We start from the raw sequence: 55,849 nt of genomic DNA, 5'->3' as shown, positions 1-55,849 counted from the left end.
ATCACGCAAATCCGATCCGACAGCAGGATTGCTTCGTCGATATCGTGGGTAACGAACAGCACCGTCGTGCCGAGCGATTGCCAGACATCGAGCAGCAATTGCTGCATCGATAGCCGCGTCTGCGCATCCAGCGCGCCGAACGGCTCGTCCATCAGAAGCGCCTTCGGAGACATCGCCAGCACGCGCGCTATGCCGACGCGCTGGCGCATGCCACCTGATAACTGCACCGGCAAGGCATCGGCAAAGGATTCCAGGCCGACCAGCTTCAGCAGGTTTCGCGATTTCGATTCGTAATCGGCGCGCGCAACGCCCTGCACCTGCGGCCCGAAAATCACGTTCTGCCAGACGGTGAGCCAGGGAAACAAAGCCGCTTCCTGAAAGACGACGCCGCGGTCTGGACCCGGCCGCGTCACGGTCTTGCCGTCAAACAAAAGTGTGCCCTCGGTCGTTTTCTCGAAGCCGGCGAGCAGATTGAGCAGCGTCGATTTTCCACAGCCGGAGGGGCCCAGCAACGCAACGAACTCGCCCTCCCCGATCGCGAGATTGATCCCTTCCAGCGCCCGCACCTCGGATTGGCCGGAGAAAGTCTTGGAAACGTTTTCGAAAGCGATCGTGCCCATTTCACGCCATCACGACTGGAACGATTGCAGGCGCCGCCATGCGAGCACCCATCGTTCGATCAACAGGATGACGCGGTCACTGATCAGGCCGAGCAGACCGATGGTCGCCATGTCGGCGATGACGACATCCATGCGTCCGACGTAATAGGCGTCCCACAGCACGTAACCGAGGCCGGATTTGACCGCGACCATTTCGGCGACGATGACGGCGGTCCAGGCGATGCCGAGCCCGATCCGCAACCCCGTAAAGATCGACGGCAATGACGCTGGCAATACGACGCGCCGCAGAATCGTCCAGCGTCCCGCGCCCATCATCATCGCGGCACGCACCAGATTGCGCTCGATGTCGCGCGCGCCCTGCGCGGTGTTGACCACGATCGGATAGAAGGCGCCGAGCGCAATCAGGAACACCGCGCCCATGTCGCGAATGCCGAATACGGCGATAGAAAACGGCAGCCACGCCGTGATTGGGATCGGCCGCAGCAGTTGAACAGTGGGATCGAGAGTGCCAGACGCGACCCTGTTCCAGCCGATCGCAAGTCCGACCGGCACCGCAACAACAATCGCGAGCAAAAATCCCTTGCCGACGCGCTCGGCGGAAAACAGCAAGTTGGCAAGCCAGGTGCCGCTATAGGGATTGAGACTGAGCCCGCTTGAGCCGAATGCCCACACTTTCCATGCTTGCCAGACCCGATCCGGCGTCGGCAACACGCCACCAAACAGCGAACCGCCGTTTCCGGCCCATTGCCAGAGCGCGATCACCATTACGGGAAGGACAACGGCGAGCAGGAGCTGCCGAAAATTCCCGCGGCCAGCGGGAGAAAGTATCAACGAGGCCAGACGGGAAGCCGACAATTCCTGCCTTGAAGCGACGGGTCCGGTCGAGATCGACATTGGCGCAATCCTTGCGACGCGGCGTGGTTCACCCCTCGCTCGTTTTCCCGCTCACTTGCCCAGCGCCTTCTCGACGAACGAGCCGTCCCAATGCGCATCGATCTCGCCGGAGACATCCTTCTGGATCACGCCGAGGTCGGCAAAGCCCTTGGCCTGGCGTTTGATCTGGTCAGGCGAGATCACTTCGCCAAGCTTGATGATCTTTGACGCCTGCGCCGCGACATCCGGCGCCATGCCGGAGAGCTGCGCGTAAGCGGCGGCAAAAGCGGCGGGCGATTTCGCGAGCTCCTCCTGCTTCTTGAGGTAGGCCCAAACAAAGCGCTCGATCGCGGCACGCTTGGCATCAATCGCCGTCTTCGTCGTCATGAACATGCCAAGCTCCGCGCCGACCGCCTTCGACGAACCGTATTCGAGCCCCTTGGCAAAATAGCCGTAGCCATCCATCACGGGGATGGATTCGAACGGCTCCCAGGTGACGAGGCCGTCGACCTCGCCCTTCTTCAAAGCCTGATCAAAATTGGCGCCACCGCCCTGAATGTTCACGGCCTCAAAGCTGTTATAGGGTATGCTGTTTTCGACCAGCGTCGCAGCAAACTGAAACCAGACCGCCGAGCCTGGCGCGATCGCGATCTTCTTGCCCTTCAGGTCGGCCCAGTTATCGAACTTCACGCCGTTGCGGCCGATCACGTATTTGGGCGATGAGCCGACGCCCATCAGCCCGACGACATTGGTCGATCCTTGCGCGAGCGAAATCGCCAGGTCCGCCGGCCCGACGGAGGCCGCATCGAGAGAGCCCGCAAGCAGAGCGGTGCGCGCATCGGCATAACGAACGAATTCGACCAGCTTGAGATTGACGCCGAGCTTGTTCAAATCGTCGGCGACGAGTATGACCGGCGCGAGATGGCCGACCTTCTGGTAGCCGACCGTCAGTTCGACCGGCTGCGGCAACGGCGCAGGCTCCGGTCCGATCGCGCGCGCCGGCAAAGGCAACGATCCAATCGTTGCGAGGATGAACCAAAGTCCAGCAAGCTGTCGCAATGTGCGCACGATCTGCCTCCGTTTCGTTCAGCCGATGCCTGTGGCGTTGCAGGCAAAGATTGCACCAATTCCCGCCCGTTACGCAATGTGCCCTGCCGCTTTGGCGACGATCGGGCGCATCATGGCTGGTCGGCGATCTCGGACGCGATCCCCGTCGGCACCCGGCCGTGCCAGTCGGTCCGGTCCTGCAACCTGATGGCGATCTGAAGCAGAAGCGCCTCACTCCCGGGACGCCCGATCAGTTGCAAGCCGACTGGCATTCCGCCGCTGTCAAAGCCGGCAGGAGCGGCCAATGCAGGGAGGCCCAAATAATTGACGAAGCGGGTGAAGCGGCTGAGCGCGTAAAGCACGCGCGGATTGAAATTCGCGGAAGCCGGGTCGACCTCTGTCACGCGCGGCGTTGCGATCGGCATCGCAGGCAGAATGGCGACGTCCGCCTCATCAAGAAAGGACAAGATAAATTGATCTCGAAGCTTTTCGCGCGCAGCCAGCGCAGAGCCAAGTTCGGTGTCTGAAATTGAAAGTCCCTTGTTCAAGCGCTTGCGCAAAGTGGCATCGACAGCAGGGTCGTCGATACGCGCGCGATGCTCCCGCGTCGCCTCGGCTTGCAGAACGGCCAGCGTTTGCCGATCCGCTTCTTCCGGAAAGCCAGATCTCTCCTCAACCATCATGCCGCTCTCGGCGAGCACACCGATGGCGCTGCGCACGATGGCCGCGATCTCGGCATCGGAGGAATCGAGCGCGTCCTGCAACACCACCGCGCGCGGCAGGTCTTTCGATACAGTCGACGGCTCGCCGGAAACCACGGGCCATAGCAACGCAAGATCGGCGGCGCTTCGTGCGAACATTCCAAAAGTGTCGAGTGAGGGCGCCAGCGACATCGCGCCGTCCAGGGAGATCCTGCCGTAGCCAGGTTTGAGCGCAGTGACGCCGCAGCAATGCGCGGGAATTCGCACGGAGCCCGCGGTGTCGGAACCGAGCGCAGCGAAACAGCAGCCGGAGGCGACGAGGATGGCGGACCCGGTCGAAGAGCCGCCGGGGATCGCATCGAACCGCCATGGATTGAGCGCACCGCGCCGGCCGATCCCGGAAGCTTCATAAGCGAGTTCCGTCATCGTCGCTGTGCCGAGCAGACTGGCGCCGGCCTCATCGAAGCGATCGACGACCGAGGCTCGCGGCGACGCCGGTGCCTGCGGTGTCATGCATCCCCATGACGGCCGGCTGCGTCCAGTCGCGAACATATCCTTGGCCACGTAAGGCAAGCCAGAGAGCGGGCCCTGACGCGGCGCTTCGGCGGGATGGATGTGCTCGACGGCATTGAGCCGCCGCCCGATGCCGGAGAACCGCCGCCGGCACTGTTCAAGCGCAGTAAGACGCTCGCTCGCGGAGAGCGAGCACCAGTCGGGAAAACGAGAAACCGAGGTCATGCACCCGGCTCTAGCATTTCTGCCCGGGCCGTTGAACCGGAGCTCCAGCGCTCGATCGTCCGGAGCTGCTCAGCCCACCATGCTGGTCGGTACGCGGGCAGCGACCCGATACGTAGACGTAATGTGAGCACACGGTTCCTGCTCGCCATGCGAGGTCAGCCAGCATTCGAGATAATGCAGCCGACCGCCGCGGCGAACGATCCGCGCCTCTGCGATCAGGTCGCGCGCCTTCGCCGGGCGCAGAAAGGTGATGTTGAGGTTCGCCATCACCGGAATAACGCCGGGTCCCATGGCGGCGATCACGCAGGCGTACATGGTTGTGTCCGCAAACCCCATGACCATCGGCCCCGAAAAGACCTGTCCCGCGCCGTCCTGCCAGGGTTCGGCGCCCATATACTCATGCCGGTAGGGAAGCCGGACGCGAATGGAGCCCGGCCCGATCTGCTCGACGGCTTCCCCGTGGTGATCGATCGGCGGCAGATTTCTGACGATCAACCCCTCGACTTGCAGGGGCGTGAGCGACGGCGAAGTACCCGCCGCATTTTCATGGCTACTCATGACGCTGTCCCGTTCCCGAACGCTGTGGAAAATTCCAGAGAATTCATCCTGCGCTTGCTGAAAATAACATTGTTATCTATAGAATACATCGTTACGGATAGAGTCAATGCCGGCTGCATCACGAACCTATCAACGGACCCTCGACCAGCATCGCCGGCAGGTGATCGTCAATGCGGCCCGCCGCGTGTTCGAAACATCCGGGCTGGAAGGAGCGTCGATCAGGGCGATCGCTCAAATGGCGGGATGCACGACAGGCGCGATCTACCCGCACTTTCCTTCCAAGGAAGAACTGTTTGCAGTCGTGCTGGGCGGGTCACTGTCGTCGATCACGGTCGAGGTCAGGCGCGCGATGAACAATGTCGTCCCGCCGGCCAAGGCTCTCAAGCGCGGGACGCTCGCGATCTACAAATACTACGACGCGCACCCATCTGATCTTGCCTTGGCGTTGGCCGTCTTTAACGTGGAGCGCAAGGCGAAACTCGGTCGCGGACTCGATGAGGCGCTCAAGCGGCAATTCGACGCTCTGCTCGAACAACTGGCCGAACAGGTTGGCAAGATTGCGAAGAAGCCGTTTCGACCGATGGTCCGCATCGAAGCGGCGGCACTGGTCACCTATCTCGTTGGGCTGCTGGTCCTCAAGCACGGCGGGCGAATTGACACGATAGGGAACACCGCGCCGGTTCTGCTGGCCCATTACACCAGGAATATGGTCGCGCGCCTGAGCGGCGCATCGTGATGCGCGCAAGACGGAAGCATCTCACGTCCGAAATCCAGTGCCTGGTTCAAGAATGTTAACCCGCCTCTCGGAACTCCCGGCATATGCAAGCGTCAACCGTCTGGTATCTTGGCCAGGACACCTGCATTCGATACCACAAGGTCCATCGCGACGTGACGCCAGCGCCAGCAGCGCCAATCCATTCCGTAGACGGCCTGCCGCAGCCGCAGCGCGGCTGGGCGATCGTCACGATCGCGATCGGCCTGGTCATGGCGGTGATGGACGGCGCGATCGCCAATGTCGCGCTGCCGACCATCGCGCGCGACCTTCATGCGAGCCCGGCCTTTTCGATCTGGATCGTCAACGGCTATCAACTCGCGATCACCATCTCGCTGCTGCCGCTGGCCTCGCTCGGCGAAATTATCGGCTATCGTCGGGTCTACATTGCCGGATTGGTCCTGTTCACGATCGCGTCGCTGTTTTGCGTGCTTGCGCACACGCTTGTCCTGCTGACAGCGGCCCGCATCCTGCAAGGATTTGGCGCGGCGGGGATCATGGCCGTTAACATGGCGCTGGTCCGGCACATCTATCCACGCGCGATGCTTGGGCGGGGGATAGGCATCAATGCCATGGTTGTTGCGGTGTCTGCGGCCGTCGGGCCGACAATTGCATCGGGAATTCTGGCGGTCGGGTCGTGGCCATATTTGTTTGCAATCAACATTCCGCTCGGCCTCGCCGCGTTTGTGATCGGCAGCAAATATCTGCCGTATACGAAGCCTGCCGGTCATGACTTCGACTGGAAGAGTGCGGCGCTGAGCGCGGTCACATTCGGTCTGGGTCTTGCTGCGATCGACAGCGTCGGCCACGGCGAAGATGTCGTGATTGCGCTTGCCGAGTTGGGTGCCGCGATCATCGCGGGTTTTCTTTTGGTGCGGGCGCAAAAGCACGTCACCTCGCCGCTGCTGCCGCTGGACCTGCTGCGCATTCCGATCTTCTCACTCTCGATCGCGACTTCGATCGCATCCTTCTGCGGACAGATGCTGGCCTTCGTCGCACTGCCCTTTTATCTCGAAAGCCGTTTTGGCTATTCGGCGGTCGAGATCGGTTTGTTGATCACGCCCTGGCCGATCGCGATCGTTTTTGCCGCCCCCCTCGCTGGACGGCTCGTGGAGCGCTATCCGGCCGGCCTTCTCGGCGGAATTGGGCTCGTGCTGTTTGCGCTCGGCCTCGGCGCTCTCGCGTGGTTGCCGCTCCATCCCTCGCTGTTCGACGTGGCGTGGCGGATGGCGGTCGCCGGCGCAGGCTTCGGCCTGTTCCAGACCCCGAACAACCGCACCATGATCGCAGCCGCCCCGCGCCAACGCTCGGGCGGCGCCAGCGGCATGCTCGGGACGGCGCGTCTGCTCGGCCAGACAATTGGCGCATCGCTGGTGTCACTCTTGCTCGCCCGCTTCCCGCAGGAAGGGACGCGGCTCGCGCTGTTCGCAGGCGTCGGCTTCGCAGTGGCGGGCGCGGTCTTGAGTATGCTGCGATTGTCGGACGCCGGCGCGAAGGGCGCCGAGCAGGTCCGGGTTCAGGAGGATCAGCGGCTGAAGGGCGAATAGCGGCGGTTTGGCAGCCCTGTACAAATTTGTAAATTTGTCTCAAATTTTGTTGCAAGGCTGTCTTCGGGCTGCTACAAACAATCGCTTTCTTCACGCCTCGAACAGGAGAAAGCATCATGGCCGAACTCACCGACTGGCTGTCACAGCAGCATCACGGGCTGAAGACCTACAAGGCCTTCAGGCAGACTCTGCTGGACCGCGTCTCCTCGGACGCTCAGCATCGCGCGCTCTACCGCCTGCTCGCCGGACTGACAGACGAATATATCGCCCGCTACGACGCCGAGGCCGTTCCGGTCGAGGTCGCCGAAGAGACCTACCGGCATTTGCTCGAGATCGTCGCTCAGGCGGAGAAAGCGTTAGCGGCGCCAGCGCAGCAGCAGATTCAGATTTTGAATGAACTGGCAGCCGCCCGGCTCGTGTAACGCTTTAACGACATGCGCCGGGTTCGAAACCGGCGCGCCGCGTCGGTATACGAGACCGAACCGCCGCACGTCTCCGCACCGCCGGGCTTCATAAAAAGCTTGCGTTAACAGGTATTTCGCGATAGAAGTGGTTGTTTCTTCTCGCGTACCGACGAGGAAACAACATGGTTGAGTTGCATAGCTGGCTCTCGCACCAGCATCCAGGTCTCAAGACCTACGTCACCCTTCAGCAAAAGACGGACGCATTGGCTGAGACCGATGCGGAGCATCGTGCGGTCTACCGGCTGTTGTCCTCGATGCTTGATCCCTTCATCGCTTCGTTCGACGAGGAGCCGCTTCCCGCAGGCGTAGCGGAGAGCACATTTCAGCGGCTGCTGTCTGTCGTCCGCGACGCCGAGAGCGCAATCGCGCTTGCTCCGGATCAACAGATCCGCGCGCTGAACCAGATCGCATCCGTCGAGCTGGTCTGAGTCCGTCAAATACCGCCGAACGTTTTCCGGTGATGTGGCCGGGAGCCGGCATTTAGGGCTTTCCTGGGCGCCGAAAATCATGTACGCCTCTGTCTCAAATATGAGACAAATGAGATCACGCACGGGATCAGAGGCAAAAATGAGCGCCACGAATAACCGCTTTGCCGAGATCGGTGAAAGGCTGCGCGCTTACCGGATGGGCCGAGGCCTCGCGGCGGAACAGGTCGCCGAACGTCTCGGGGTGTCGCGCGCCGCGGTCTATCGCATCGAGGCCGGCGAGGTCGTCAAGATCGAGACGCTCGATCGGCTCGCCAGCGTTCTGGAAACTTCAGTCGGCTCGCTGCTCGGCCTCGGCGTCGAATACTACGCCAACGCCGTCAGCTACTTCGAGCGGATGCGGCAGATCGAAGAAAAGTCCGAACAGGTCATCGCGCATTTTCCGCCCCTCTCCTACCTCCTGACGTCGGATGACTACGGACGCCAGCTCAAGCAGACGCTGATCGAGGCCGCCCCCTCCTATGCCGATGACGGCAAGGACTACGAAACCGAGATCGACACGATCATCGCGGTGCTCGACGAGCGCAAGCATGCGCGTGATCGCCGCCACTTGAGCGTCGTCAACTTCGTCAACATGCCGGAGATCGAACGCTGGCTGAAACTCGGCCTGGTCGGCCGCTTCGACCTGCCCGCAAACGAGATCGTCGAGCGGCGCCTCGCCGCACGCGCCGAGGTCGAGCATCTGATCAAGCTGATCGAACAGGAACCGATGGGCATCCAGATCGGCCTGATCGAGGAGCCGCTGCCCAACATCACTTTCCAGCTGTTTCGTACATCCGAGCGCACGCTGCTGGGCCTCAGCCCATTCCGGCTCGGCGGTGAACTGCCAAATATCCGCACTGGCGTCGCGATGCTGACGGCCGATGAAGAACCGGTACGACTCTACGAGCGGCTGGTCGAGAAACTATGGCGGCGCGCCCATAAGGGACGCGAGGCGGCCCATCAGCTTCGCATGATCCTGGAGCGGTCAGCGATGCGATCGCCCACGCGAAAGGCCTCTTAGCTCTTTAGCTCCGAGCCGACAACTTCGAGCGCCCACCGTGCCGCGTCGACCAGGCGACCGGATCGGCGAGAAAGCGCTCGACCTCGGCGCGGTCCTGCGGCGAAATCTGACTTGCCGCCGGCGAACGCAGGATGTCGGCCCAGGTGGCGAGCGGATGCAGCGTGAGGCCAGCCTGCGCGAGCCGCTCGGCCGCACCGGGAAAGACGTCATGATAGAAGATCGTCAGCGCATGCTCGACCAAGGCGCCTGCGGCGCGCAAGCCCCGCGCGAAGTTGAGCTTGCTGCCGCCGTCGGTAGTGAGGTCGTCGACCAGCAATACCTTGAGCCCGTCGACATCGCCGCCCTCGACCTGCGCGTTGCGGCCGATGCCGAGCGGACGCTTGCGCACATAGCGCATTCGCACATTGAGCTTGTCGGCAAGCCAGGCGGCAAAGGGAATGCCGGCGGTCTCTGCGCCGGCGACGGCATCGATCGAGGCTTTCGGCAGCACCGCGGACACATAGCGGACAGCGAGTTGCGTGACCGCTTGCCGTAACGCGGGATCGCCAAGGATGACGCGTACGTCGACATAGACCGGGCTTGCCCAACCCGCCGCGAGAATAAAAGGCTGCTGCCGGCTGACATGGATGGCGCCGCCTTCGAACAACAGCCGTGCAACTTCGCCGCCGATCTCCTGCCTGATCGCTTGATCGTTCATGGCGATACCTCTCCGACCGACCATGGCAGCGTCTGCCCGCCCTGGAAGACGACGACGTCGGTGTCCTCCACCGCGACCGCCGCCATCACGGGTGACTCCCGCCGCTCCAGCGTGATCGTGCCGCGATTGAGCTCGAGGCCGTAGAACTTCGCACCGTTGACCGACGCAAAGGCCTCGAAACGGTCGAGCGCGCTCTCCTCGTCGAAGACCTGCACATAGGTTTGCAGCGCCGTGGCGCCGCCGAACACGCCGGCCGAACAGCATTCGGCTTCCTTGGCGGTGCGGCGATGCGGCGCGGTGTCGGTACCTATGAAGAAGCATGCGTCGCCTGATGTCACGGCCTTGCGCAGAGCAAGACGATGGTGTTCGCGCTTGGCGACAGGCAGACAATAAAGATGCGGACGAAGGCCGCCCTGAAACAATGACGTGCGATTGATGACGAGGTGATGCGGCGTGATCGTTCCAGCCGTGTTTGAGCGATGGGCGCGCACGATATCGGCGGTCTCCGCCGTCGTGACGTGCTCGATCACGACCTTCAGGCCTTCATGCCGCTTGCGCATCGGCAGCAGGCTCTGTTCCATGAACACGGCTTCGCGGTCAAAGATGTCGACGGCCGGATCGGTCGCTTCGCCATGGATCAAGACCGGCATGCCGATCTCTTCCATCCGCGCCAGCACAGGGGCGAGCGCCGGAATATCCGTCACGCCGTGATGCGCATTGGTGGTGGCGCCGGCGGGATACAGTTTGGCGGCGAACCAGACGCGATCCTTGAACCCGCGTTCGATCTCGTCCGGCGAGGTCACATCCGTCAGGTAACAGGTCATCAGCGGCTGGAAGTCGGAGGTCGCCGCGCGCGCTGCGAGAATTCGCTCGCGGTAGGCTTTTGCGGCGGCAACCGTCGTGACCGGCGGCACCAGATTGGGCATGATAATGCCGCGGGCAAATTGCGCCGCCGTGAACGGAAGCACCGCACTCAGCATCGCGCCATCGCGCAGATGAACGTGAAAGTCATCCGGCCGGCGGATCGTGATGCTGTCGACGCGCTTGGGCGCCGCCTTTTCGAACAGTTCGGTCACGCTCATTGGACAGCCTCTTCGATCCCGGCCCGCATTACCGCGATTCCCGCGACGAAATCATCCAGATTCATCGCCTCTTTCGGATTATGCGAGCCATTTTCGTTGCGCACAAATATCATGGCGCTGGGGATTCCGGCATTTGCAAAGACCGCCGCATCATGCCCTGCGCCGCTGGGGATTTCCTCATCGGGCAGGCCAAGCGCTTGCGCGGACTTCCGGAGGCGCCGCACCCAGTCCGAATCCATGGTCGCCGGCGCCGATTCCAGCCGGCGGTCGAAGGAGAACTCCACGCCGCGCTCTTCGGCAATGAGATTACACTCGGAACGGAACAGATCGTAGAAGCCTTCGAGCGTCTCCCTGCTCTGGCTGCGCACCTCGAAAGAAAACGACACTTTTCCTGGAATGCGGGCGATCGCATGCTCGGCGGGGTCGGTTCCGAAAACGCCTGACGTCACGACCACGTCGCGCCCGCGCTCCAAGAGCGTCCGCCAATGACGATCAAGATGCGTCATCAGTTCGGCGACCGCAAACACGGCATCGTGCCGCAGCCAGCGCGGCACGGCGCCGGAATGCCCGGCCTCGCCGAGGCATTCGACCGTTCGATGCCGCACGTTGCCGCGAATCCCGGTGACGATGCCGACCGGAAGCTCACGCGCAACCAGCACTGGACCTTGCTCGATATGAAGCTCGACCCAGGCCGCGACGCGCCTCGCGTCGAGCAGCGCCTCGCCCTTTTCGATCCGCGCCACGTCGGCGCCAACCGACCCCATGCAGTCACCGAGCGAACGGCCGTCTCGATCCTTCACATTCAGGTCTTCCGGCGTGAGTTTTCCGAACAGCGCCAGCGAACCCATATAGGCCTTGCCGAAATGCGAGCTCTCCTCACCACGCAGACCGAACAGCTTGATCGTTCGGCGCGGCGTGATCCTGTCACGCTTTAGACGCGCGAGCACGGCGAGGCCGGCGACCACGCCTGCCGCGCCGTCGAAATTGCCGCCCTGCGGCACCGAATCGAGGTGCGAGCCGCAGGCGAGAAAAGGCAAATCCGGTTCGGTGCCTGGAAGCGTCACGACAAGATTGGCGCCGCCATCGCGCGCCGTCTCAAGGCCATACTCACGCGCTTTGGCTTCGACGATGTCGAGCGCCAACGATTCTTTCGCAGTGTAACTTTCGCGTGTAACGCCGACGCCGTCGAATGACGCCGCGCGAAGGGCGTCGAACAACTGAGCGGCCAATGCACGATCATCGGCGTCGTCGATGAAAACGTTGCGGTTCTGAGTATCTTGCATGGTCATGTCGGCGGACTGAGCCAGGCGAGATCCTGATCGTCGGCCTCCTCGATCACAACGCCATGAACGAGATCGGTCACGCTGCGTATCTCGCGTTGCAGACAGAAGATCTCGATGCCGTCGATGATGCTGACCATCGCCGCCGGCTGCACGAAGGTCGCCGTGCCGACCTGCACGGCGGTCGCGCCGGCCAGCATGTACTCGATCGCATCTTCAGCCGAAGAAATGCCGCCGCAGCCGATGATCGGAATCTTCACGGCTTTGGCGCACTGAAACACCTGGCGCACCACGATCGGCTTGATGGCGGGGCCCGACAGGCCGCCCATGATATTACCGAGGCACGGCTTGAAGGTTTTCAGATCGATCGCCATCGACAGGAATGTGTTGGCGACAACGACCGCATCCGAGCCGGCCCCCTCCGTCGCGCGCGCCACTTCGGCAATATCGCCGGTGTTGGGCGTGAGTTTGACCCACAGCGGCAACTTGGTCGCCGCGCGCAATTGACGGGTGACTTTTTCCGCCGATTCCGCGCGCATCGCAAAGGCCTTGCCGTCCTCCTCGATGTTTGGACAGGAGATATTCGCTTCGATCGCCGAAACCCCCGGCAGCGAAAGCTCGGCCGCAAGACTGGCAAATCCCTCCGCCGTTGGCGCCGAAATGCTGACGACGAGCGGCGATTCGTAAGCGGCATATTGCGGGATGATCTTCTCGATGAAATGCGGCACGCCCTTGGAGGGAATCCCGATCGCGTTGATCAAGCTGCCCGGCCGCTCGACGACGCGTGGCAATGGATTGCCGGCGCGCAATTCACGCGTGACCGTCTTGGTCACGAAGGCGCCAAGGCGGTTGAAGTCGATCACCTTGTCGAGGCCTTCGGCAAAGGTGCCAGACGCGGGCATCACCGGGTTGCGCAGCTTGAGACCTCCGACATTGACCGAGAGATCGATGGAGAACGGCTTGATCATGGCAGCGCCTCCAACAGGTCGAACACGGGTCCGTCCCAACAAACCCTGCGGTTGACGATTTCGCCGCCGACATTGAAGTCGCGCACACAGCAGTAACAAAGCCCGATGCCGCAGGCCATTTGCTGCTCCATCGCGACTTGCCCGGGCAGGCCGAATTCGATCGCGAGCCGCTGCTGCACGCGCATCAGGCGGCACGAACCGCAGGTGAAGTACGCGTCGCACTTTCCTGCCGCGATCAGGCCACGCAGGATACGCTCGACGTTGCCTGGTCCGCTGGTCTGTTCGGAATCCGTGACCGGCACGACGTCGGCGCCGTGGTTCTTGAAGAGATCAACGGAGACCAATAACTCAGGCCGCCGCGCGCTGAAGATCGCGGTGACCTTGGTGCCGTTTGCTCTGGCGGCTTTGGCGAGCGGCGCAAGGGTGGCAAGGCCCGCGCCGCGTCCAACCGCCACGATGTGCCGCCATTTTGGGTCGAGCGTGAAGCCTTTGCCCAACGGCCCCATGATGTCGAGCTTGCCGCCAACCTGGATCAGATCCAGTCCGCGCGTGCCCGCGCCCGTCACCTTGTATAGGAATTCGACCTGACGTTTCACCGGATCGGCGCCATAAAGAGACATCGGACGCCGCAGGAAGGGCTGCTCGCCTGCCGGATGCGGGCAAAGCAGTTGAAAGAATTGCCCTGGCTGCGCCGAGGCCGCGACCTCGCTGCAATCAACAACGAGATGGCGATACTCGGCGTTGACGGCCGTGTTGGCGACGACCCTGGCGACCTCGGCGACGATGCTCGGCTTCCAGGACGCCTGGCCGGATGCAGACGGCGTTGCCGCCGGCTGCATCGCCAAGGATGGACTGTCTAATGACATGACCGCCTCTGTTCACTTGTCAGGTCAACTGCGCGCCGCGGCGCTCGGGGATCAGGAGCCACATCGCGAAGATGTCGAGCACGTAAAGCGCGGCAAGCCCCGCAATGGCCGTTTCGAACGAATAAGCGGACGCGATCGCACCGACCACGACCGGACCGAATCCGCCGACGCCACGGCCAATATTGAACAGCACGTTCTGCGCGGTGGCGCGGGCTGCGGTCGGAAACAGTTCGCTGATCAATGCGCCATAGCCACCCAGCATGCCGTTGACGAAGAAGCCCATGACCGCGCCGACGACGAGCAATTGGATCGGGTCGGTCAGACGCGAATAGACCATCACCATAACGGCCGCGCCCAGCATGTAGGCAAAGAACGCCGGCCGGCGGCCGATGCGATCGGCAATATGGCCGAACATGAAGATGCCTAGCGCCATGCCGGCGAGTGTGACACAGGTCCACATCGCTGACTGCGTCAACGCGAAGCCGAAACGGGTCGACAGATAGTTCGGCAGCCAGATCATCACGCCGTAGTAGCCGAAGTTCTGCACCGAACAGAGGATGACCATGCCGAGGCTGAGCTTGGCGGTTTCGCTGTCTTTCACCAGAAGATGCAGCGCCGACTCCTTTGGATGGTCTTTCGACTTCGCTACAAAGACTTCGGGTTCATGCAGCGAGGCGCGGATGAAATAGGCCGCGACCGCCGGGAACACGCCGAGCGCGAACATGCCGCGCCATCCGATCACGGGCAGCAACAAAGGCGTTGCAATAGCCGCGACAAGCACGCCGATCTGCCAACCAAGACCGACATAAGAAGATGCGCGGGCGCGCTTTGCGGCCGGCCAGGCTTCGGCCACCAACGCCATGCCGATCCCGAATTCGCCGCCAAGGCCAACGCCGGCGATGGTGCGGTAGATCAGGAGATCCCAATAACCGCGTGCAAACGCACAAAGCCCGGTGAACACCGCGAACACGACGATCGTCCAGGTGAGGACGCGCACGCGGCCGAGCCGATCGGACAACATACCGAAACCGATGCCGCCGATCACAGCCCCGATCAGTGTCGCCGTCACCAGCGAAGCCGACTGCGCCTGCGAAAGTCCGAGGTCGCCGGCGATCGTTCGCAGCATGAAGCCGAGAATGAGAAGATCGAATCCGTCCATGGCATAGCCAAGCGCGGAGCCAATCAGCGCCTTCCATGCATTTCTGTCGACAGTGGTCGGAACATGCTCAATGCTGTCTGCCGCAACACTCATTTTGACACCCCTCCTCCGTTGAAATCCCCAACGGAAGGAGCTTGTCATGATCTTGTATCAATTACAATACTAATCTCAAAAATTATACAATATGAAAATAAGATATTGGAAATACTAATTTTTATTCTGTCTCATTAAATGGATTTTGGTTCGCTACACGGCGCGGACACCGCCGCGCGCGCGATCAACAGCCTCGGCAAATATTCTTGATCTTTGCGTCGATCCTGGCGTCTTCGGCCCGAATTTTGGGATCGACACTCTGGCTGTCACTTGGTTCCATATTGGCTCCCGCTACCCAAGACATCGGATGAGTTCGCTGTTCCCAACGCGTTGGTGCCGGGCGGCGAGATATGGGCCTCGTCGGAGGCAATGCCGGTCGTCGTCTGGGCGCACGCGTTGCCGCCATGAGCGCCGCTTCCTCCGCTGGTCTGGGCGAGCGCACAGGGCGGATAAAGCAGCGTGGCCACCATCACCATCCTGACAAGAGCCGGTTTTCTTTTTTGCATGAGGCCTTTCTCCCGGCATTGGCGCAGCCTCTCAGGCGAACCGGCGCCTTTGCAAATCCAACGAAGAGGCAAGAATCCTGATTCCACGAGCAGCGGATCACCTCGCAGCGATCCGCATACGTCCAGATCTCGCTTGGACCGTGATCGGCGCGCGACCGTCGTTGTTCGCTTGGACGGTCTCCGCGACCGTCAAGGTCTCAGCACCCCGAAAGAGCGGTCGCTGAACGGCGTTTCCCGGATTGCAGCTCGCTTTGCTGCGCTGGCAGTTCCAGTCGCGCGCGCAAACCGCAGGGTGTCCGATTGAAAAGCTTCACATCGCCGCCGTGCTCCCTTGCGATGGTTCGGCTGACGGCCAGACCAAGCCCGACACCTCCGGTGTCGCGGTTGCGCGACTGCTCGAGCCTGTAGAAGGGCGCAAACACTTTTTCCTGCTCGTCGAGGGGAATTCCCGGGCCGTCGTCGTCAACGACGACAGCTACGCCATGCGCCTCGCTCAGGAGCTGGACCCGGGCACAGCCGCCATATTTGACGGCGTTTTCGATCAGATTGGCAACGGCGCGCCCGACCGCGGTCGGCCGGCAGCGAACACTGACGTGCGATGCCTCGGCAAACGAGACGTCGCCTCCGAGCTCTGCAAGATCGTCGCAGATATCGGCGACCAGAACGCTGAGATCGACCAGATTGGCCTGCTCGCGCTGCGCGTCATCGCGAGCGAAGACGAGCGTGGCGCGGATCATCTCGCTCATGGCGTCGAGGTCGGCGCGAGTCTGCGCGCGTTGCTCCTCATCCTCCATGAACTCGGCGCGCAGCCGTAGCCTCGCAAGCGGCGTCCGCAGATCATGAGAAATCGCGGCGAGCATGCGCGTTCGGTCTTCCAAAAACCGTCGGAGCCGTTCCTGCATCTTGTTGAACGCCCGCGTCGCCACACGAAGCTCGCGCGGCCCCCGCTCGGCAAGCGGCGACACATCCTGCCCCGTGCCCAGTTGCTCCGCCGCGCGTCCGAAATCGGCGATCGGTTCGGCAAGTCTTCGAGCTGCCAGGACCGACAATAGCGCAACGATCAGAAACCAAATTCCCAATCTGAGTGCAAAGCGCTGCCACGAGCGCTTGAAGTTGCTCGCGGCAACGTTGAGCAGCACCCACTGGCCCTGCGGCAACGCCACCTGGACGAGGAGGTCGCCGGGCTGAGCAGGCAACTCATGGGCAAAGGGATCCTCCGCCTCAGGCAGAGACGAGCGATCGGCGATCAATGGGGCTACATGAAGGTCAGCGACGTGTGCCAGCAGCAACTGGCCAAATCTATGGGGTCGAAAGCCAATTTCTTCACTCTTCGCGATAGCCGGCGCATCGCGCAACAGGACGCCGATCGCCGGCGTGTTGAGCGCCGCGGCAAGCGTCGCGCGCTCGCGCTTCGGACCGGCATTAAGAATCTGCACTGCATTGATGACCCGCCCCTGCGCGATCCATTCGGCGACCTCGCCGTTCGACGCGCCCTCGAGATAGATGAGGACGGCGCTGATCGCGACCATCGCGGCCACGCAGGTGACAATCGTCGCCCCGATCCTTGCAGCGATCGTGTCAGGATAGGACAGTCTCACAGCTCGTCTCCCGCGGTTGTCACCACGCCGGAAAACACGTACCCGCCGCTCCGTACCGTCTTGATGAACTCCGGTTCTTTCGGGTCGGCTTCGATCTTGCGACGCAACCGGCTGATCTGTACGTCGATGCTGCGGTCGTACACGTTTGCCGCGCGGCCGTGAGCGAGGTCCAGCAATTGATCGCGCGTCAGGACGCGCTGCGGGCGCTCGACAAGCGCGAGAAGGATGTCGTATTCGCCGGCTCGCAGCGGCACCAGCGCGCCTGCGGGCGAGAACAGCTGGCGTCTGGCCAGCACAAGCCGCCAGCCGTGAAACTCGAGCACGCGGCTGGCCGTCGAGAACTCCTGGGCCGCGGGAGTTGTGCTTCTTCGCAGCACGGCACGCACGCGGGACAGCAGTTCGCGTGGATTGAAATCCTTGGGCAGATAGTCGTCTGCTCCCATCTCGAGACCAAGGATACGGTCGGTATCTTCTCCTTTGGCCGTCAGCATGATGATGGGAATGGTGCTGTCGGCGCGTAAGCGCCGGCAAAGGCTCAAGCCGTCCTCACCCGGCAACATGACGTCGAGCACGATGAGGTCGATGCGCGCGGCCTGCAATACCTGCTGCATCGCCCTGCCCTCGGCCGCGACCGAGACGCGATATCCATGCTGGACGAAGAACTTCGTCAGCAGGTCGCGAATGGCGCGGTCGTCATCAACAATCAGAAGGTGTGGGGTTGCTATCATTTCGATTAGCTAGCTCATCCCTCGCATCCGCCAAAGCCAGAGATTTGTAAACGAGTGTTGCATCTGCGGCAGGCGACGCAATGCGAAAACAAATCGGTGCCAGTTGGAGGTTTTCCGGACACTTATGACGTGCACCCTGCGAACAGGAAGCAAGTCAGGAAAAAGGGCGGTTCCGTGACATTGCGCGCACGAGGTCACAATGTCTGCAGTCGAAAGCTCGGAAGATGTCAGAGCGGCGTTTGCCGAACCGTCCGGATGGCGGTGCACGCGCTGGATCGCAGCCGCGGGCCTCCGCCTGCATCGGCATCTATGTGCGGCACCTAGCTGGGCGATCAGACTGGATGTCGTTGAAAGCTCCTCGCTCTATCACACACTCGGCCAACTGCTCGTGCTTGCCAAGAGCCGCTCGAGGAGTGCCGAGCCGAATTCGGCAATACTCCACCACGCGCCAGGACACATTCGTGAAATGCGCGAGCCGCAATCATGGTCGGATCGAAACTTCAAAACGGAGCTTGATGATGAAGAGAGCCTTGGCTGCGATCGGGGCAAGCCTGATGGTTACGGCAACGGCAGCGTTGGCCCAGAAACCGCCGTCGAACAACAAGCCGATGCCGGTGCCCGCGCAGCCGGCAGAGGTCGCAGGAGTCTGGCTCAATCCGACCGGCAATACGCGCGTGCGCATCAGCCCGTGCGGCCCGGCGCTGTGCGGCAATATCACCTGGTTGAAGATTTCGAACGATCCACAAACCGGCGAGCCGCTCACCGACAAGAATAATCCCGATCCGGCAAGTCGAAACAGACCGCTCCTCGGCTTGCAGCTGCTCACTGACCTGAAGCCTGGCCGCGCTGCCGGCGAATGGACCGGAAAGGTCTATTCGCCGAACGAAGGCAAATTCTATAACGCCAACTTTTCGATGGACGGGCCAAATGAGATCAAGATGGAAGCCTGTCTGGTGATCGGCCTGCTGTGTCGAACCCAAACCTGGACCCGGGTGAACTGAGGGCCGCGTCCGGCAGCACATTCGCTCCTGTCAATTGCAGCCTCTATGGCGTGGTCAAATGTAAGTCTCTCAACGTTGGCTCGAGGCTGCGGTTGATAAGGTCCGATACCGCGACCTTGAGCGATTCGTTCTGGAGTGGATCTGATATCGGCGGCACTGCCGCATCGAACGGTCGGCTCGGCCCGGTCAGCTTGATGATGCTGGAATTGTCCAAAGGCGAGGCCGTTTTCTTGTCGATGGTGCGAAAGGTGTGTCCGTCGACGACGCGAATGACGTAGAGCGCATGCACCATAGCGGACGAATTAAGCAGCGCGCTGTGGTTGATGAGGCCTATGCCGCTCACCGGAACGCCCCTTGTGCCGAATTTGAGCGTGGCCTTCGTGATGACGACATAAGCGTCAAGGCCCTGCGGCGAGACATGGTTGACGATGCTTTCCTTGAACGGGTCCTCCCGCTTGAGCGGATTTTCTCGCAAGAGGTCCGCGGCTGGAATGGCTGACTTTTTCTCCAACGCCGCGAATATCTCGCGCGGATAGCTAAGGGTCTGCACCTGAAAGTTCCGACCGAGAATCGAGGTTGCCTGAGCGACTATTTGCTCGTCGATTCCCCAGGCTTCGATCGAAGCCGAATGCGGTGCGTTATCGAATCCGGTCAGACCGGTTTCGGTGAAGGTGAACTTGTCGCCGATGGCCGAGATGATTCCGATGGTCTTGATGCCTTGGAGCCGGTTTGTCGCCTCCATGGACGCGCACGCCGAAAGGGCGAGCAACGCCGCCACGGCCGATCCGAGCCGACGCCACCCGATGATGCCCCGCATGGCCGCCTCAGCGGACCCTGAGGTCGAATGAATAGGACCCACCGATTGTGAAACTGGTCTGGTTGGGCGAGCCGCGTTGGGTGGTCAACGGGCTTGCAGCGGCATCGCCGGTGAGTCGCTGATACTCGATGGTGGAATGGACCTCCCATTGCGGCGTGACCTGGTAGCGCAATTGCGTCCCTACCCCAACCGACTGCAGTCCGCCGCCGGCGTTGAAAACCGGCAGCCCCGATGCCAGCGCTTCCGTCTGATCAATGCTGAAAAACGGCGACGTCGCATGCGTGTTGGCGAACGACAGCCGCGGGCCGGCCGACCAGGTCAGGCGATCCCAGATCGGCACGATCGCGTCCGCTGTCAAATCCGCAAATACACCGTCGGCTCCGCGAATGCCGCGACGCACTTCGGCGCGGGCGCGAAACCAGTCGACCGGAAAGTATTCGACAAAGCCGCCAAGCTCGATCGTGCTCTTGACGTCATTAAGACCGTTGAGGGCGGAATCGTTGCTCGCCTTGCGCGCCGGCAGGCCCGCGATGACGGGACCCGCGCGAAAGCCACCGGCGTCAAACAGAGCGATACCGCCACTGTCGCGCGGACTGATGAATTGGTGCTGGCCCGAGCCTCCCGGCTGCGCGCTGAAGATCGGGATTGGACTAAGCGTGTAATGTGTTCCGCCAAGAAAGTACGGCTGGAAGCTGCCGCCGGCGCCGATCGTGACGGTCCAGAGGCCGGACGGCGTCGGGAGAAACGGCACTGACGGCACCGTCACCGGTAACGTCCACACCGACGAATCCGGCTGCGCGGATTGCGCGCATGCCATCGCGGGCAGCGCAGCCGCAGCGCCGGCAGCCAATATCCGCAACAGGACGGCTCGCCCTTCGAATTGCATGACTTTCTGGTCCTGTTCTGGAATGTCGGAAGAAAACGCCGTTTGCCTGCGTTGACGCTAGCCTAGTCGTCGTCATCGTCGTCCCAGGGGGCGACCATCCAGCCCTGCGAGTCTGCGTACCCAACCGGGTCTAGCTTGCTTGTCGCGCCGCCACTGATCGCCAGAAGAGACGACGCGCCGCCTGGCGTGTCGCTCCAATAATCGAGCGACCAGAGTTCGTACTCCGGCAGCAGCAATGCACCGCAGACGGCCAGTGGAAACAGAAGCGTCTTGACGAAGGCCATGAGAACGACAGCTCGACAGATGAGAACAACCAGGCGACTGATTTGTCGGCCATGAACTTCCGCTAGGCACTTTTCCGGCGGATGTCTCGAAGAGCGTCGTTTTGTTAACCAGTGTGAATTCAAGCCAAACGGTAACGATAGGTTACAAATGATTTGCCGCCGCAGGCGCGGCCGGAAGGCGAGTGACCGGATTCGGCAGGTCGCGCGATCACGGCAATCCGCGAACAACCACGACCGGCAGGTGCCGCCTCGATCGACCAAGCCGACCGTCACCACCAGTCATTCCGGAAGCGGTAGTCCGTATCCGGTGTTTGACTCGGCTCGAAATTTAGTTATAAATTATAAGTATCTGATCCATACCGGATCGGATACTCGAGTTTTTTCACCCCATACTTTGGGCCGCTGATCGTCACGATCAGCGGCTTCTTTTATTTGTCAGGTGACGATTGCCGGCAGTGACCGGCGACTTTCTCCCAATCGGCGACGCTACGTCCGCTGTTTGCAAGCTCGACAAGGAGGTTTGCCGGCTGCCAATGCTGGGGACCAAATCGGTCGCGGTACTTCTCGATCCCGGCGAGGACATTTTTCAGGCCAATCGTCTCGGCGTAGTGGATCGGGCCGCCACGATAGCGCGGAAAGCCGTAGCCGCTGGTCCAGACAACGTCGATGTCGGCGGCACGCTGCACAATGCCCTCTTCGAGAATCCGGAAGCCTTCATTGATGAGCGGACAGAGACAGCGCTCGACGATCTCTTTCTCACTGTGCGCGAACTGAGGCACCTGCAGCTCGGCCGCACGCTGGCGCAGAATCGCGATGGCCTCCGGATCATCGTAACGGGTGCGGTCGCCTTTCTCATAGCGATAATAGCCCTTGCCGTTCTTCTGTCCCAGCCGCCCCGCTTCCACCAACGCGAAATCCGCCTGATAGTAGGTTGGATCGATCGGATATTTGTCAGCGTTTGCCGTATGCACGCTGGTTCCGACATCGACGCCGGCCATGTCGAAGACGGCGAGAATGCCCATTGCCATGCCCCACTTCTCCAGCGCCGTATCGACTTCGCGCGGCGTCGAACCTTCCAGTACCATCCGCTCGGCTTCGCGCGCATAGCCCTCCATCATGCGGTTACCCACGAATCCGTAGCAGACCTTCGTCAACACCGGCGTTTTCTTGAGAGGACGCGAGAGGTCGATCGCCGTCTTGATGGTTCCGGGCGAGGTCTGCCGTGTCCTGACCACTTCCAGAAGCGGCATAACATTGGCCGGCGAGAAGAAGTGCAATCCCACGACATCCTGCGGGCGCGACGTCGCCTTGCCGATCTCCTCGACATCCAGCGTCGAGGTATTGGTCGCAAGCACCGCGCCCGGCTTTGCGATCTTGTCGAGTGTCGCAAAAATCTTCTTCTTCAACTCCATATTTTCGAACACCGCTTCGACGACAACGTCGGCATCTCCCAACGCATCGTAGCTCAGCGAGCCCGAGATCAGGCTCATGCGGCGCGCCTTTTCGTGTTCGGTGAGCCGACCGCGCTTGACCATCGTCGCGTAGGTCGCCTCGATGGTCTCGATCCCGCGCCTCAAGCCGTTCTCGTTGGCATCGATGATCGTGACGGGTATTCCGGCATTGGCGAAACAAATGGCAATACCGCCGCCCATCGTTCCCGCACCGACGATGCCGGCCTTCCCGATCTGCCTGCCCCTGGTCTCGGCGGGAATGTCGGTGATCTTGCGGGTCTCGCGTTCAGCAAAGAAGACATGGATCGCCCCTTTGCTTTCCGCCGAGAGCTTCGCCCCATTGACGAGGCGCTCTTCCTCCAGAAGGCCGTCAGCAAATTCCATCGCAAGCGAGGCGCGCACGGCGGCGACAGCGGTCTGCGCGGCAACCCTGTTGGGATAGAGTTTTATCGCTTCCGCTTCGATGCGGGAGAGAACCTCCGGCGTGGCGGTGGCGGGATCGACCTTCATTGCGCCCGTGCGCCGCGGTCCGGCGCCCTGCGCCACCAATTCGCGCGCATAGGCAATCGCAGCGTCGTTGACGCGGCCTTCCGCGATCCGGTCGATGGCCCCGTATTCAAGCGCCGTCCTGGCGTCGATCGGGCGCGCGCTTATGATCATGCCGAGGGCCTTTTCTGCGCCGATCAGGCGCGGCAGCCGTTGCGTCCCGCCGGCCCCCGGAATGATTCCAAGGGTCACTTCAGGGAACCCAATCCGTGTTTTTGCATCGGCAATCCGGTAGTGGCAGGCGAGCGCAATCTCGAAGCCGCCACCCAGCGACGTTCCGAACAGCGCGGCGACGACCGGAACGTTCAGGCTCTCGAGCCGGCCAAACAGCGCGCGATATTCGGCTTCTTTCGGCGGCCCGTCGAACTCGCCGATGTCGGCGCCGGAAAAAAAAGTGCTGCCGCCGCAGGCCAGAACGACTGCCTTCACGCCGGACAACGCACTCAATTGGTCCAGCTTCTGATCAAGACCGGCGCGAACCGCCGCGGTGATCGTATTCACCGGCGGCGCGTCGACCGTGATGATGGCCACACCGTCTTCGATCTTGAGGTCGACGATCTCTTTCCCTGTCACTTCACATTTCTCCATGGCTGCCTTCGCGATCGGCCGCGAAGATCAACAAATCAAACCTCCAAGAGGCTTGCCTCTCGCCGCAACGAAGCGCTCGCCTTCCCGGTGGATCACGGGCGAGCTTCCGATCCGTCCCTATCGGGCCGCGAGCGGACAGTTTCCCTCGCTTTCCGGACGGAACGCCTGCTCTCCGGGAACGGTTGCGACGACCTTCAGCAGATCCCATTTTGACTTCGATTCCTCGGGACGCTTTACCTCCAGCAAGTAGAGCGGGTGGATCTTGCGTCCATTAGGGCGGATATAACCCTTCCCAAACAGAGCATCGTCGGTCGGCATCGCTTTCATGGCGGCAACGACCGCCTTTCCGTCGCCGGCGCCTCCAACCTTGTCGACCGCCTTCAGGTAATGAAGGACCGACGCATAGACGCCCGCCTGCATGTCGTTCGGATAGTTATGGCGAGGGTGCCGCTCGGCAAACCGCTTTGCGAACGCTCGCGTGCCGTCGTTGAGATCCCAATAGAACGGATTCATGATCTGCGCCCCATGCGCCAGGTTCAGGCCCAGCGCGGGAAGTCCGTTGATGCCCAGAATCAGGCCAACCAGCCTCTGATTCTGCGTGAGGCCGAACTCGGCCGCCTGCTTCATCGACGTGATGGTGTCGTCGCCGGCATTTGCGATGCCGATGATGTCCGCACCCGACGCCTGGGCCTGTAGCAGGAACGACGCATAGTCGGCGGTTCCGAGCGGATGACGCACCGAGCCGAGGACTTCGCCACCCGATTCCCTGACACCGTCGGCAGCGCGTTTCTCGAGGTCGTGCCCGAACGCGTAGTCCGCTGTCAGGAAAAACCACTTCTTTCCGCCTTGCGCGACGACGGCTTTGGCAAGTCCGCGGCCGTAGGCGTAAGTATCGTAGGTCCAATGCACGGTATTGGGTGTGCACTTTTCGCCAGTCAGAAGCGCCGTACCAGCGCCAGATCCCACGAACACCTTGTTCTTCTGCGCAGTCATGTCCGCGACCGCGAGCGCTATCGCCGAGTTCGGAAGATCGAAAATGGCGTCGACGCCCTCGTTCTCATACCAGCGCCGCGCGATGGCAATGCCGATATCGGGCTTGTTCTGGTGGTCCGCGGAAACAACTTCGACCGGCTTGCCAGCCGCCTTGCCCCCGTAGTCCTCGACCGCCATCTGTGCCGCAACGACAGACCCGATGCCTTGATACTCCGCGAAGACGCCGGATTGGTCGTTGAGAACGCCGATCTTGATCGGCTGTCCGTGCGCAGACGAGAGGAAAAAACCGGCCAAAGCTGACGCGATCAGCTGCGCACTGAAATACTTTCGCATATATACCTCCCGAGCAGACAAGGCGGCGGGTCACGGCCGCACCCGACATTTACTTATATTTTATAAGTATTTTTTGCCAGCGTCAATTCGCCTGACGGATGCAGGATCTCGGAATGGACAAGCCGACCAATGAAATGCATGAGCGGGTCTCCGGGCCACGCTCAGCTCAACAAGCAAAGACCCGGCCTCTGGACTTGACGGCGCTGCGTCAAACTCCGGGGTTCATGATCCGGATATTGCAGCTCGAAGTCTTCGACCGGTTCTACCGCTTCTTTAAACCGATGGGCATGTCTCCGGTCGACTATGCAATCCTGCTGATTGTTCGCGACAACAAGACAGTCACCCAGAGCGAGCTCGCCGCCGTCTTGAAGATGCAGCTTCCTAATCTCGTGAAGATCCTCACGAGGATGGAACAGGAAGGGACCTTGAAGCGAAAGAGGTCGAGCAGGGACCGGCGGGCGGTCGAGCTAAGCCTTACCGCCGCTGGCCACAAACGCGCTGACGAAGCCGATCAGCTCAACCAGGCATTCAACAAGCAAACGCTCGCCGCTTTGGCAAAGCAGGAGCGAGTTCTCTTCATGCAGCTTCTTACGCGCCTTGTAGAGGAGCATTTGAAGCCACGCGATCCGTGAGTGCGGCCGTGCCCTCGCGGCGCGCACCCGAATCTGCTGCAGCGCCCGTCCACTCACTTGCCGGCCGCGCCGCGCACAGGATGATTGCGCCGGCCAGTAGCGCTGCGAGGCCAATCGCGAGGAACATCGGCGTCGGGCTTTGGTAGGTTTGCTGCAGGAGGCCCGCCACAAGCGGACCAAGGATAGCCCCGACCCGCGCAACCGACAGCTCCATTCCGACCGCGGTCGCGCGAACGTCCGTTTCGTACGAGTTAGCAGTAAAATTGTTCAGGACGAACTGCGCGCCAATGATGCAAAAGCCAGCGAGCGCGACAGCCGCCAGATTCATCACATGGGCATTGTACGTGATGAGTGCCAGAACGCTTAAGCCACCGATCGCCCACCAAAAAGCCAGTAGCCCGCGGCTTCGCCCGACCCGGTCGATCAGGTGGCCGACCGCGAGCCCGCCGAGGAACGACATGACTTGCATCACCGCTCCGAAGGCAAAGCTTGCCGAGAATGTCTCACCCCGCTGCATCATCACCGTCGGAATCCAGCCGGTCAGACCGAAGATGCAGAACAGGCTGAGGAACGCTGACAGCCAGATCGACAGCGTCGTTCGGCGATATTTCGCGCTGAGCAACACCGCGACAGGATTGACCGGTTGGGCGGGCCGCGCGGCCGAAAACGTCGCGTCAGCGTAAAGCGGCGCCCGATCGGGACGCAACCGGCCGAGCAATCTCCGGATCTCCTCCGGCCTGTTCCGGAGCATCAGGAATTTGGGCGATTCCGGCAGCTGGGCGTGGAGAAACGGAAGCAGCACGAAGGAGAGCGATCCGATCCAGTAAAGCGCCTTCCAGCCGAACACCGGGGTTGCAAAGACTCCGGCAAGTCCGGCGAGAGTGCCCCCAAGCGCCCAACCCAGCGCGACGCCCCACAGCGAGAAGGTGTTGGCAACGCGCCGCGGCGCCAGCTCGTTGATGTAGGTCGTCGCCAGCGGCAGCAAGACGCCAAGGCCGAGGCCCGTGAGAAGCCGCAACAGGCAATACGAGACGAACGAGTCTGCAAACAGCGCCGTCAGCACCGTGAAGATGCTTGTGATCCACAAACCACCGAGCAAGGTGCCGCGCCGACCAAACCGGTCTGCAACGAGACCATGCACGGCCGAGCCGACCAGAAATCCGATCAGGCCGCTTGAAATCAATAGTCCCGCCTGGCCGCCTCGCAGCCCCCAGGGACCCGCGACATAGTGGATGACATAAGCCGGGTTGAAAGTGTCGTAGCCGTCGAACAGCGTCAAAAGCCCCATGACAAGGCCGAGCCGCAGATGAAACGCGCTGACTTTCGCGCTCGCAAGTTCCTCGTGCACGTCAATCCCGTGATCCGTCATCACGTCCCCTCCCCTTTGATTTCAACGTCCGGATTTGCCGCTCATTCGGCAGCTTGATCGATCCCAACGGACGCCGAGACTGGCCGGTCGAGCTTGAACAGCCGCGCCGCGTTATCTCTTCCGATTTTCACGCGATCGGTTTCGCTGATGCTCGCGGCATCAAACCAGTCGGCCGCGTGATCGACGTTCTCAAACGGCCAATCGACCGAAAACAGAATGCGGTCGGCACCGATCTCGAGCATCGCGTCGATCAGTGTCTGGGTCCGGAAATTCCCCGACGTCGTCAGGTAGAAGTTTTCGTTGAAATAGTCGCGGATCTTCCGCTTCGCCTTGTGTTTATGCGGCGCCTTGACCCATGCGTTGCGGTGATCGATGCGCCACATGCTATAGGGCAACCCCTCGCCCATATGACCGACGATGATTCGTAAGTTCGGATGCGCATCGAACAGCCCTGAACCTATCAAACGCAGCGCATGCACCGCGGTCTCCTGCCCGAAGGCCCAGGTCGGACCGAGCAGCCAGGAATGTCCTTCATAGATTCGCGAGTCTTCCGGCAAAGGATTGCGCGGGTGCAGATAGAACGGTGTGCCGAGCTGTTCGACGCGCGCCCAGAACGGCCAGTATTGCGGCAGGTCGTAATAGATTGGGGCGCGACCGTCGGCGATCTGCGAGAAGCCGTTGACCAGCGCGCCGCGAAAGCCGAGCGTCTTCACGCAGCGCTCGAGTTCGCTGGTCGCGAGCTCCGGGTCCTGCATCGGCAGCGCCGCAAAGGCCTGGAAGCGTGTCGGCCGCTTTGCGACCTGCTCGGCAAGATAATCATTGGCGCGCCGCGCGATCTCGAGAGCCATTGCTCTGTCAGGGATCGCCTGGACCGCCGGCGCGTTGAGCGACAGGATCATCATCTCGATGCCGTGACGATCCATCTCAGTGAGGCGCCGCTCCTGAATATCGAGCAGACGGCCCTTCAATTCGGGCCAATATTCCGCCGGCACAAAGCCGGCGGAGTCCAGCAGCGTATCGGGGATAGCAAAGTGCTCCTCGAGTGCGATCTTCCCTTGCATGATTCCTCCGTTTGCCTCGCTGCTGTTCAGTATTGGCCGAGCGGCGCAAGCCCGAGCGCCATCTGGCCGTACATCGTGCCGACCGCATCCCAGTTCATGCTGATGTGACGGCCGACGGCGTTGACGTCGCGCCAGGCCCGCTGCACCGGGTTTGCAAGGTCTAGTCCCGCGCCTCCGGTCGAAGCGTTGAGGGCCTCGATCGCGCGAATTGCAAGATTGACCGAAAACGCCTGACCGCGACGGCTGAGAATGCGTTCCTCGACGGTAACGGGCCTGCCGTCACGGACGGTGGCCGCGCGGCGCCGAAGATCCCGCAGCAGAAGGTCGCGCGCCGCGTCGGTCGATGCGGCCGCTTCCGCCACGCGAAGCTGGATGGTGGAAAACTCCGCCATCTTGTTGTTGTGGCCAGCGACGGCTCCGCGCGTCACGCGCGTGCTGGTTCGCGCCAGGTATTCCTCCAGCGCGCCGGTCGCCGCGCCGACGGCGGTCGAGGCGAGGCAGGAGGGAATATTGCAGAGCATCGGAAGCGAGAACGCGGGATTGCCATCATAGAGTGCCGCGCCCGGCGTCTGGCCACTCGTCGTCGCGGCAAAACTCAGCGCGCGATGCGCCGGCACGAAGACGTCGGTCAGCACCAGCGTCTTGCTGCCGGTTCCCGCAAGCCCGACGACATTCCAGGTATCGTCGATGGTGTAATCCGACGCCGGCACCAGCAGGAACGCCGGCGCCAACTTGCCGTCTTCAGTTTCCGACGGCACCAGCGCTGCACACAGCGCCCACTGCGCGTTGTCGCAGCCGCTCGCAAACGACCAGCGGCCCGACAGGCGATAGCCGCCTTCGGTAACCGCAGCCTTGCAGGCAGGCGCATAGGAACCACAGGCCAATGCGTCAGGGTCGACGCCCCAGACGTCGCGCTGCGTCCGTTCGTCAAAGCTTGCGATCAGCCATTGATGGGCCGCCAGCAAACCCGCGACCCATGCCGTCGAGGCGCATGACTTCGCGAGTTCGATATTGAGTTCGACCAGCACGTCGAAGTCGTGCTCGAAGCCGCCGAACATCGCCGGCTTGACGATATCGAAATAGCCGATGTCGCGCAGGGCATTGATATTTTCAAAAGGCACGCGGCAGCCTTTTTCGGTTGCCGCCGCTCGCGCTGCGATATCCGGCAGCGCGGCCGCGAGCCGCGACTTCAGCGCCGCAAGATCGGGACGCGGCGGCTTGCGAGGGGCGGTGTCTTTCAATTGCGCCGACATGGCCATGTGCTGCTCCGCTGTGCGCCGGTCAATGTTTGCTGGTGTGTGCCGCCGAAGCCCCGGCCGGCGTCTCATGCGCCACCGACGAGCAATATTTCGCGTCCTGATAGATCAGGGGCTCGATCGGATCGTGAACGTTGACGGCTTCCGCCTCGCCAATGAAGATGGTGTGCGTGCCGTACGGCACAGCGGCGACCTTCCTGCAGAAGATGTTGACCTGGGCTTCCGCCAGATAGCTGACGCCATCAGCCGAGGTCAGCCATGTGCCGTGCTCGAAGCGGGCCTCGGGCGCTATCGCGCCGCTGAATGCGCTAGAAAGCTCAACCTGGTCGCGGCGCAGCACGTTGACGCAAAAATGCCGGCCAACCTGAATGATGTCGTGAAGCAGCGTTGCCCGGTGGATGCAGACGATCAGCGACGGCGGATCGAGCGACAGGGACGTCACCGCGGTTGCCGTCATGCCGTGGCGACGGCTCTGGTCGGCGGACGTAATGACCGAGACGGCGGCAGGAAAGCGCCGCATCGCAAGCCTGAAGGAAGCCCCCAAATCCCCGGATGTCACTGACATCGGCCGATCCCTTCCCGAAAATTATTACTTTCCGTGACAATAGTTGCATTTACAAATATATGTCAACGAGAAATTTGCAGATGCAACTTTCTGCTTGGGCGGATGGCTGTGAATCGGCTACTGTCCGCCTGCAATAGTTGCAACGAGACAAGCGGCAAGCACTTGTACCGGCTGACGAACTCCCTGCCCTATCTGCTCAACCGGGTCGGCGTCCGGATGGGTGAATTGTTTTCGCGCCGCATCGCCGGCTACGACGTCACGCTGCCGATGTACCGGGTGATGGCCGCGCTCTGGCAGCAAGGTGATCAGCGCCTCGGCGATCTCGCTGACATGACATCGCTCGAGATATCGACTGCGTCACGCCTGATCGGCGCGATGAAGCGCAAGGGCCTCGTCTCGCGCAGGAGGCTGGAAGACAATGCGCGCACCGTCGCGATCAATCTGACGGCAAAGGGCGAAGCTCTGGTCGAAGAACTGATCCCGATTGCAATGCGCTTCGAGGAAGTCGCGATCCGCAGTCTGCCGAAAGATGGACTTGCGAATCTGAAATCCGTTCTGGCGCAAGTCTACACGGACCTCGGCTCGCTTGAGCCGGAGATCGTTGAGGCCGAACGGCGGCGCAAGGCACGACGCTAAGCGACGACTAGGGCGGAGTGCCTGATAAAATCGTCAAGCGTCGGCTCGGTCACAGCTTGCGGGCAAGCAAATTGTTCGGCAAGACGCCGATCGTTTCCGGCGTGATCAGCCCCAGCGCGCCGGCGACATGCCACGAGAACCTGAAACCTTAGCTATGGTCAGGGAGTTGGCTGCCCGCGATCGATGCCCTACCCTCCTACTCCTCGGCTGCTGATCCTATCTGCCGGAGCGCGGCTGCAACATCCAGGATTGGCTGCTGCCCGTCCTTAACCCGCGCGTCGTCGATACTAGGGTTGATTCATGTCAAGCCGGCTTGCTTTCGGTCCTGCTTAATTTTCGTTTTCAAGCGGCGGAGGCGTCATGAATACGACAGGGGTCACCACTCTGGACCATACCGTGCAGCAGACAAACGCCTGGCTGAAAGGTGTTGAGGATGAATTGGTGCTCGACAGTCGCCAGGAAGCTTATCGGGCGCTACGGGCTGTCCTGCATGCGCTGCGGGACCGACTGCCTCCGGAAGTCGCGATCAAGCTTGGCGCGCAATTACCGATCCTCGTCCGCGGCTTCTACTACGAAAACTGGCACGCCGCGGGAACACCGACCAGAGAGCGCCACCTCGAGGACTTTGCCGACCATGTGGCCTCGGAACTGTCTGGAGGTTTTCCAATCGATGCGCTGACAGCCGCTCGCGGCGTATTTGAAATTCTCTGGGAAAAGCTCGATCCGGGCGAGTTCGAAAAGGTGCTGCATCATTTGCCTGCCTCGTTCAGAGCCTTGGGGCGTGGCGAGGCATAGGTCAAAAAGCGACAATTCTCGGCCCAGCAAGCGAGTTAGTGCGACATCATCAGGCACTCGCCTTTAATCGCTCCTTTCAAAGGCGGCAGGGCTCGACAGTGGCTTTGAGGACCTACTCTCTTTCCAGAGTTTACCAGTTACTTGAACCCGGGCCGGTCGTGCTGTTGACCACGGCAGACAAAGGGCACGCAAACGTCATGGCGATGTCCTGGCACATGATGCTGGAATTCGAGCCGCCTCTCCTCGCCTGTGTGGTCAGTGAGGCGAACTTCAGCTTTCGAGCGCTGCGCTCGACGGGGAAGCGGCAATCGTAATCCCGGCGCGCGGTCTCGCCGATAAAGTCGTGAGGGTAGGCAACTGCTCGGGCAAAGATTTGACAAGTTCACAGGCTTTGGCCTGAACCCGATTGCGGCGCGTCAGATTTCCCCGCCGCTGATCGGCGAAGTTTCTGCAATCTCGAATGCCGCGTGACGGACACCAGCCTGGTCAGGCGCTACAATCTTTTCATCCTGGAAGTCGTGAAGGCGTGGATCGATCCTGCGCAGACCCCCCCAAAGCCCTTCATCATCGCGGATATGGGTCGTTTATCATCGACGGCGCCACCATCAAGCTCAAATCCAAAATGAAATAGCGCGTTCAACCTTGGCGCTTGATCGCCGCTCTCGCACGGCTACTCGGCGGCGACACCGTCAGGGTGACGAGCCCACCTCGTTCGCGTCCTGATCCAGTCAACAATCTGTGGCCACAGCCACGCATGAGCTTGTCGTCCGACGAGTACGCCGAGATGTTGTAAGCAAATGCCTCGTTCGCCCGGATATTCGATCAATTGAAATTCCTCAGGCCCAAGCGTCTCGCCGATCGGCCGCACGGAATTCACCGGAGCTACGGGGTCTGCCGTATTGACCACGGCAAGCGTTGGCGTCGAAAGGTCTTTGCACCCAATCATCCGCCCTTCGACATTCAGTATGGCGCGGTGGAAACGGTTCTCGCGATATAGCCACTCGACGATCTCGCTTACGAGCTTCCCGGGCAACGCCACTTCATCGAACGCCCAGCGTTGGACGCGGGCGTGAATATCCATCGCTGCACGATCAGTGGCGCAGGTTATCGCGTCGAGATACCGCGACCATATGAAGGTAACGGGTGAGGCCGCGGCGCTCGCCTGTGAGAGAACTGACCCCGGATATATCCTTGCATCGGAAACCGGGTTCGGAACCAGCGAAACCAGGGCATCCCGGAAAAGGCTCTCGCCCTCCCTAAAACACAGAGGTGTACTTAGCAGTATGAGCCCATCGACAGCGTTGGGCGCGCTGGCGGCGTAGATCGCAGCGAGCGTCCCGCCCAGCGAGTGCCCCATCAAGATCGGCTTCCGCTCGCTTTCACTAGAGCCGATCCGTTTCACGGCCTCAGAGGCCGCTTGCACGCATTCAGTAATGCCAATGTTGCAGGTCGCCTCGGAGGCAGGCAACCATTCCAGCAATAAGACGCGTAAATCCGCATCCAGACAGCGGCGGATGGCGCTAACAGGCGGAGCCAAATCCCAAATATACGGCCGCTTGATCGGCGCGGCCACGATGAGCACGGAAGCGGAGCCGCTAGAGGCACCATAATCGCGCAACCTCCAAAACGGGGCAGAAGCGATTACATGATGGCTGCTCTCGACAGGCCCAAATCCCAACGATGCGTAGAGATCGCCTTGCGCACGACGACAAACGTCCAATATATCAAATTGCCCGAAAAGCAGCGCCTGATCCATTCGCGATCTCGCCGACGCAGAAGAGCTGCTCATCTTTATTTGGGGTTGCAAACGAGACGTTGATCCAGCTCAACCACGTGGCTTGAGACGCTGGAACATTGCGTCGCTGTTGCCGCGTGCATCAAGATTGCGGCGGCCATTGGCGAAGACCTGACATTCGAAAATCCTCGCGGTTGCGCAGCTATGCCTATAAGAAGCGCCGGCATTCTAGTGTTCCGGAGACGCCAAGGAAAAATCGAGGTCCTGCTGGCCCACCCTGGCGGGCCGTATTGGCGGAACAAGGACGCAGGCGCCTGGTCGATCCCAAAAGGCGAATGTGGCCCCGGCGAATCGCCCGAAGTCGCTGCTCGCAGGGAGTTTCGCGAAGAGCTCGGGATCGAACCGGTCGGCACGATGTTTCCGCTGCCTGAGGTTCGGCAGCGCGGCGGCAAGATCGTAACCGCATTCGCTCTGGAAATGGATGTGAACGCGGAGACCGCCCACAGCAATGAGTTCGAGATCGAATGGCCGCCGCGCAGCGGACAATTCATGCGGTTTCCTGAAATCGACCGCACCGAGTGGTTCGACCTCGCCTCAGCTTACGGGAAGATCAACCTGGCACAGAAAGCTTTGCTTGAGGGGCTTGAGCTGATTGCGGACAAGTCTTGACCACGCGCCGCTTCGAAGGCCGCCGTTTGGGTTCCGGCCGCGTTCACGCCGCGGTCAGGAGCCTCTCGATATCGCCGACCGGGTGCTTGGTCAGGTCCTTGTCCAGCTCTGCGATGATGCGCGATCGCACATCGGCATGAAAAGCGGCGCGAAGATCAGCGAGCGTTCTTGGCGGCGCCACGACGATCAACGCCGGGACTTTCCTTGTTCGTACAATCTCCTCCATCGCCGCCGCAGCCTGTCTCGCAAATCGATGCTCTTCGAGACGATGCCAATCAACCGGCTCGACCGCACTCCGCTGACTGGAGTCGAATGCCTTGCTGACGCGGCCCGGCCGCTCACTTCCCTGCTCGTGAGTCGCCGGGTTGATGTCTTCGAAGACGCGCTCGGTCTTCAGGTTCGGATATTTTTCATCACCTTCGTTTCGCAGAAAAAGTGCCTTCCGCCCATCACCCACGAAGACGAACGCGTTGTGCGGGATCTTCAACTTGCTCATCGACGGCTCCTACTTCTTCGATCAAAAGTAACGGAAACGAACGCTCTCAAACGCCGAACGGATAGGTATCGGGCAGCCCGCCGAGTTCAGTCGTAGCCAGCGGAATGATCGCCCGCGTGTCGTCAAACCAGACATATTCGTCGAATTGCCGTGGCAGGTTGGCGCGAAAATAGTGACTCACGAGCTCGGTTTCCGGGCGATAGATCACGCCAATCGCACGCTCAAGGCGCTCCCTGCCGAGCGCAAGCGGGCTACTAAGGTCGCTCTTCCCGCGTAAACCGAGCAGAAAGTGAGCATGGCCTGTTGCATGACAAAGCCGCTCGTAGCTGCCAGCTTGCGAGGGCCGGACCTTCTTGATCTCCATTGGTCCATCCCATTCGCTCGCCGCTGCGACGACGCCGCTATGAGTGCCGAATCCGATCAGATAAGCCCGATCACCGAACATCCGCCGACACAGATGGCCGAGATTGTACTCATCCCGCGCGGCCATCTCGGTCGCCGCCGAATTTCCGACATGCGAGTTGTGAGCCCAGACAACAGCCTTGCTTTCCGGCCCGTAGTGATCCAGCAGGTTCTCGAGCGTCTCGAACATGTGGGTGTCGCGCAAGTTCCATGATGCGCGCGATCCGTAATACATGATGCGATAATATCGCTCGGCGTTGGCGACAAGGCGCGCATTCTGCGCCGCGTCGAGAAAGCGGTCGCCATCATGTTCGGCGTAGGCGCGGCGTTTACCGAGCAGATCCGTCAGGTTGCGGACAACGTCAGATTCGCAGGTCGGATACTTCCCACTCAAGGCAACATGACCATAAACCTTTGGATCACGTTGCCATGGCGTCAGGCATGAATAGCGTTCACGGGCAATCCTTGCCGATTCCGGGTCGATGTCGTCCAGATAGCTAAGCACCGACCTGATCGAGTCGTAGAGGCTGTACAGATCGAGGCCATGAAACGCGACCCGGCGATCCTTGGCGACTGTCCCATTGTGCTTGCGCAGCCACTCAATGAAGTCGCGAACCTCGACATTTCGCCACATCCAGGTCGGAAAGCGCGCGAAGGCTGTCCATTCCGAGGGCGGGTAATTGAAGTGCCGGACGTAATGGTCGACGCGCGCCGCATCCGGCCAGTCGCCTTCGATCGCGACAAACCGAAAGCCTTTCTTCACAATCAAGTCCTGGGTGATGCGTGCGCGCATCCGGTAAAACTCGGATGTGCCGTGCGTCGCCTCTCCCAAAAGCACTATTCGCGCCGATCCGATCCGCTCCATCAGGGGATTGAGATCGACCGTTTCGATCGATCGGAACGGCTCCGCGGCATCCGCGAGCCGTCTTTCCAGTGCCCCCTCGGGATCGTGACCAATTCGAAACTTGCGGCGCGGCAGCCCTGGTTCCGGCGTCTTGCCGGGCCATCCCTCGTCGCCGACGAGCGGAACAAAGCGGACGTCCGCAATGTCCTCGCTTTGATATTCAGCTTCCGCCACGCGCGTCACGCGCACCAATTCCTGAACCTGCTGGTCCGAGCCAACCGGCATCACAAGCCGGCCTCCGATCTTCAGTTGCGATTTCAGGGATTCCGGCACCTGCGGGCCGCCGGCGGCCACGACAATCGCATCATATGGGGCATGCTCAGGCCATCCCTTGGTTCCGTCGGCGTGCCTGACGTGGACATTGTCATAGCCCAGCCCGGATAACCTTTGAGCGGCCGTCTCCGCGAGGCGACCGATGCGCTCAACCGTATAGACCTGTGCGGCGATCTCCGACAACACGGCGGCGGCATAACCCGATCCGGCTCCGATCTCGAGCACCTTCTCGCCGCCCTTGAGCAGCAGCGCTTCGGCCATGAACGCGACGATATAAGGCTGCGAGATCGTCTGCTCATCCGCTATCGGCAAAGGCGAATCGTCATAGGCGAACTCGCGCAGCTTCTCGGGAACGAACAGCTCGCGCGGCACCTTGCGCATCGCATCCAGCACCAGGTCATTCCGAACGCCACGCGCCGAGATGCTTCGCTCGACCATCTCGAGCCGTTGAGTACGAAAGCTTTCCGTCTCGTTGGTGCCTTTTTCCTTCGCAACGACGGGAGCCATGGCAAGACCTCCTAACCGATAATCAGCAGCGCGCGCCACACGGCCCACTCGCGCTCGCTTCGTCAGCCGGCAAGCGAACGGTTGCCGAGGTCACTCGCGCGGCTCAATGCCGAGGATGTTCCCATCATTGACATGGCCGCGGATTGTCTCGATTTCTGTCGAATCGATTTCAAGCAGCCAATTGTGCCATTCCCTCGGATGTCCCTCAGGGGCAACCGGCTCACCACCAGCAGCGTAACGATACTGCGCCAGCGCCTTCATCGCCCGCTCCATTGCATTGCCGTCCTTCAGAATTATGAGGCTCCGCATGTGTCACTCCACAATTTTTCAGAGGGAGAATGACACGTCGTCGAGGCGATATATTGATCGGAATCAAAACCGCTTTGCCACCGACCTTTCATGCTGTCCGGCCAATTCCCGTTGCAAGCTTTGCGCGAACTCGTGCACCACCCCAAGGCAATGTGTGGGCCGCGTCGGCAAAACTCGCGAAACCAATCGGAAGGTCACCTCAAGCGCTGGCCCGCTCCACGGTGATTGCCACGCCCCCACCAACCTCGACGTATCGCAACACGATTGCGTGGTTTGCGTCGGCGAAACAGAAGCCGGGGCCACTGTGCATCTGCATCGGTGTCAACGCGGCTGCCCAGCTCGTCGCGGCTGGATCGGCGTCGGCATCTTCCCCAGGAGAATGATCGAAGCCTATCGCCCCTCCGGCGCGCTTGCGGTCCTCGCCACGAGGCCGATGCTGACAGCAGGGCATGTCTATCTTGCTCACCACGTCACCGCAGATGCAGACCGGATCGAGGCGATCATGCAGATCACCGAAAGCGTCACGGCCGATCTGAACTATTTTGATGTGGCGGCGAACGGTCGAAATCCACCGAGGAAGCGAGTTGCCCGAAGGAGGTAAGCAGCGGTCAAGCCCTCGGAACCGCTCAAACCTTGCGCTCAGTCGAGTTCGAACGAAGATTTGGCTGCCTTGACCGATGAGGCGATGAACCGATGGACCTCCTGAACGCGGCGCGTTCCATGCGTATCAGGATGTGACGTCAGCCAGTAATTTCGAACGAAGCGGACGTCAGGCAGCAAGCGGCGCAATTCAGGATAACGGCTTTTGCTTGACAGAAATAATTTTGAGGAGTGAAATTAAATTTTGAAAGTCGGCAGAGGTTCCATGGCCAGACTGACGGCCGTCGCACGAAAGAGCAGCACCGATACGCTGGAAAATGCCGCGGATGATGCCCGTCTCGTGCAGGGCCTGGCACGCGGACTGGCGGTGCTGCGGGCGTTCAAGCCCGGCGAAAGCTCATTAAGCAACAGCGAGTTGGCCGAGCGGACAGGTCTGTCGAAGCCAACAATTTCTCGTTTGAGCCAGACACTTGCAGCGCTTGGCTACCTGTCGATCGTTCCCCGCACCGGCCATTACCAGCTCGGATCCGGCGTCGTCGCATTGTGCCATTCGCTGCTCGCCGGCATGCCGCACCGCATTGCCGCACGTCCCGTCCTGCAGGAAATCGCCGACTTTTCACGCCTACCTGCATCCGTCGGGATGCGCGACCAGCTCAACATGCTGACGATCGAGACGGCACACCACCCGCGGATGCGACCGGCACGGTTCGACCTCGGCTCACGGCTGCCGATCGAAACATCCGCCATGGGCCGCGCCTACCTTTTTGCCCTGGCGGAGGACGAGCGCGAAGCTCTGCTGCGACGCATCCGCTTGCAGTGGCCGCGCGGCGAATGGCGCGGCGTCCGCGCTCGGATCGACGAAGCCTTCGAGTCGATCGCGAGCCGCGGTTTCTGTGTGTCATTGGGTGATCGCCAAGCCGACGTCTATGCTGTCGGCGCTCCGGTGGTGACGGCGGAAGGCGCGGTTCTCGCCTTTAATTGCGGCGGGATGCCTTCGGAAGTCACCGCCACACAGCTTGAGAACGAGATTGGTCCACGTCTTGCCCGCGCTGCCCGGCAAATTTCGATGGAGGCTCCGAGCCGTGCGTGATTTCACCAAGCAGGGGCGATCGATGGCGATCGGCGAGCACGGCATGGTCTGCACGTCGCATCCCTCCTCCTCGGCCGCGGGCATCGAAATGCTGCGATCAGGAGGCAACGCGGTCGACGCTGCCCTCGCTGCGATCGCCGTGCAAGCGGTCGTCGAGCCGCACATGACCGGCATAGGTGGCGATTGCTTTGCATTGTTCTCCATGGGAGGATCACCACCGATTGCCCTTGACGGATCGGGGCGCGCACCAGGCGCTGCGAGAGCCGAATGGTATCTCGATCGCGGCATCGCCGAGATTCCGCCGACGTCTGCGCATGCAGTGACCGTCCCAGGTGCGGTCTCGGCGTGGTGCGCACTGAACAGCGATTATGGCTCGAAGTCTCTTTCGGAGGTGCTTGCGCCGGCGATCCGCCTCGCCGAAGAGGGAATGCGCGTTTCGCCTCGCGTCGCCTGGGATTGGGGCCGGCAGGTTGAAAAGCTGTCAATCGATCCGGATGCCCGCGCCATTTATCTTCCAGGCGGCCGTGCGCCGGAGGTTGGTGATCCCTTCCGCAACCGCGCGCTTGCGGAGACGCTGCGCGGTATCGGCCGCGAGGGCGCGACCGCATTCTACGGCGGGAAAGTTGCGGAGGCCCTCACCGCCAAACTGAGCGCATTCGGCGGGCTGCATCGACAGGAGGATTTCGCGCGGCAACGCAGCGACTATGTGCAGCCGATCGAAACCAGTTATCGGGGATATCAAATCTATGAATGTCCCCCACCAGGACAGGGGCTGGCTGCGCTGATGATCCTGCGCATCCTCGACGGACTATCGCTCGGTGGCAGCCAGCACAGCGAGGCGGACCGAATCCATCTCCTTGCCGAGGCCACCAAAGCGGCGTATCGCGCGCGCGACGGTTATTTTTGCGATCCGGCGCACGGCGACACGCCGGTTGCGGAATTTCTCTCCGACGCCTTCGCCGCCCGGGCCCGAGGCCACATTGACCCCCGCAAGGCGTCACGGTCCGAACATTGGGACCTGACCGAGCACGAAGACACCGTCTACGTGTGCGCGGTCGATCGCGATCGCAATGCAGTGTCCCTGATCAACTCTCTCTTTGCACCGTTCGGCAGCGGCATCTTCGAGCCGACGACGGGCGTCCTGTTTCACAACCGGGGAACCGGCTTCCGAACGGACCCAAAGCATCCCTGCGTCATCGCCCCCCACAAACGGCCGCTGCATACGATCATTCCAGGCTTGCTGTTTCACGAAGGAAGGCCCGTCATGCCGTTCGGTGTGATGGGAGGCCACTACCAGGCCGCCGGCCATGCGCATTTCCTGTCCCAAATTCTCGACCGGGGGCTGGATATCCAATCTGCGAGCGACGAGCCGCGATCATTTTCATTCGACGGGAAACTGTCGCTGGAGCGAACGCTCTCGCCCGCCGTCTTCGATGACCTCGCCGCCCGCGGCCACGAAGTCAGCTGGTCAGACCTTCCAATCGGTGGCGCGCAAGCGATCTGGATCGATCACCAGCGGGGAATTCTGCTCGGAGCGTCCGACCATCGCAAGGACGGGATGGCGCTGGCTCACTAGTCGAAGGGAACTGAAGCGATGGCGTCGTTGACGGGTGCATCTGCCACCGAGGCAAGTTCGAAGAACGGCCAGTTCGACGCATCCCGCTCACCCGACTTCATCCGCATCGAGAATGTCGGCAAGCTCTTCGGCGGCCGAGGGCCAGTCGTAACCGCGCTCCAGGACATCAACCTCCAGATCGGCCTGGGTGAATTCGTCGCAGTCGTCGGTCCTTCAGGCTGCGGAAAGTCGACCTTGCTTCGTACCCTGGCCGGACTCATTCCGCCGAGTTCAGGAAAGGTATGGTTCGGCGACCACAGGCTTGAGGGGCCACGGCACGACATCGGCGTCGTTTTCCAATCGCCGGTGCTCTTTCCCTGGCGCACCGTGCTCGAGAACGTACTCATCCCCGTCGATGTCCAGAAGCTTGACCGCAAGAAGTATCTGTCACGCGCGCGCGACCTCATCGATCTCGTCGGATTGAGCGAGTTCGAACGGCGCTATCCGGCCGAGCTGTCCGGCGGCATGCAGCAGCGGGTCGGCATCGTCCGCGCGCTGGTCCACGATCCGGCGATGCTTCTCATGGATGAGCCATTCGGAGCGCTCGATGCCATGACGCGCGAACACATGAACGTCGAGTTGCAGCGGCTCTGGACGGCCCAACACAAGACGATCCTGTTCATTACCCACTCGATTCCCGAAGCCGTGTTTCTTGCCGACAGGGTCGTCGTGATGACACCCCGCCCCGGCCGCATTGCGGAAGTGCTCGACATCGACCTTCCGCGCGAGCGGACGCTCGACATGATGAGTACGGCGCCGTTTGGCGAGTACACCCGCCGCATCCGCGCACATTTCGGCTCAGCAGGAGGCATGGACTGATGCCTGATCTCTCTTCGCTCGACACACTCAGAAATCGGATCTTGAGCATCCTGCTGCTGTGCCTCGTGCTCGGCATCTGGCAGGGCAGCTCGATGTTCCTCAACATCCCCGCCTTTATCCTCCCGTCAGCAACCGCGGTCGCTCAGGGGCTATGGCGTGGCACGACGAGCGGCCTCTATCTCCATCACGGTGCCGTCACGTTGTTTGAGGTGCTCGCCGGATTTGCGCTTGGTGGAGTCCTTGGCCTCGCGCTTGGCGTCGCCGTTGCGCTCAACCGGCGATTTGCCTACTTCATCTACCCCTACATCATCATGTTCCAGTCGATGCCGAAGGTCGCCCTCGCGCCGCTCTTCGTCCTCTGGTTCGGCCTCGGCGTGACGTCCAAGATCGTGACGGCTGCCCTCGTGGCTTTCTTCCCGATGATGATCAACACGATCTCCGGCTTGAATTCGGCCGACAAGGATCGCATCGATCTCATCCGCTCCCTCGGCGGCAGCGAGCGTCAGGTATTCACGATGCTCCGCTTTCCGAGCGCCCTGCCCTTCATCATGGCGGGCCTTGAAATCGGCATGGCGTTGGCGCTGATCGGCACCGTCGTCACCGAGTTCCTTGGTGCGGAAGCGGGGCTCGGCATGCTCATGCAGAGCATGAATTTCGTCATGGACGTGGCGGGATCTTTTTCGGTTCTGATCATTTTGGCGACCGTCGGTCTCCTGCTTAATCAGGCGCTGATCATGATCCGCCATCGGGTGCTGTTCTGGGAGCGCCTCGGTCGGGCCGAGCCCGACCTGGCCTCGGAAGAGAACTTCGCCGCCGAATCGAAACGGCCGCGCGGCGGTTCCGCGCTCTCGCCATCGCAGAAGTGATTGCGCAATGAACGTCTACTATTCAAAGCGTCAGCTCGATCACCGTCCTCAGCAGATCATGCTGCTCGGCAAGCTATGTGCCCCCGTTGAAAACCCGGACCGGCTAGACGCCCTGGCGCGGAAGCTGATCGAGGCGGGCTTGAAACAAACGGCGCCCATCGATCATGGCCGCGATGCCATCGACGCCGTGCACAGCGCCGACTATGTCGAATTTCTGGCCTCGAGCTATGAACGCTGGGCCGCAAATCCCAAGGCCGGACCGGAGGTGCTGCCAAACACGCATCCTTACCGCGGGCGAGGATCGGCCCTCGCCCCCTCGGCCAAACCACGTTGCAGCGTCGTCAACGCCGAGGCGGGCTGGTACATCGGCGATCTCAATTGCGCCATCGGCGCGGGCACCTGGGGCGCGGTTTATGAATCTGCACAGGCAGCGCTGTCTGCGGCCCATGCCATTATCGATGGCGCCCCTGCTGCCTTTGCGCTCTGCCGACCGCCGGGGCATCACGCGTTCGCCGACCGCGCGTCCGGCTTCTGCTTCTTCAACAACGCGGCCATCGCCGCCGATCTCATGGCCCAACGCGCAGGCCGAGCAGCCATTCTCGACTTCGACACGCATCACGGAGACGGAACGCAAGCGATATTCTACGGCCGCAGGGATGTGCTGTTCGCCTCCGTGCACACCGACCCCACGACTTACTATCCCTATTTCTCAGGTTTTGCCGACGAACGCGGCGAAGGAGACGGACTCGGTGCTAACTTGAACGTACCGCTGGCGCCGGGCAGCGGCGACGATGCATTCCTGGAAGCCTGCGGAATGCTCGTTGAAGCCGTGCGGACACATCGGGCCGAAGTCCTCGTCGTGTCAGCGGGCTGGGACGCTCACCGTGACGATCCGCTGTCCGTCCTCGAAGTCTCAACGGAGGCCTTTGCCCGTATCGGTGAGCTGCTCGCAGATCTGCAGCTGCCAACCCTGATTGTTCAGGAAGGCGGCTATTCGCTGGAGGCCTCCGAGCAAGCCGCTGCCGCGTTCGTCGGCGCATTCTGCTCAAGGCACAAGAGTACTTAAACCAATGGTCGACCTACGTTAGCCGCTGCCAACAAAACGGAGAGTCAGATGCGTAGTAATACCCCTTTGGCGACTTGCCTTGCAGTGTATTCGGTTCTTACCGCTACAAGTTTCGTCTCTCCGGCATTCGCTCTCGACAAGGTACGCGTAGGCTGGTGCACGAGCGTGATCACGCACGGGGTCGCTCCTTTCGCTGTTGCGACCAAGTTGGGCTGGTTCAAGCAGGAGGGAATCGAAGTCGAGCTTGTGAATTTTCCGGGATCGTCAGATTGCATACGCAATGTTGCGACTGGCGAAGTCCTGGTTGCGGTTGCAACCGCAGAGCCGGTTGCGATCCTGCAGCAAACCGGCGTGAAGACGCAGGTTTTCTATACCGCGTATCGCCGCAACATTTTCGGTGTTGCCGTTCCGGTCGACAGCTCCATCAAGAAATATGCGGATCTCAAGGACAAGAAGATCGGCGTGACATCAATGGCCTCGGCCGGTGTGGTGCTGGCCCGGTCGGGAGCCTCCGATGCTGGCCTCGACCCCGACCGGGACATTCGGATCGTCGTGTCGGGTCAGCCGGCTCAAAGCGTCGTCCTTCTGCAGCGCAAGGACATCGATGCGGTCAGCCAGTGGGACACGCAGTACACACTGATGGGCCTCGCCGGCCAGCCGATGCGCATGCTCGAAGATCCTGAAATCGAGTCGTTCCCAGCCAATAGTCTGGTCGCGAGCGCCGGTTCGATCAAGAACAAGCGCGATCTACTCGTGCGCCTGGCCCGCGCCTACACCATGGGGGTGGTCTATACCCTCAAGAATACCCGTCAGGCGGCGACGATTTTTCAGGACGTCTATCCGCAGATCGTGCCGACCGGCATTCCGCCGGCCGAAGCGCTCGACCGGAACGCCACGCTGCTCAAAACCGTCTCGGAGAAGTGGACGCTCGACAACCCCGGCGAGAAGTGGGGCGAGAGCGATATCAAGATTTATCAGAAGTACATGGACTGGCTGGTACGGGCGAAGATCCTCAAGCAGCCGATCGACGCCAAGGAGGTCGCAACGAACGACCTGGTCGAAGACATCAACAAGAACCTGGACCTCGCATCGGTGGAGCAGGCTTTGGCGCGCTGACGCGCCCGATCACCCATCTCCAGCAAGCAAGACAAGACGGAGTAGATTTGATGACCCAAGCGAGCCTCGAGATTCCACCGAACGACCTTGAAGCCTACTGGATGCCGATGACCGCGAACCGGCGCTTCAAGGCAACCCCGGAGTTCTTTGTCGAAGCCAGGGGCATGCACTACAAGACGCCCGAGGGCCGGACCCTACTCGATGCCATCGCCGGCCTCTGGTGTGTCAATGCCGGGCATTGTCATCCCAAGATCACCGAGGCCATTCGCCATCAGGCAGGCAAGCTCGACTACGCATCGAGCTTCTCGCTCGGCCATCCGCTCGCGTTTCACTACACCAATCAACTGATGGCGATCGCGCCGCAGGGATTCGATCACGTCTTCCTTGCAGGGTCGGGCTCTGAGGCAGTCGACACGGCGCTGAAGATGGCGCTTGCCTACCATCGGGCTCGCGGTGAAGGTCATCGCCAGCGCCTGATCGGTCGCCAGCGCAGTTACCATGGCATGGGATTCGGCGGGCTCTCGGTCTCAGGCATCGGCTGGCAGCGGGCGCAGTTCGGCGTGTTGCTTCCGGGGGTATCACACCTTCCGCACACACATGATCTCGCTCGCAACGCATTCAGCAAAGGGCAGCCCGAGCACGGTATCGATTTTGCGGATGCGCTGGAAAGCTTGTTAGCGGCGGTGGATCCATCGACGGTTGCAGCCGTCATCGTCGAACCGGTGGCCGGCGCAGGCGGCGTGTTGCCGCCGCCCAAAGGCTATCTTGAGCGGCTGCGCGAAATCACCCGCAAGCACGGCATCCTGCTGATTTTCGATGAAGTGGTCACGGGTTTCGGTAGGCTGGGGGCGCCATTCGCTGCCCAGGCACTGAGCGTCACGCCCGACCTCATCACCTGTGCCAAGGGAATGAGCAACGGCGCTGTGCCGATGGGCGGTGTGCTGGTCCATCACCATGTGCACGATGCCATGTCGAAAGGCCCCGAGGCCACTGTCGAATTTGCGCACGGCTACACCTACTCCGGCCACCCACTCGCCTGTGCCGCTGCACTTGCCACGCTGGACGTGTACCAGGAGGAAGGCATCTTCGAAAACGTCGCGCGCATTGCCGGCAAATGGGAAGCTGCCATTCACGACATCAGAAACGCCGGTGGCATCGTCCGCGATATCAGAAACCTGGGCCTTTTGGGTGCCGTGGAGATTGAAGCTGCGCCTGATGCCCCGGGTCAGCGAGCGCGAACGGTTGCAAACCACTGTCTCCAGAACGGAGTCTTTGTTCGCGCACTCGGCGATACGCTGATCCTGTCGCCGCCTCTTATCATCAACGAGGAGCAGATCGGTCAGATCGCAGAAACCATAAAAAAGGGCGTTCAATCGCTTTGAGAAATCGTGCCGCCTGGTAGCGGGGGAACGCTACCGCTGTTTTCTTATCGACGAGCAGATTAGTTCCAATTTTGGATTAAAGCATTTGCTGACGCAGTGTCCTTATTGCGTGGCTGACCTATCTCGCAACTGGTGCTTCTTGTCGCAGCACAATGTAGATCGCAGGTATCACCAGTACCGTGAGCAAGGTCGACGAGGCGAGGCCAAACAGCAGCGAGATCGCAAGCCCCTGGAAGATCGGATCGAGCAGGATGGTCGCAGCTCCAATCATGGCGGCCAGCGCCGTGAGCAGGATTGGTTTGAAGCGAACCGCGCCCGCTTCCAGCACGACCTCACGCAAAGCTTTGCCCTCGCCGCCAGAGTGGCGAATGAAATCCACCAGCAGGATGGAATTGCGCACGATGATGCCGGCGAGCGCGATGAACCCGATCATCGAGGTTGCGGTGAATGGCGCGCCCAGCAGCCGGTGCCCGATCAGGATGCCGATCAAGGTGAGCGGGATTGGCGTCAGGATGACGAGCGGCAGGCGAAAACTCCTGAACTGCGCGACGACGAGAACGTAAATGCCGAGGATTGCCGCGCCAAAGGCCGCGCCCATATCGCGGAAGGTCACCCAGGTGATCTCCCACTCGCCATCCCACAACAGCGTCGGATGCGATTCATCCACCGGCTGCCCATGCAGGCTGATCGCGGGTTTCGGCAGCGCGCCCCAATCATGCGCGTTGATGCGATTGTCGACCTCGAGCATGCCGTAAAGCGGCGCTTCGAAGCGGCCGGCAAGCTCGGCCATCACCATGTCGGCGAAGCGGCCGTCGCGGCGGAAGATCGTCGGCGAACCCTCTTCCGTGGTCGCCTTCACCACCTGGCCCAGCTCGACCACTGTCTTGCTGCCGGGCACCGTGTTTGCGGGCACTGGCGTCGAGGCTAATGCCTCGTTCCAGACCAAACCACGCTTGGGCAGATGCACCGCGATCCCGATCGGGTTGCGATCCTCGCCGCGATGCGAGTAACCGATCGGTATACCGCCGAACAGCGCCTGGATCGTGTCATAGACGTCGCGCTGCTCGACGCCGAAGAATTCAAGTCGGTCCTGGTCGATCGACAGTCGCAGCCGTGGTCGCTTCTCGCCGATGGAATCATCGATATCGACGATGAACGGCACCTCGGCAAAGATCTTCTTCAATTCGGCCGTCACCGCGCGGCGTGTCGCGGCATCAGGCCCATAGATTTCGGCGAGGAGCGTTGCCAGCACCGGCGGGCCGGGCGGGACCTCGACGACCTTGATGCTGGTCCCCTTGGGAATATCCAGCACCTTCAGCTTCTGCCGCAGCTCGATCGCAATGTCATGGCTCGCTCGCTTGCGCTCGCCGCGCGCGGTCAGGTTGACCTGCAGCTCGCCCAGTTCGGGCCGCTCGCGCAGATAGTAATGCCGCACAAGGCCGTTGAAATTGAACGGCGCCGGCGTCCCCGCATAGGATTGGAGAGAGGTCACTTCAGGCAATTGCCGCGCGATCTCCGCAGCGGCGAACAGCGTGCGCTCGGTCTCCTCCAGGCTCGCTCCTTCCGGCAGATCGACAACGACAGCAATCTCGGACTTGTTGTCGAAGGGCAGCAGCTTGACCGTCACCGACTTGGTCGCAAACGATGTCATCGACAGCAAAGTCGCGACGCCGACGCTGAGCAGGAATATCCAGGCGGAGCGCTTGCTACTCACGATCGGCGTAGCGAAACGACGGTAAAGCGCGCCAAGCCGGCCTTCGCCATGCGCAGTATGCCCCGCGCTCTTGGGCGCGAGCCTCAGCATCAGCCACGGTGCGACCACCATGGCCACAAAGAACGAGAACAGCATCGCAGCGGAGGCATTCGCCGGGATCGGCGCCATATAAGGACCCATCAGCCCCGACACGAACAGCATGGGCAGCAGCGCAGCGACCACCGTGAGCGTCGCGACGATTGTGGGGTTGCCGACCTCCGCGACCGCTTCGACGGTAGCCTGAAGGCGAGGGCGTCCATCACGCATGCTCCAATGCCGCGCGATGTTCTCGACCACCACGATCGCATCGTCGACGAGAATGCCGATCGAAAAGATCAGCGCGAACAGGCTGACGCGGTTGATGGTGTAGCCCATCAAGTTGGCAGCAAACAGAGTGAGCAGGATTGTCGTCGGGATCACGACGAGAGTCACGATCGCCTCGCGCCAGCCGATCGCGATCGCGATCAGCGCGACGATCGAGATCGTGGCGAGCCCGAGGTGAAACAGAAGCTCATTGGCTTTCTCGTTGGCAGTCTCGCCGTAGTCGCGGGTCACCGTGACCCTTACGTCGTCCGGAATCAGGCGCCCCTTCAATCCTTCCAGGCGATGGGCGATATCGGTCGAAACCACCACCGCGTTGGCGCCGGCGCGCTTGGCAAGTGCAAGACTGACTGCGGGCACCCGCGTCCACCGCCCCTTCTCGTCGCGCTTGTCGTTCCAGACCCGATGCTCGGTCGTACTCGGACCGATCACGACCGACGCAACGTCCTTGACGTAGACCGGTCGTCCATCGCGGGTCGAGATCAGAAGCAATCCAATGTCCGGAATGCCCGATAGTGTCTGGCCGGCCGCTACGTTGCGCACGATCCCGGTATCGCGGACGTCGCCGGCCAGGAATGAACGATTGGCATCCTTCACCTTGGCCACGAGCTGTTGAAGCGTGACGCCGAATAGCGAGAGCTTTTCCGGATCGGGCTCGACCCTGATCTGCTGGGCGGCACCGCCTGAAATGTAGGTCAGTCCGATATTGTCGACCTTCACCAGTTCCGCGCGCAGCTTGTCGGCCAACTCGAACAGATCCTTGTCCGTCCAGTGCTCCGCGGCTTCGGGCTTCGGCGACAGTGTCAATATGTTCACGGCAACGTCATTGATGCCGCGACCGACGATCAGCGGCTCGGGGATGCCGACGGGAATGCGATCGAGATTGGCGCGAATCTTCTCGTGCACGCGCAGGATCGCATCCTCGAATTTGGTGCCGACCAGAAAACGACCGGTGACCATCACGCGGTCGTCCTCCGTCTGGCTATAGACATGCTCGACGCCGTCGATACCCTTGACGATCGCTTCCAGCGGCTTGGTGACGAGTTCGACCGCGTCCGGCGCACGCAACCCATCGGCGTTGACGCGGATATCGACCATCGGGACGCTGATCTGCGGCTCTTCCTCACGCGGAATCACGACAACCGCGATCAGTCCGACGACGAGCGCTGCAAGCAGGAATAGCGGCGTGAGCGGCGAGTTGACGGTCGCCTTGGTGAGCCGGCCTGAGAGTCCGAGGTTCACGGCCGCTCCAACTGGTCGCCGGCCCGAATGCCGGACAGTATCTCAAGTCCATTCGGAAGCTCGGGCGTCGGCGTTTGGCGGCCGCGTTGCACCGGCACCTCGACGGTCCCGTCTCCTTGGCGAAGCAGTACGTAGTCGATGCCGAACCGGGTCTTCACGAAGCCCGCAGGAATGACGTAGGCCGGCCGCGTGCCGCCGGAGATCCAAACCCGGAGCCGGTCACCGACGAAATATTCGCCGAGCCCCTCGACCGTGGCGTCCGCGACCACGCGGCCTTCCTCGATCTGGGGGTAGACGAGATCGATCACGCCCCACTTGGCCACCCGCTCGCCGGATTCGTCGCCGTCAAGGCGAATGCGGTCACCGGCTTTGAGGAAATGGGCATGCTCTTCCGGCAGCCGCAGCCGCAACTTGAAATCCTGTTGTGCGACAGTCACGACGGGATCGCCAGGCAGCACGACCGAACCTACCGCGACAAGGCGTTTCAAGACGCGGCCGTCCTGCGGAGCAAGAACCTGACCCTCAGTCTGCTGTTGCTGGATTACCCCGCGTTCGGCTGTCTTGGCGCGCAGATTGTTCTGGGCAACATTGAGGGCGGTTCGCGCTTCATCGAGCCTCGTGCGCGGCAGAGTGCCGCGCTCGACCAAGCCTTCGATTCGGTCAAAATCGGTCTGCGCCTGGTCGGACTGAGCCTGCAGGGCCTGAATTTGCGCGTCCAGCGATTTCATCTGCAATACGAGTTTTTCGTCGCCCACGACTGCGATCGCCTGACCATGCGTCACCGCATCGCCTTCCCTGACGTGCAGCTCCGCTATCGTGCCGCCGATGCGGCTGCGCGCCGGGACCACGCTGATACTTTCGACGGTCGCAAAGACTGCCTTCTCGTCCGCGATCGAGACCGGCTTCACCGTGAGCGTGTCGGCACCGGCAGCGACCACACTTGAAAGCAGCGATGCAATCGCTACCAGGAACCGAAAATGCAGCCTCGCCATGGCAATATCCGTCTGTTGCGCAGAAGCGCCTTGTCTCTCAATTCAGCAATGAGCCCGTTCCGCGCCTTGATCTTTCTCAAGGCGAGGCCCCGCGCCTTCCCTTAGCTTTCGGAGCGCAGAACGCCTGATAGAGCGTCTTGAGGATGTCGCGCGCGGGCTCGCTCGCGATCGAATAGAAGATCGTCTGCGCGTCGCGTCGCGCCGACACCAGGCCATCTTTGCGAAGGAGCGCAAGATGCTGGGACACCGTGGAATCCCGCAAGGAGAGAAACTCGGCCAATTCGCCGACCGAGCGCTCGCCGTCGATCAGCTGACAGATAATGAGAAGCCGGTGACGGTTGGAAAGCGCCTTCAGCAGGTTGCTCGCCTCGTCCGCGGCGCGCTCCATGATTTCGCTATATATTTTCATAGTTGCGTATATACGATGTTATGAATATATAGTCAACCAGCACGACAGCCGGGACAACCGGCGGGGCGGTCAAACGAAATGGAGGTCATCATGGCGGAAGTTGTCGTAATCGGAGCCGGTCTCAGCGGAACGCTGATGGCCTATGAATTGCTGCCCCAACTCAGGAAAGACGATCGGCTGACCGTGATCTCGCAAGGCACTGTCTATCACTTCGTGCCGTCGAATCCCTGGGTGGCGGTCGGTTGGCGCAAGCGCAGTGACATCGAAATCGATCTTGCGGACATCATGAAGCGCAAGGGCGTGCGCCTGCTCACCCAGGGCGCCAGGCGCGTTCATCCCGATGCAAATCGTATCGAGCTCAGCGACGGCTCGTCCATCAACTATGATTACCTCGTGGTCGCGACCGGGCCGGAGCTTGCCTTCGACGAAATTCCGGGATTGGGGCCGCAGGGTTACACGCAATCCATCTGCCACGTCGATCATGCTTCATATGCGAAGGAAGCATTCGAGAAGCTCGCCGCGAAACCCGGCCCGGTGGTGATCGGCGCGGTGCAGGGCGCATCCTGTTTCGGCCCGGCCTACGAATTCCTTTTCATTCTGGAGACCGAACTGCGCCGCCGCAAGCTGCGCGATCAGGTGCCAATGACCTTCGTGACCTCCGAGCCCTATATCGGTCATCTCGGCCTCGATGGCGTCGGCGACACCAAGGGTCTGCTGGAAAGCGAGATGCGCGAGAAGCACATCAAGTGGATCACCAACGCCCGCGTCGACCGTATCGAACCCGGCAAGATGACCGTTGAGGAATTCGCCGAAAACGGCACGGTTCACAAGGCCCATGAACTGCCTTTCAGCTATTCGATGATGCTGCCGGCCTTCCGCGGCGTCGAGGCCGTTCGCGGCATCGAAAAACTCACCAACCCGCGCGGCTTTGTCATCGTCGACAAGCATCAGCGCAATCCCGCCTTCCCTAACGTGTTTGCGGTTGGCGTCTGCGTCGCCATCGCACCGGTCGGAGCGACACCCGTTCCCGTCGGCGTGCCCAAGACCGGTTTCATGATTGAGTCCATGGTCACCGCGACCGCGCTGAATATCGGCGCCCTGCTCCGCGGCCAGGCACCGAACGCGCAACCGACCTGGAATGCGATCTGTCTCGCCGATTTCGGCGATTCGGGCGTCGCCTTTCTGGCGCAACCGCAGATTCCACCGCGCAACGTGAACTGGTCGTCCAAGGGTGAATGGGTTCACTACGCCAAGGTGGCGTTCGAGAAATACTTCCTGCGCAAGATGAGACGAGGCGAGAGCGAGCCGTTCTACGAGCGTTTCGTGCTCAACCAGCTGAACATTGCCAAGATCAAGGAAGTCCGAACCGACAAGGAGGTCCGAACCGGCACATGAGCACGACGCGCAATATCGTTTGTGGCAATTGCGGGCGGACCAACCGCCTGCCGGTCGAGCGCGCGCCGAAGGACGCGCGCTGCGGCGCTTGCCGCCAGCCGATCTTCACCGGCCACCCGATCGAGGTCGATGAGGAAGGTTTTGGCCGCCACATCGCCAACAACGATATTCCCGTGCTGGTCGACGTCTGGGCACCTTGGTGCGGTCCGTGCCGGGCCATGGCGCCGATGTTCGAGCGGGCGGCTCTTGAACTCGAGCCCAAGGTGCGGCTGCTGAAGCTGAATTCCGATCGGGCGCCGTCCGTATCGTCGCGGTTCAACATCACGGGCGTCCCGACGCTTCTCTTGATGCGCGGTGGCCGGGAGATCGTCCGCCAGTCCGGCGCGATGGACGCGCGCAGCATCGTCGCCTGGACCGAAGCAAGCCTTGCCCGCTCATAACCTACATCGTTCTTAAAAGGAGAATGTCATGAATATCGATAAAGCCGTTCTGGCCTTTGCCGGATTCGTCGTGCTGCTCGGGCTCGCGCTCGGTGCCTATGTCAACGCCTACTGGTATCTGCTCCCGGCGTTTGCCGGGCTCAACATGATCCAGGCCTCGTTCACCGGCTTCTGCCCGGCGGCAATGGTGTTCAAGAAGCTCGGCCTGCACGGCGGCTGCGCTTTCAATTGACGGAAATGGTTGGGAATCGCCTCAGTCGCGAGAGTCATTGTAGCTTTCTGCCCTACAGGCTGAGCCCCCATGGGCGGCATCGTTCATATTGCTGTTTACACGCAACACTGTGATGATGCTGCCGTTAGCGACGATTTCGACAGTCTCCGGCTGCGCGCGGATGGTCTGGACTATAGTTGCTCGCGATTCCTGCATAGCTGCAGATGACATCTGCGCGTTGACTGTCGAATTTCCCTGAACCAAGAGAAGAAAGGAAGCTATCGCGCCAGCAGGCAAATACCTTAACATCTCGCGATCTCCCAATAGCGGGAAGGTCCACTGAAGATGCTGATTGATGCAGGTCAAGACGGTCGATTGCCCCAGACCTAGTCCGAATATGTGAGAATGAAGGAATTCGTGCGGCGTGAGTGAAGGAATGGCGCCCGAGCCAATATCACCAGGCCGACTGCCTACCGGCATCTGGGCTCTTGGCCTCGTCAGCATGTTCATGGATATCTCATCCGAGATGATTCACGGCCTACTGCCGGTTTTTCTGACTTCCGTGCTGGGCGCCAGCGCCGAAACGATCGGCCTCATCGAAGGTGTAGGTGAAGCGACCGCGTCGATCTCGAAGCTTTTCTCAGGCTGGATCAGCGACAAGCTCGGAAAACGCAAAGCGCTCACTATTGTTGGATATGGGTTGAGTGCATTATCGAAACCGCTCTTTGCGCTTGCAACCAGCTCGTCACTTGTCCTTGGAGCGCGGTTTTCGGATCGGGTCGGCAAGGGAATTCGTGGGGCGCCGCGCGACGCGCTGATAGGGGAAATGGTGCCATCGGAGCTACGTGGCGCCGCCTATGGCCTGAGGCAGGCCCTCGACACGGCAGGCGCATTCGCAGGACCATTGATCGCTATCGCGCTCATGGCCGCATTGCAGGACGATTTTCGGTTAGTGTTCTGGCTTGCCTTGATTCCCGGCTTTCTCTCGGTACTTGTGCTTGTTTTCGGCGTACGGGAGCCGGAGCACGAAGCGACGAAGCTGCAAGCACCGCTAAAGTTCGCCGACCTCAAGACCGCAGGCACTGCGTACTGGATCGTGGTGGGCATAGGCGCCGTGCTGACGTTAGCGCGCTTCAGCGAGGCCTTTCTGATTTTGCGGGCGCAGACTGCTGGGCTCGCACTCGCGCTGGCGCCGCTTGTACTGGTCGTTATGAATATAGTCTACGCACTTTCGGCCTATCCGCTTGGTGCCCTGTCAGATCGCGTTGACCGCAAACCCCTGCTCGTCATCGGGTTTGCGGTCCTCATTGCCGCTGATGTCATCCTCGCCGTCGCGTCGGATATCCCGACCGTAATGATCGGCGTCGCGCTCTGGGGTCTCCATATGGGCATGACGCAAGGGTTACTCGCGGCGCTTGTCGCCGACGAGGCGCCGCAATACCTGCGCGCGACAGCTTTCGGTGTCTTCAACTTCGTCTGCGGGATCGCCCTCTTGTTAGCGAGCCTAACGGCGGGACTCCTTTGGGAAATGGCTGGGCCTTATGCCACATTCATGGCGGGCGCGACTTTTACGGCAGTGGGGCTTGTCGCAACCGCGATGTTTCTGCGCAAGCGACGTGCATCCCAGCCGTCGCACTAGACGGCCCAGTGACGGCGACGCCCTCCGCCGCATCACATCATTCCGCTTCGCTCCAGAACAGCTGATCGGCTGTCTTCCTCTGGATGTCGCTCAGCTCGCGCTATATTCATGGCTTCCATGCGGACTCAAGTCCACAATGAGCAGGCTATTCAGTTGCGTAAGCGCGGGAGCATTCGCCGCAGAGTGTTGTCGCCAAAAACGATATGATGCAGGACCGCAGCCGCCATATGGAAGGCCGCCAAGATCACGAGGAGGTTGGCCAAGATTTCATGCACTTCCTTGAGGCTGTGCGCGAATGCCTTGTCAGCGACCCACGGTGATGGAATTTCCGCAAGTCCGAATAGCGGCAGCGAATGGCCCTGCGCGAACTGTAGTGCAATGCCGAACAAGGGTACCAGGACCAACAATCCATAGAGGACGTAGTGCATCACCCGGGAGACCGGATCAGTCCACTCGATCAGCCGTTTTCCGAACTCGGTCGCAAGACTCTTGGGGGGAGGATTGGCGATGCGCCACGGTATTCGCACGAATGCGATCACCAGGATCGTCAGTCCGATCCAGATATGTATCAACAACCCGGAATCCCGTGCTGGCCCCTTGGAGAGCTCGTCGCCGAACGTGCCGAGCATCCACGCCGCCATAACAAAGAGAACAGTCATCCAATGCAACGTCTTGGCAATGGGGCCGTAGTCTTCGATCACGGTTTTCTTCATGACACGTCACCCTCTTATACTCAAAGGGTAACGCCCGCCTGAAAAGTGAAAGTTGATCTGCATCAACTGAGAAATGTCAGTTGATGCTTATTATGGCGTAAAGTGCTGTTTGGAAGCCGAGAAACCGTGAACAATGAACTTGGAGCCTTCCGCGAAGATGCAGAGCGGACCAAATCCGCTTCCTCGCGCCTGCATCCCGCTATCCTGGCCTGCGTCGTCGTTGCAGCGACGCTTGCGGTCTGGAAGCTTTCCGACGTGCTCGTCCTGGCGTTCGGTGCCGCTCTTCTAGCCCTGTTGTTGCGCGGTCTTGCGCATGAGGTAAGCCGCCGCACACGAGCACCAGAGAGCTGGGCCGTCATCCCGGTCTTGCTCTTGCTCCTCGGATCAATTGTCGCTGTCGGCTGGCTGTTCGGTGCGCAGATCACTTCGCAGTTCAATTTGCTTGCGAAGGACTTGCCGCAAAGTCTCGCGCAGCTTGCCCGTGAACTGGGATCGAGCTGGTGGGGGGTATGGCTTCTTGGTCACGCGCAGGACGTCAACCTTGGCAACGTCACGGCGCCGGTTGCGAGCTATGCGGCAGCATTATTTGGTTCGGTCTTCCGAACCGTGGCCTATGTCGCCGTCCTGTTGTTTGCCGCGTTGTATTTCGCCGTGCAGCCTGCCCGATATCTGGAAGGTTTGTTGCGGTTGGTGCCTGCGCCTCGGCGCCGCGTTGCGAGGGAAATGCTCGAGCTTCTTGGAGTTACGCTCAGGCGCTGGCTCATCGGCCAATCGATTACGATGACGGTTGTCGGCACACTGACCGCAATTGGTTTAGCGTTTCTGGGGGTAACGGCACCGTTAGCGCTCGGCTTGATCGCTGGCATGTTTGCGTTCGTTCCTTATGTCGGTCCTATCCTGGCGTCTATCTCAGGGATACTGATGGCTGCAATGCAGGGACCCGTAATGGTGGGCTATGTCATTGCCCTGTACGCCAGCATTCACTTTCTGGAAGGCAATATCATCAACCCGCTGGTCCAGGCTGAGGCGGTTGAACTGCCGCCCGTCCTCACACTTTTCGCGACACTCGTCTTTGGCCTCTTGTTGGGCCCAGTTGGCGTATTGATGGCGGCTCCACTTACTGTCGTCCTGCTCGTCGCGGTGAACGCGCTCTACATCGAGGAAATGCTCAGCGAGCGCCGCGTCTGGCCTTCGCGCGCGAAGTCGTGGGACGTTCAGAGATTGATAAAGCCGGCAGCAAGCCCGCCAGCCCATGCCCCCACGATCAAAAAGATCAAACCAGGCACCACGCGAAGCATGTAAGCACGCTCCCGCTGGGGGAGTAGCGGCAGCACGATGAGCGTCGCCTCACCAAAGATAAGCGCGTTCTCCAGGCAATCCAAGGTCTCTTGATCCATCTCAAAGAGGCCTGCTTGGACGAGCTCTAATCTTTCTTGATCGCCAGATGCAGAGATGAGCCTGTGTCCAGGACCGTGCCCAACAAGCGAAGAGAATTCAGCCCCCTTGAGGAAGCGGAAATGCTGCTCGAGGGAGCCGAGCATGCCGCTAGGTCGCGCTGGCTGATTCTGCTCATCGAGGGCGTTGCACTCGTCGGGTTTGGCACGCTCGCGCTTTTCATCGCGCCGCTGATGTCGCTGGGGACCGTTACTTCGCTGGGTTGGCTTTTCTTCGTCAGTGGCATAGCCGCCATGATTGCCTACTCTCGGCTCTATCCGGCGGCGAGATTTGCCTACCTGCTGCTTGTCGCGGCATTCGCTCTGATTGCGGGGTTTGCGTTGTTGGTCAAACCATGGAGCGGCGCCATTTCGCTCACCGTAGTCCTGATTATTTGCCTTGCTCTTGTTGGCGTCGCCAAGCTCACTTATCCGCTGCAGCGTTTCGGATACC

The 55,849-nt window shown here is 61.2% G+C and carries 57 protein-coding genes (1 of these 57 cut by a window edge); 25 read left to right on the top strand and 32 right to left on the bottom strand.

The genetic code is table 11. The features are described from left to right. The 5 genes from VFB05_RS31960 to VFB05_RS31940 form a co-directional block, all read right to left on the bottom strand. Positions 1-620, bottom strand: partial view of an ABC transporter ATP-binding protein gene (locus tag VFB05_RS31960; protein WP_325020189.1) — the 5' portion only. The gene continues 145 nt to the left of window position 1, outside the view; only the first 620 of its 765 coding nucleotides appear in the window; its start codon is at positions 618-620; its stop codon lies off the left edge, out of view. Positions 621-629: 9 nt separating this feature from the next. Further along, complete coding sequence (locus VFB05_RS31955) at positions 630-1,514, bottom strand: ABC transporter permease (protein ID WP_325020187.1); 885 nt, start codon at positions 1,512-1,514, stop codon at positions 630-632. A gap of 51 nt (positions 1,515-1,565) precedes the next feature. Next, entirely contained in the window at positions 1,566-2,561 is a 996-nt protein-coding gene (locus VFB05_RS31950; RefSeq protein WP_325020185.1) for an ABC transporter substrate-binding protein, read from the bottom strand. A gap of 110 nt (positions 2,562-2,671) precedes the next feature. Further along, complete coding sequence (locus VFB05_RS31945; RefSeq protein WP_325020183.1) at positions 2,672-3,979, bottom strand: amidase; 1,308 nt, start codon at positions 3,977-3,979, stop codon at positions 2,672-2,674. Positions 3,980-4,048: 69 nt separating this feature from the next. Next, complete coding sequence (locus tag VFB05_RS31940) at positions 4,049-4,537, bottom strand: PaaI family thioesterase (RefSeq protein WP_325020181.1); 489 nt, start codon at positions 4,535-4,537, stop codon at positions 4,049-4,051. A gap of 106 nt (positions 4,538-4,643) precedes the next feature. On the opposite strand from VFB05_RS31940, the gene VFB05_RS31935 reads away from it, so the two are divergent. From VFB05_RS31935 to VFB05_RS31915, 5 genes are all read left to right on the top strand, one after another. Further along, the gene (locus VFB05_RS31935) at positions 4,644-5,273 is read left to right on the top strand and encodes a TetR/AcrR family transcriptional regulator (protein WP_325020179.1); all 630 of its coding nucleotides are present in this window, start codon (positions 4,644-4,646) and stop codon (positions 5,271-5,273) included. Between the two features lie 176 nt (positions 5,274-5,449). Beyond that, positions 5,450-6,856: an MFS transporter gene (locus tag VFB05_RS31930; RefSeq protein ID WP_325020233.1), complete on the top strand. Its 1,407-nt coding sequence runs from the start codon at positions 5,450-5,452 to the stop codon at positions 6,854-6,856. Positions 6,857-6,972: 116 nt separating this feature from the next. After that, positions 6,973-7,278, top strand: a complete 306-nt coding sequence (locus tag VFB05_RS31925; RefSeq protein WP_325020177.1) for a hypothetical protein — start codon at positions 6,973-6,975, stop codon at positions 7,276-7,278. A gap of 164 nt (positions 7,279-7,442) precedes the next feature. Further along, positions 7,443-7,748, top strand: coding sequence for a hypothetical protein (locus tag VFB05_RS31920; RefSeq protein WP_325020175.1), 306 nt, complete (start codon positions 7,443-7,445; stop codon positions 7,746-7,748). 139 nt (positions 7,749-7,887) lie between these two features. Beyond that, positions 7,888-8,808, top strand: a complete 921-nt coding sequence (locus tag VFB05_RS31915) for a helix-turn-helix transcriptional regulator (protein ID WP_325020173.1) — start codon at positions 7,888-7,890, stop codon at positions 8,806-8,808. Between the two features lie 4 nt (positions 8,809-8,812). On the opposite strand, the gene VFB05_RS31910 is transcribed toward VFB05_RS31915, so the two are convergent. The 9 genes from VFB05_RS31910 to VFB05_RS31870 all read right to left on the bottom strand — a co-directional run bounded on the left by VFB05_RS31910 (position 8,813) and on the right by VFB05_RS31870 (position 17,785). Then, on the bottom strand, positions 8,813-9,505 hold the full coding sequence (locus tag VFB05_RS31910) for an orotate phosphoribosyltransferase (protein WP_325020171.1): 693 nt from the start codon (positions 9,503-9,505) through the stop codon (positions 8,813-8,815). Continuing rightward, complete coding sequence (gene pyrC, locus VFB05_RS31905; RefSeq protein WP_325020168.1) at positions 9,502-10,587, bottom strand: dihydroorotase; 1,086 nt, start codon at positions 10,585-10,587, stop codon at positions 9,502-9,504. Before pyrC ends, VFB05_RS31910 begins: the two co-directional genes overlap by 4 nt. Beyond that, complete coding sequence (locus VFB05_RS31900) at positions 10,584-11,870, bottom strand: Zn-dependent hydrolase (protein ID WP_325020166.1); 1,287 nt, start codon at positions 11,868-11,870, stop codon at positions 10,584-10,586. Before VFB05_RS31900 ends, pyrC begins: the two co-directional genes overlap by 4 nt. Positions 11,871-11,872: 2 nt before the next feature. Next, the gene (locus tag VFB05_RS31895) at positions 11,873-12,835 is read right to left on the bottom strand and encodes a dihydroorotate dehydrogenase (protein WP_325020164.1); all 963 of its coding nucleotides are present in this window, start codon (positions 12,833-12,835) and stop codon (positions 11,873-11,875) included. Further along, positions 12,832-13,701, bottom strand: coding sequence for a dihydroorotate dehydrogenase electron transfer subunit (locus tag VFB05_RS31890; protein ID WP_325020162.1), 870 nt, complete (start codon positions 13,699-13,701; stop codon positions 12,832-12,834). Before VFB05_RS31890 ends, VFB05_RS31895 begins: the two co-directional genes overlap by 4 nt. Positions 13,702-13,720: 19 nt before the next feature. Then, a complete protein-coding gene (locus VFB05_RS31885; RefSeq protein WP_325020160.1) occupies positions 13,721-14,953 on the bottom strand; it encodes an MFS transporter in 1,233 nt (410 codons plus the stop codon). 266 nt (positions 14,954-15,219) lie between these two features. Continuing rightward, positions 15,220-15,459 (bottom strand): hypothetical protein, encoded by a 240-nt coding sequence (locus VFB05_RS31880; protein ID WP_325020158.1) that lies wholly within the window; start codon positions 15,457-15,459, stop codon positions 15,220-15,222. A gap of 197 nt (positions 15,460-15,656) precedes the next feature. Then, the gene (locus VFB05_RS31875; protein ID WP_325020156.1) at positions 15,657-17,057 is read right to left on the bottom strand and encodes an ATP-binding protein; all 1,401 of its coding nucleotides are present in this window, start codon (positions 17,055-17,057) and stop codon (positions 15,657-15,659) included. Next, a complete protein-coding gene (locus VFB05_RS31870; RefSeq protein WP_325020154.1) occupies positions 17,054-17,785 on the bottom strand; it encodes a response regulator in 732 nt (243 codons plus the stop codon). Before VFB05_RS31870 ends, VFB05_RS31875 begins: the two co-directional genes overlap by 4 nt. Before the next feature lie 518 nt (positions 17,786-18,303). On the opposite strand from VFB05_RS31870, the gene VFB05_RS31865 reads away from it, so the two are divergent. Then, the gene (locus VFB05_RS31865) at positions 18,304-18,786 is read left to right on the top strand and encodes a DUF2147 domain-containing protein (protein ID WP_325020152.1); all 483 of its coding nucleotides are present in this window, start codon (positions 18,304-18,306) and stop codon (positions 18,784-18,786) included. A gap of 43 nt (positions 18,787-18,829) precedes the next feature. On the opposite strand, the gene VFB05_RS31860 is transcribed toward VFB05_RS31865, so the two are convergent. The 5 genes from VFB05_RS31860 to VFB05_RS31840 form a co-directional block, all read right to left on the bottom strand. Beyond that, a complete protein-coding gene (locus VFB05_RS31860; protein ID WP_325020150.1) occupies positions 18,830-19,603 on the bottom strand; it encodes a hypothetical protein in 774 nt (257 codons plus the stop codon). Positions 19,604-19,610: 7 nt separating this feature from the next. Further along, a complete protein-coding gene (locus VFB05_RS31855) occupies positions 19,611-20,489 on the bottom strand; it encodes a MipA/OmpV family protein (RefSeq protein ID WP_325020148.1) in 879 nt (292 codons plus the stop codon). Between the two features lie 62 nt (positions 20,490-20,551). Further along, on the bottom strand, positions 20,552-20,773 hold the full coding sequence (locus tag VFB05_RS31850) for a hypothetical protein (RefSeq protein WP_325020146.1): 222 nt from the start codon (positions 20,771-20,773) through the stop codon (positions 20,552-20,554). Positions 20,774-21,201: 428 nt separating this feature from the next. After that, positions 21,202-23,343 (bottom strand): 3-hydroxyacyl-CoA dehydrogenase NAD-binding domain-containing protein, encoded by a 2,142-nt coding sequence (locus tag VFB05_RS31845; protein ID WP_325020144.1) that lies wholly within the window; start codon positions 23,341-23,343, stop codon positions 21,202-21,204. 132 nt (positions 23,344-23,475) lie between these two features. Next, entirely contained in the window at positions 23,476-24,684 is a 1,209-nt protein-coding gene (locus tag VFB05_RS31840; RefSeq protein ID WP_325020142.1) for an ABC transporter substrate-binding protein, read from the bottom strand. A 113-nt stretch (positions 24,685-24,797) separates the two neighbouring features. Between VFB05_RS31840 and VFB05_RS31835 the strand changes: the two genes are divergently transcribed. Then, positions 24,798-25,316, top strand: coding sequence for a MarR family winged helix-turn-helix transcriptional regulator (locus tag VFB05_RS31835; RefSeq protein ID WP_325020140.1), 519 nt, complete (start codon positions 24,798-24,800; stop codon positions 25,314-25,316). Here VFB05_RS31835 and VFB05_RS31830 read toward each other — a convergent pair. The 4 genes from VFB05_RS31830 to VFB05_RS31815 are packed head-to-tail and all read right to left on the bottom strand — an operon-like array spanning position 25,273 to position 29,567. Beyond that, on the bottom strand, positions 25,273-26,685 hold the full coding sequence (locus VFB05_RS31830) for an MFS transporter (protein ID WP_325020138.1): 1,413 nt from the start codon (positions 26,683-26,685) through the stop codon (positions 25,273-25,275). The two genes, VFB05_RS31835 and VFB05_RS31830, sit on opposite strands and share 44 nt — an antisense overlap. Before the next feature lie 41 nt (positions 26,686-26,726). After that, positions 26,727-27,746 carry an amidohydrolase family protein gene (locus VFB05_RS31825; RefSeq protein WP_325020136.1) on the bottom strand — a complete coding sequence of 340 codons (1,020 nt, stop codon included), beginning with the start codon at positions 27,744-27,746 and terminating at the stop codon, positions 26,727-26,729. A 26-nt stretch (positions 27,747-27,772) separates the two neighbouring features. After that, the gene (locus tag VFB05_RS31820) at positions 27,773-28,987 is read right to left on the bottom strand and encodes an acyl-CoA dehydrogenase family protein (RefSeq protein ID WP_414643347.1); all 1,215 of its coding nucleotides are present in this window, start codon (positions 28,985-28,987) and stop codon (positions 27,773-27,775) included. A gap of 40 nt (positions 28,988-29,027) precedes the next feature. After that, positions 29,028-29,567 carry a flavin reductase family protein gene (locus VFB05_RS31815; protein ID WP_325020132.1) on the bottom strand — a complete coding sequence of 180 codons (540 nt, stop codon included), beginning with the start codon at positions 29,565-29,567 and terminating at the stop codon, positions 29,028-29,030. A gap of 162 nt (positions 29,568-29,729) precedes the next feature. Between VFB05_RS31815 and VFB05_RS31810 the strand changes: the two genes are divergently transcribed. The 3 genes from VFB05_RS31810 (at position 29,730) to VFB05_RS31800 (ending at position 31,312) form a co-directional block, all read left to right on the top strand. After that, positions 29,730-30,203, top strand: a complete 474-nt coding sequence (locus VFB05_RS31810; protein WP_325020130.1) for a MarR family winged helix-turn-helix transcriptional regulator — start codon at positions 29,730-29,732, stop codon at positions 30,201-30,203. Positions 30,204-30,563: 360 nt separating this feature from the next. Then, a complete protein-coding gene (locus tag VFB05_RS31805; protein WP_325020128.1) occupies positions 30,564-30,998 on the top strand; it encodes a DUF2267 domain-containing protein in 435 nt (144 codons plus the stop codon). A gap of 197 nt (positions 30,999-31,195) precedes the next feature. Continuing rightward, entirely contained in the window at positions 31,196-31,312 is a 117-nt protein-coding gene (locus VFB05_RS31800; protein WP_325020126.1) for a hypothetical protein, read from the top strand. A gap of 356 nt (positions 31,313-31,668) precedes the next feature. On the opposite strand, the gene VFB05_RS31795 is transcribed toward VFB05_RS31800, so the two are convergent. After that, a complete protein-coding gene (locus tag VFB05_RS31795) occupies positions 31,669-32,754 on the bottom strand; it encodes an alpha/beta fold hydrolase (RefSeq protein WP_325020124.1) in 1,086 nt (361 codons plus the stop codon). 183 nt (positions 32,755-32,937) lie between these two features. On the opposite strand from VFB05_RS31795, the gene VFB05_RS31790 reads away from it, so the two are divergent. Continuing rightward, entirely contained in the window at positions 32,938-33,402 is a 465-nt protein-coding gene (locus tag VFB05_RS31790; protein WP_325020121.1) for an NUDIX domain-containing protein, read from the top strand. Positions 33,403-33,445: 43 nt separating this feature from the next. Here the strand turns inward: VFB05_RS31790 and VFB05_RS31785 are convergent, their stop codons facing one another. The 3 genes from VFB05_RS31785 to VFB05_RS31775 all read right to left on the bottom strand — a co-directional run bounded on the left by VFB05_RS31785 (position 33,446) and on the right by VFB05_RS31775 (position 36,293). Then, on the bottom strand, positions 33,446-33,898 hold the full coding sequence (locus tag VFB05_RS31785; RefSeq protein ID WP_325020120.1) for a host attachment family protein: 453 nt from the start codon (positions 33,896-33,898) through the stop codon (positions 33,446-33,448). 46 nt (positions 33,899-33,944) lie between these two features. Continuing rightward, the gene (locus VFB05_RS31780; protein ID WP_325020118.1) at positions 33,945-35,984 is read right to left on the bottom strand and encodes a protein-L-isoaspartate(D-aspartate) O-methyltransferase; all 2,040 of its coding nucleotides are present in this window, start codon (positions 35,982-35,984) and stop codon (positions 33,945-33,947) included. A 90-nt stretch (positions 35,985-36,074) separates the two neighbouring features. Then, a complete protein-coding gene (locus VFB05_RS31775) occupies positions 36,075-36,293 on the bottom strand; it encodes a hypothetical protein (protein ID WP_325020116.1) in 219 nt (72 codons plus the stop codon). Positions 36,294-36,672: 379 nt separating this feature from the next. Between VFB05_RS31775 and VFB05_RS31770 the strand changes: the two genes are divergently transcribed. The 8 genes from VFB05_RS31770 (at position 36,673) to VFB05_RS31735 (ending at position 44,847) form a co-directional block, all read left to right on the top strand. After that, positions 36,673-36,894, top strand: coding sequence for a hypothetical protein (locus tag VFB05_RS31770; protein ID WP_325020114.1), 222 nt, complete (start codon positions 36,673-36,675; stop codon positions 36,892-36,894). Between the two features lie 264 nt (positions 36,895-37,158). After that, positions 37,159-37,983 (top strand): IclR family transcriptional regulator, encoded by an 825-nt coding sequence (locus VFB05_RS31765; protein WP_325020112.1) that lies wholly within the window; start codon positions 37,159-37,161, stop codon positions 37,981-37,983. Then, the gene (locus tag VFB05_RS31760) at positions 37,976-39,559 is read left to right on the top strand and encodes a gamma-glutamyltransferase family protein (RefSeq protein ID WP_325020109.1); all 1,584 of its coding nucleotides are present in this window, start codon (positions 37,976-37,978) and stop codon (positions 39,557-39,559) included. The genes VFB05_RS31765 and VFB05_RS31760 overlap by 8 nt, the downstream gene beginning before the upstream one ends. Before the next feature lie 18 nt (positions 39,560-39,577). Beyond that, positions 39,578-40,417 carry an ABC transporter ATP-binding protein gene (locus VFB05_RS31755; protein ID WP_325020107.1) on the top strand — a complete coding sequence of 280 codons (840 nt, stop codon included), beginning with the start codon at positions 39,578-39,580 and terminating at the stop codon, positions 40,415-40,417. Next, complete coding sequence (locus tag VFB05_RS31750; RefSeq protein ID WP_325020105.1) at positions 40,417-41,283, top strand: ABC transporter permease; 867 nt, start codon at positions 40,417-40,419, stop codon at positions 41,281-41,283. The genes VFB05_RS31755 and VFB05_RS31750 overlap by 1 nt, the downstream gene beginning before the upstream one ends. A gap of 58 nt (positions 41,284-41,341) precedes the next feature. Continuing rightward, positions 41,342-42,349, top strand: a complete 1,008-nt coding sequence (locus VFB05_RS31745) for a histone deacetylase family protein (RefSeq protein ID WP_325020103.1) — start codon at positions 41,342-41,344, stop codon at positions 42,347-42,349. A 48-nt stretch (positions 42,350-42,397) separates the two neighbouring features. Further along, complete coding sequence (locus VFB05_RS31740; protein WP_325020101.1) at positions 42,398-43,465, top strand: ABC transporter substrate-binding protein; 1,068 nt, start codon at positions 42,398-42,400, stop codon at positions 43,463-43,465. 50 nt (positions 43,466-43,515) lie between these two features. Next, positions 43,516-44,847: an aminotransferase class III-fold pyridoxal phosphate-dependent enzyme gene (locus VFB05_RS31735; RefSeq protein WP_325020099.1), complete on the top strand. Its 1,332-nt coding sequence runs from the start codon at positions 43,516-43,518 to the stop codon at positions 44,845-44,847. A gap of 118 nt (positions 44,848-44,965) precedes the next feature. Here the strand turns inward: VFB05_RS31735 and VFB05_RS31730 are convergent, their stop codons facing one another. The 3 genes from VFB05_RS31730 to VFB05_RS31720 form a co-directional block, all read right to left on the bottom strand. Next, on the bottom strand, positions 44,966-48,163 hold the full coding sequence (locus tag VFB05_RS31730) for an efflux RND transporter permease subunit (RefSeq protein ID WP_325020097.1): 3,198 nt from the start codon (positions 48,161-48,163) through the stop codon (positions 44,966-44,968). Then, positions 48,160-49,155 carry an efflux RND transporter periplasmic adaptor subunit gene (locus tag VFB05_RS31725; RefSeq protein ID WP_325020095.1) on the bottom strand — a complete coding sequence of 332 codons (996 nt, stop codon included), beginning with the start codon at positions 49,153-49,155 and terminating at the stop codon, positions 48,160-48,162. The genes VFB05_RS31730 and VFB05_RS31725 overlap by 4 nt, the downstream gene beginning before the upstream one ends. A gap of 76 nt (positions 49,156-49,231) precedes the next feature. Then, on the bottom strand, positions 49,232-49,564 hold the full coding sequence (locus tag VFB05_RS31720) for a metalloregulator ArsR/SmtB family transcription factor (RefSeq protein WP_325020093.1): 333 nt from the start codon (positions 49,562-49,564) through the stop codon (positions 49,232-49,234). A 90-nt stretch (positions 49,565-49,654) separates the two neighbouring features. Between VFB05_RS31720 and VFB05_RS31715 the strand changes: the two genes are divergently transcribed. Genes VFB05_RS31715 through VFB05_RS31705 form a run of 3 tightly spaced genes read left to right on the top strand, consistent with a single transcriptional unit; the run spans position 49,655 to position 51,631 of the window. After that, entirely contained in the window at positions 49,655-50,959 is a 1,305-nt protein-coding gene (locus VFB05_RS31715; RefSeq protein ID WP_325020091.1) for an FAD/NAD(P)-binding oxidoreductase, read from the top strand. After that, complete coding sequence (trxC, locus tag VFB05_RS31710; RefSeq protein WP_325020089.1) at positions 50,956-51,399, top strand: thioredoxin TrxC; 444 nt, start codon at positions 50,956-50,958, stop codon at positions 51,397-51,399. Before VFB05_RS31715 ends, trxC begins: the two co-directional genes overlap by 4 nt. A gap of 28 nt (positions 51,400-51,427) precedes the next feature. Then, entirely contained in the window at positions 51,428-51,631 is a 204-nt protein-coding gene (locus VFB05_RS31705; RefSeq protein ID WP_325020087.1) for a DUF2892 domain-containing protein, read from the top strand. 21 nt (positions 51,632-51,652) lie between these two features. Here VFB05_RS31705 and VFB05_RS31700 read toward each other — a convergent pair whose 3' ends face one another. Continuing rightward, entirely contained in the window at positions 51,653-52,120 is a 468-nt protein-coding gene (locus VFB05_RS31700) for a hypothetical protein (protein WP_325020085.1), read from the bottom strand. On the opposite strand from VFB05_RS31700, the gene VFB05_RS31695 reads away from it, so the two are divergent. Beyond that, complete coding sequence (locus VFB05_RS31695) at positions 52,113-53,249, top strand: MFS transporter (RefSeq protein WP_325020083.1); 1,137 nt, start codon at positions 52,113-52,115, stop codon at positions 53,247-53,249. The two genes, VFB05_RS31700 and VFB05_RS31695, sit on opposite strands and share 8 nt — an antisense overlap. Positions 53,250-53,398: 149 nt before the next feature. Here VFB05_RS31695 and VFB05_RS31690 read toward each other — a convergent pair whose 3' ends face one another. After that, complete coding sequence (locus VFB05_RS31690) at positions 53,399-53,962, bottom strand: cytochrome b (protein WP_325020081.1); 564 nt, start codon at positions 53,960-53,962, stop codon at positions 53,399-53,401. A gap of 126 nt (positions 53,963-54,088) precedes the next feature. On the opposite strand from VFB05_RS31690, the gene VFB05_RS31685 reads away from it, so the two are divergent. Together VFB05_RS31685 and VFB05_RS31680 are read left to right on the top strand one after the other, a co-directional pair. Beyond that, positions 54,089-55,264: an AI-2E family transporter gene (locus VFB05_RS31685; RefSeq protein ID WP_325020079.1), complete on the top strand. Its 1,176-nt coding sequence runs from the start codon at positions 54,089-54,091 to the stop codon at positions 55,262-55,264. A gap of 170 nt (positions 55,265-55,434) precedes the next feature. Beyond that, positions 55,435-55,849: HdeD family acid-resistance protein (locus tag VFB05_RS31680; protein WP_325020077.1), on the top strand; the 415-nt coding region annotated here is incomplete at its 3' end.

It is taken from the genome of Bradyrhizobium sp., assembly GCF_035652035.1.
GTDB lineage: Bacteria > Pseudomonadota > Alphaproteobacteria > Rhizobiales > Xanthobacteraceae > Bradyrhizobium.
This window is presented reverse-complemented; position numbering and strand designations above follow the sequence as displayed.

Bases quoted from the DNA above. Each gene is read 5' to 3' on its own strand.
- VFB05_RS31955 (WP_325020187.1), bottom strand. From the start codon at position 1,514: ATGTCGATCTCGACCGGACCCGTCGCTTCAAGGCAGGAATTGTCGGCT.
- VFB05_RS31945 (WP_325020183.1), bottom strand. From the start codon at position 3,979: ATGACCTCGGTTTCTCGTTTTCCCGACTGGTGCTCGCTCTCCGCGAGC.
- VFB05_RS31940 (WP_325020181.1), bottom strand. From the start codon at position 4,537: ATGAGTAGCCATGAAAATGCGGCGGGTACTTCGCCGTCGCTCACGCCC.
- VFB05_RS31935 (WP_325020179.1), top strand. From the start codon at position 4,644: ATGCCGGCTGCATCACGAACCTATCAACGGACCCTCGACCAGCATCGC.
- VFB05_RS31925 (WP_325020177.1), top strand. From the start codon at position 6,973: ATGGCCGAACTCACCGACTGGCTGTCACAGCAGCATCACGGGCTGAAG.
- VFB05_RS31920 (WP_325020175.1), top strand. From the start codon at position 7,443: ATGGTTGAGTTGCATAGCTGGCTCTCGCACCAGCATCCAGGTCTCAAG.
- VFB05_RS31915 (WP_325020173.1), top strand. From the start codon at position 7,888: ATGAGCGCCACGAATAACCGCTTTGCCGAGATCGGTGAAAGGCTGCGC.
- VFB05_RS31910 (WP_325020171.1), bottom strand. From the start codon at position 9,505: ATGAACGATCAAGCGATCAGGCAGGAGATCGGCGGCGAAGTTGCACGG.
- pyrC (WP_325020168.1), bottom strand. From the start codon at position 10,587: ATGAGCGTGACCGAACTGTTCGAAAAGGCGGCGCCCAAGCGCGTCGAC.
- VFB05_RS31900 (WP_325020166.1), bottom strand. From the start codon at position 11,870: ATGCAAGATACTCAGAACCGCAACGTTTTCATCGACGACGCCGATGAT.
- VFB05_RS31895 (WP_325020164.1), bottom strand. From the start codon at position 12,835: ATGATCAAGCCGTTCTCCATCGATCTCTCGGTCAATGTCGGAGGTCTC.
- VFB05_RS31890 (WP_325020162.1), bottom strand. From the start codon at position 13,701: ATGTCATTAGACAGTCCATCCTTGGCGATGCAGCCGGCGGCAACGCCG.
- VFB05_RS31885 (WP_325020160.1), bottom strand. From the start codon at position 14,953: ATGAGTGTTGCGGCAGACAGCATTGAGCATGTTCCGACCACTGTCGAC.
- VFB05_RS31880 (WP_325020158.1), bottom strand. From the start codon at position 15,459: ATGCAAAAAAGAAAACCGGCTCTTGTCAGGATGGTGATGGTGGCCACG.
- VFB05_RS31870 (WP_325020154.1), bottom strand. From the start codon at position 17,785: ATGATAGCAACCCCACACCTTCTGATTGTTGATGACGACCGCGCCATT.
- VFB05_RS31865 (WP_325020152.1), top strand. From the start codon at position 18,304: ATGAAGAGAGCCTTGGCTGCGATCGGGGCAAGCCTGATGGTTACGGCA.
- VFB05_RS31860 (WP_325020150.1), bottom strand. From the start codon at position 19,603: ATGCGGGGCATCATCGGGTGGCGTCGGCTCGGATCGGCCGTGGCGGCG.
- VFB05_RS31855 (WP_325020148.1), bottom strand. From the start codon at position 20,489: ATGCAATTCGAAGGGCGAGCCGTCCTGTTGCGGATATTGGCTGCCGGC.
- VFB05_RS31850 (WP_325020146.1), bottom strand. From the start codon at position 20,773: ATGGCCTTCGTCAAGACGCTTCTGTTTCCACTGGCCGTCTGCGGTGCA.
- VFB05_RS31840 (WP_325020142.1), bottom strand. From the start codon at position 24,684: ATGCGAAAGTATTTCAGTGCGCAGCTGATCGCGTCAGCTTTGGCCGGT.
- VFB05_RS31835 (WP_325020140.1), top strand. From the start codon at position 24,798: ATGGACAAGCCGACCAATGAAATGCATGAGCGGGTCTCCGGGCCACGC.
- VFB05_RS31830 (WP_325020138.1), bottom strand. From the start codon at position 26,685: ATGACGGATCACGGGATTGACGTGCACGAGGAACTTGCGAGCGCGAAA.
- VFB05_RS31825 (WP_325020136.1), bottom strand. From the start codon at position 27,746: ATGCAAGGGAAGATCGCACTCGAGGAGCACTTTGCTATCCCCGATACG.
- VFB05_RS31815 (WP_325020132.1), bottom strand. From the start codon at position 29,567: ATGTCAGTGACATCCGGGGATTTGGGGGCTTCCTTCAGGCTTGCGATG.
- VFB05_RS31805 (WP_325020128.1), top strand. From the start codon at position 30,564: ATGAATACGACAGGGGTCACCACTCTGGACCATACCGTGCAGCAGACA.
- VFB05_RS31800 (WP_325020126.1), top strand. From the start codon at position 31,196: ATGGCGATGTCCTGGCACATGATGCTGGAATTCGAGCCGCCTCTCCTC.
- VFB05_RS31795 (WP_325020124.1), bottom strand. From the start codon at position 32,754: ATGGATCAGGCGCTGCTTTTCGGGCAATTTGATATATTGGACGTTTGT.
- VFB05_RS31790 (WP_325020121.1), top strand. From the start codon at position 32,938: ATGCCTATAAGAAGCGCCGGCATTCTAGTGTTCCGGAGACGCCAAGGA.
- VFB05_RS31785 (WP_325020120.1), bottom strand. From the start codon at position 33,898: ATGAGCAAGTTGAAGATCCCGCACAACGCGTTCGTCTTCGTGGGTGAT.
- VFB05_RS31780 (WP_325020118.1), bottom strand. From the start codon at position 35,984: ATGGCTCCCGTCGTTGCGAAGGAAAAAGGCACCAACGAGACGGAAAGC.
- VFB05_RS31775 (WP_325020116.1), bottom strand. From the start codon at position 36,293: ATGCGGAGCCTCATAATTCTGAAGGACGGCAATGCAATGGAGCGGGCG.
- VFB05_RS31770 (WP_325020114.1), top strand. From the start codon at position 36,673: ATGATCGAAGCCTATCGCCCCTCCGGCGCGCTTGCGGTCCTCGCCACG.
- VFB05_RS31765 (WP_325020112.1), top strand. From the start codon at position 37,159: ATGGCCAGACTGACGGCCGTCGCACGAAAGAGCAGCACCGATACGCTG.
- VFB05_RS31755 (WP_325020107.1), top strand. From the start codon at position 39,578: ATGGCGTCGTTGACGGGTGCATCTGCCACCGAGGCAAGTTCGAAGAAC.
- VFB05_RS31750 (WP_325020105.1), top strand. From the start codon at position 40,417: ATGCCTGATCTCTCTTCGCTCGACACACTCAGAAATCGGATCTTGAGC.
- VFB05_RS31745 (WP_325020103.1), top strand. From the start codon at position 41,342: ATGCTGCTCGGCAAGCTATGTGCCCCCGTTGAAAACCCGGACCGGCTA.
- VFB05_RS31740 (WP_325020101.1), top strand. From the start codon at position 42,398: ATGCGTAGTAATACCCCTTTGGCGACTTGCCTTGCAGTGTATTCGGTT.
- VFB05_RS31735 (WP_325020099.1), top strand. From the start codon at position 43,516: ATGACCCAAGCGAGCCTCGAGATTCCACCGAACGACCTTGAAGCCTAC.
- VFB05_RS31725 (WP_325020095.1), bottom strand. From the start codon at position 49,155: ATGGCGAGGCTGCATTTTCGGTTCCTGGTAGCGATTGCATCGCTGCTT.
- VFB05_RS31720 (WP_325020093.1), bottom strand. From the start codon at position 49,564: ATGAAAATATATAGCGAAATCATGGAGCGCGCCGCGGACGAGGCGAGC.
- VFB05_RS31715 (WP_325020091.1), top strand. From the start codon at position 49,655: ATGGCGGAAGTTGTCGTAATCGGAGCCGGTCTCAGCGGAACGCTGATG.
- trxC (WP_325020089.1), top strand. From the start codon at position 50,956: ATGAGCACGACGCGCAATATCGTTTGTGGCAATTGCGGGCGGACCAAC.
- VFB05_RS31705 (WP_325020087.1), top strand. From the start codon at position 51,428: ATGAATATCGATAAAGCCGTTCTGGCCTTTGCCGGATTCGTCGTGCTG.
- VFB05_RS31695 (WP_325020083.1), top strand. From the start codon at position 52,113: ATGTTCATGGATATCTCATCCGAGATGATTCACGGCCTACTGCCGGTT.
- VFB05_RS31700 (WP_325020085.1), bottom strand. From the start codon at position 52,120: ATGAACATGCTGACGAGGCCAAGAGCCCAGATGCCGGTAGGCAGTCGG.
- VFB05_RS31690 (WP_325020081.1), bottom strand. From the start codon at position 53,962: ATGAAGAAAACCGTGATCGAAGACTACGGCCCCATTGCCAAGACGTTG.